The organism is Hydrogenophaga bisanensis, from assembly GCF_042665135.1.
Classification (GTDB): domain Bacteria; phylum Pseudomonadota; class Gammaproteobacteria; order Burkholderiales; family Burkholderiaceae_C; genus Hydrogenophaga; species Hydrogenophaga bisanensis.
Genome location: NZ_JBHTBX010000003.1, coordinates 278,529 through 333,237, shown reverse-complemented (window position 1 = coordinate 333,237; position 54,709 = coordinate 278,529). Strand labels below are relative to the sequence as shown.

Annotated in this window: 53 protein-coding genes (2 of these 53 only partly in view); 30 read left to right on the top strand and 23 right to left on the bottom strand. The window is 65.3% G+C overall.

What is annotated here, in order from left to right; all coding sequences use genetic code 11:
* Positions 1-259 carry the final stretch of a leucine-rich repeat-containing protein kinase family protein gene (locus ACFQNJ_RS06915; protein WP_382255336.1) on the top strand. Its footprint begins 1,067 nt before the window's first position, so the window shows 259 of its 1,326 coding nt (coding positions 1,068-1,326); its start codon lies off the left edge, out of view; it ends in the stop codon at positions 257-259.
* 15 nt (positions 260-274) lie between these two features.
* Here ACFQNJ_RS06915 and ACFQNJ_RS06910 read toward each other — a convergent pair whose 3' ends face one another.
* The 5 genes from ACFQNJ_RS06910 to ACFQNJ_RS06890 all read right to left on the bottom strand — a co-directional run bounded on the left by ACFQNJ_RS06910 (position 275) and on the right by ACFQNJ_RS06890 (position 5,774).
* On the bottom strand, positions 275-1,156 hold the full coding sequence (locus ACFQNJ_RS06910; RefSeq protein WP_382255333.1) for a hypothetical protein: 882 nt from the start codon (positions 1,154-1,156) through the stop codon (positions 275-277).
* 160 nt (positions 1,157-1,316) lie between these two features.
* On the bottom strand, positions 1,317-2,357 hold the full coding sequence (locus ACFQNJ_RS06905; protein WP_382255330.1) for an acyltransferase family protein: 1,041 nt from the start codon (positions 2,355-2,357) through the stop codon (positions 1,317-1,319).
* A 49-nt stretch (positions 2,358-2,406) separates the two neighbouring features.
* Positions 2,407-3,489 (bottom strand): phospholipase A, encoded by a 1,083-nt coding sequence (locus tag ACFQNJ_RS06900; protein ID WP_382255327.1) that lies wholly within the window; start codon positions 3,487-3,489, stop codon positions 2,407-2,409.
* An 89-nt stretch (positions 3,490-3,578) separates the two neighbouring features.
* The gene (locus tag ACFQNJ_RS06895; RefSeq protein ID WP_382255325.1) at positions 3,579-4,133 is read right to left on the bottom strand and encodes an outer membrane beta-barrel protein; all 555 of its coding nucleotides are present in this window, start codon (positions 4,131-4,133) and stop codon (positions 3,579-3,581) included.
* A gap of 135 nt (positions 4,134-4,268) precedes the next feature.
* The gene (locus ACFQNJ_RS06890; protein ID WP_382255322.1) at positions 4,269-5,774 is read right to left on the bottom strand and encodes a protein adenylyltransferase SelO; all 1,506 of its coding nucleotides are present in this window, start codon (positions 5,772-5,774) and stop codon (positions 4,269-4,271) included.
* Positions 5,775-5,883: 109 nt separating this feature from the next.
* On the opposite strand from ACFQNJ_RS06890, the gene ACFQNJ_RS06885 reads away from it, so the two are divergent.
* Positions 5,884-6,666, top strand: coding sequence for a tRNA-uridine aminocarboxypropyltransferase (locus tag ACFQNJ_RS06885; protein WP_382255319.1), 783 nt, complete (start codon positions 5,884-5,886; stop codon positions 6,664-6,666).
* On the opposite strand, the gene ACFQNJ_RS06880 is transcribed toward ACFQNJ_RS06885, so the two are convergent.
* Entirely contained in the window at positions 6,639-6,956 is a 318-nt protein-coding gene (locus ACFQNJ_RS06880; RefSeq protein ID WP_382255316.1) for a DUF2322 family protein, read from the bottom strand. The two genes, ACFQNJ_RS06885 and ACFQNJ_RS06880, sit on opposite strands and share 28 nt — an antisense overlap.
* A 20-nt stretch (positions 6,957-6,976) precedes the next feature.
* Positions 6,977-7,603, bottom strand: a complete 627-nt coding sequence (locus tag ACFQNJ_RS06875; protein WP_382255314.1) for a hypothetical protein — start codon at positions 7,601-7,603, stop codon at positions 6,977-6,979.
* A gap of 67 nt (positions 7,604-7,670) precedes the next feature.
* On the opposite strand from ACFQNJ_RS06875, the gene ACFQNJ_RS06870 reads away from it, so the two are divergent.
* From ACFQNJ_RS06870 to ACFQNJ_RS06850, 5 genes are all read left to right on the top strand, one after another.
* Positions 7,671-8,597: a M14 family metallopeptidase gene (locus ACFQNJ_RS06870; RefSeq protein WP_382255311.1), complete on the top strand. Its 927-nt coding sequence runs from the start codon at positions 7,671-7,673 to the stop codon at positions 8,595-8,597.
* Positions 8,598-8,745: 148 nt separating this feature from the next.
* Positions 8,746-9,228, top strand: a complete 483-nt coding sequence (locus ACFQNJ_RS06865; protein WP_382255308.1) for a CZB domain-containing protein — start codon at positions 8,746-8,748, stop codon at positions 9,226-9,228.
* A gap of 98 nt (positions 9,229-9,326) precedes the next feature.
* The gene (locus ACFQNJ_RS06860; protein ID WP_382255305.1) at positions 9,327-10,547 is read left to right on the top strand and encodes a patatin-like phospholipase family protein; all 1,221 of its coding nucleotides are present in this window, start codon (positions 9,327-9,329) and stop codon (positions 10,545-10,547) included.
* A 102-nt stretch (positions 10,548-10,649) separates the two neighbouring features.
* The gene (locus ACFQNJ_RS06855; RefSeq protein ID WP_374641290.1) at positions 10,650-10,976 is read left to right on the top strand and encodes a BON domain-containing protein; all 327 of its coding nucleotides are present in this window, start codon (positions 10,650-10,652) and stop codon (positions 10,974-10,976) included.
* A 125-nt stretch (positions 10,977-11,101) separates the two neighbouring features.
* Complete coding sequence (locus ACFQNJ_RS06850) at positions 11,102-11,485, top strand: response regulator (protein WP_382255302.1); 384 nt, start codon at positions 11,102-11,104, stop codon at positions 11,483-11,485.
* A gap of 6 nt (positions 11,486-11,491) precedes the next feature.
* Here ACFQNJ_RS06850 and ACFQNJ_RS06845 read toward each other — a convergent pair whose 3' ends face one another.
* Positions 11,492-12,127, bottom strand: a complete 636-nt coding sequence (locus ACFQNJ_RS06845) for a response regulator (RefSeq protein ID WP_382255299.1) — start codon at positions 12,125-12,127, stop codon at positions 11,492-11,494.
* Positions 12,128-12,177: 50 nt separating this feature from the next.
* On the opposite strand from ACFQNJ_RS06845, the gene ACFQNJ_RS06840 reads away from it, so the two are divergent.
* From ACFQNJ_RS06840 to ACFQNJ_RS06820, 5 genes are all read left to right on the top strand, one after another.
* Positions 12,178-13,530 carry a CHASE3 domain-containing protein gene (locus tag ACFQNJ_RS06840; RefSeq protein ID WP_382255296.1) on the top strand — a complete coding sequence of 451 codons (1,353 nt, stop codon included), beginning with the start codon at positions 12,178-12,180 and terminating at the stop codon, positions 13,528-13,530.
* A 104-nt stretch (positions 13,531-13,634) separates the two neighbouring features.
* Positions 13,635-14,027: a hypothetical protein gene (locus ACFQNJ_RS06835; RefSeq protein WP_382255293.1), complete on the top strand. Its 393-nt coding sequence runs from the start codon at positions 13,635-13,637 to the stop codon at positions 14,025-14,027.
* A 102-nt stretch (positions 14,028-14,129) separates the two neighbouring features.
* A complete protein-coding gene (locus tag ACFQNJ_RS06830) occupies positions 14,130-15,083 on the top strand; it encodes a chemotaxis protein (protein WP_382255290.1) in 954 nt (317 codons plus the stop codon).
* Between the two features lie 74 nt (positions 15,084-15,157).
* Positions 15,158-15,982 carry a glutathione-dependent disulfide-bond oxidoreductase gene (gene yghU / locus ACFQNJ_RS06825; RefSeq protein WP_382255288.1) on the top strand — a complete coding sequence of 275 codons (825 nt, stop codon included), beginning with the start codon at positions 15,158-15,160 and terminating at the stop codon, positions 15,980-15,982.
* 281 nt (positions 15,983-16,263) lie between these two features.
* Entirely contained in the window at positions 16,264-17,103 is an 840-nt protein-coding gene (locus ACFQNJ_RS06820; RefSeq protein WP_382255285.1) for an alpha/beta hydrolase, read from the top strand.
* Between the two features lie 57 nt (positions 17,104-17,160).
* Here ACFQNJ_RS06820 and ACFQNJ_RS06815 read toward each other — a convergent pair whose 3' ends face one another.
* The 3 genes from ACFQNJ_RS06815 to ACFQNJ_RS06805 form a co-directional block, all read right to left on the bottom strand.
* Positions 17,161-17,517, bottom strand: a complete 357-nt coding sequence (locus ACFQNJ_RS06815) for a rhodanese-like domain-containing protein (protein WP_382255282.1) — start codon at positions 17,515-17,517, stop codon at positions 17,161-17,163.
* 100 nt (positions 17,518-17,617) lie between these two features.
* Positions 17,618-18,148, bottom strand: a complete 531-nt coding sequence (locus ACFQNJ_RS06810; protein WP_382255279.1) for a YqhA family protein — start codon at positions 18,146-18,148, stop codon at positions 17,618-17,620.
* Between the two features lie 105 nt (positions 18,149-18,253).
* Positions 18,254-18,577 carry a hypothetical protein gene (locus ACFQNJ_RS06805; protein ID WP_374641312.1) on the bottom strand — a complete coding sequence of 108 codons (324 nt, stop codon included), beginning with the start codon at positions 18,575-18,577 and terminating at the stop codon, positions 18,254-18,256.
* A gap of 87 nt (positions 18,578-18,664) precedes the next feature.
* On the opposite strand from ACFQNJ_RS06805, the gene ACFQNJ_RS06800 reads away from it, so the two are divergent.
* Positions 18,665-19,135 carry a tellurite resistance TerB family protein gene (locus tag ACFQNJ_RS06800; RefSeq protein WP_382255276.1) on the top strand — a complete coding sequence of 157 codons (471 nt, stop codon included), beginning with the start codon at positions 18,665-18,667 and terminating at the stop codon, positions 19,133-19,135.
* Between the two features lie 84 nt (positions 19,136-19,219).
* Here ACFQNJ_RS06800 and ACFQNJ_RS06795 read toward each other — a convergent pair whose 3' ends face one another.
* Entirely contained in the window at positions 19,220-19,393 is a 174-nt protein-coding gene (locus ACFQNJ_RS06795; RefSeq protein ID WP_382255273.1) for a HepT-like ribonuclease domain-containing protein, read from the bottom strand.
* Positions 19,390-19,698, bottom strand: a complete 309-nt coding sequence (locus ACFQNJ_RS06790) for a nucleotidyltransferase family protein (RefSeq protein ID WP_382255270.1) — start codon at positions 19,696-19,698, stop codon at positions 19,390-19,392. Before ACFQNJ_RS06790 ends, ACFQNJ_RS06795 begins: the two co-directional genes overlap by 4 nt.
* A gap of 168 nt (positions 19,699-19,866) precedes the next feature.
* On the opposite strand from ACFQNJ_RS06790, the gene ACFQNJ_RS06785 reads away from it, so the two are divergent.
* The 3 genes from ACFQNJ_RS06785 (at position 19,867) to ACFQNJ_RS06775 (ending at position 23,506) form a co-directional block, all read left to right on the top strand.
* The gene (locus ACFQNJ_RS06785; RefSeq protein WP_382255267.1) at positions 19,867-21,687 is read left to right on the top strand and encodes a 3'-5' exonuclease; all 1,821 of its coding nucleotides are present in this window, start codon (positions 19,867-19,869) and stop codon (positions 21,685-21,687) included.
* 638 nt (positions 21,688-22,325) lie between these two features.
* Positions 22,326-23,027, top strand: coding sequence for a type II TA system antitoxin MqsA family protein (locus ACFQNJ_RS06780; protein ID WP_382255264.1), 702 nt, complete (start codon positions 22,326-22,328; stop codon positions 23,025-23,027).
* Complete coding sequence (locus ACFQNJ_RS06775) at positions 23,024-23,506, top strand: hypothetical protein (protein ID WP_382255261.1); 483 nt, start codon at positions 23,024-23,026, stop codon at positions 23,504-23,506. Before ACFQNJ_RS06780 ends, ACFQNJ_RS06775 begins: the two co-directional genes overlap by 4 nt.
* Positions 23,507-23,602: 96 nt before the next feature.
* Here ACFQNJ_RS06775 and ACFQNJ_RS06770 read toward each other — a convergent pair whose 3' ends face one another.
* Entirely contained in the window at positions 23,603-25,459 is a 1,857-nt protein-coding gene (locus tag ACFQNJ_RS06770) for a glutamine--tRNA ligase/YqeY domain fusion protein (RefSeq protein WP_382255258.1), read from the bottom strand.
* A gap of 26 nt (positions 25,460-25,485) precedes the next feature.
* Complete coding sequence (yjjJ, locus tag ACFQNJ_RS06765; protein WP_382255255.1) at positions 25,486-26,838, bottom strand: type II toxin-antitoxin system HipA family toxin YjjJ; 1,353 nt, start codon at positions 26,836-26,838, stop codon at positions 25,486-25,488.
* Between the two features lie 284 nt (positions 26,839-27,122).
* Between yjjJ and ACFQNJ_RS06760 the strand changes: the two genes are divergently transcribed.
* A complete protein-coding gene (locus ACFQNJ_RS06760) occupies positions 27,123-27,572 on the top strand; it encodes a hypothetical protein (protein WP_374641339.1) in 450 nt (149 codons plus the stop codon).
* 20 nt (positions 27,573-27,592) lie between these two features.
* Here ACFQNJ_RS06760 and ACFQNJ_RS06755 read toward each other — a convergent pair whose 3' ends face one another.
* On the bottom strand, positions 27,593-28,246 hold the full coding sequence (locus tag ACFQNJ_RS06755; protein WP_382255252.1) for a DUF924 family protein: 654 nt from the start codon (positions 28,244-28,246) through the stop codon (positions 27,593-27,595).
* A gap of 92 nt (positions 28,247-28,338) precedes the next feature.
* On the opposite strand from ACFQNJ_RS06755, the gene ACFQNJ_RS06750 reads away from it, so the two are divergent.
* Both ACFQNJ_RS06750 and ACFQNJ_RS06745 read left to right on the top strand, forming a co-directional pair.
* On the top strand, positions 28,339-28,803 hold the full coding sequence (locus ACFQNJ_RS06750; RefSeq protein WP_382255249.1) for a hypothetical protein: 465 nt from the start codon (positions 28,339-28,341) through the stop codon (positions 28,801-28,803).
* Between the two features lie 5 nt (positions 28,804-28,808).
* Positions 28,809-29,387, top strand: a complete 579-nt coding sequence (locus ACFQNJ_RS06745) for a hypothetical protein (protein ID WP_382255246.1) — start codon at positions 28,809-28,811, stop codon at positions 29,385-29,387.
* A gap of 6 nt (positions 29,388-29,393) precedes the next feature.
* On the opposite strand, the gene ACFQNJ_RS06740 is transcribed toward ACFQNJ_RS06745, so the two are convergent.
* The 4 genes from ACFQNJ_RS06740 to mutS form a co-directional block, all read right to left on the bottom strand.
* Entirely contained in the window at positions 29,394-31,370 is a 1,977-nt protein-coding gene (locus ACFQNJ_RS06740) for a PAS domain S-box protein (RefSeq protein ID WP_382255243.1), read from the bottom strand.
* Between the two features lie 107 nt (positions 31,371-31,477).
* A complete protein-coding gene (locus ACFQNJ_RS06735; protein WP_382255240.1) occupies positions 31,478-32,317 on the bottom strand; it encodes an alpha/beta hydrolase in 840 nt (279 codons plus the stop codon).
* On the bottom strand, positions 32,317-33,147 hold the full coding sequence (locus tag ACFQNJ_RS06730; RefSeq protein WP_374641351.1) for a proteasome-type protease: 831 nt from the start codon (positions 33,145-33,147) through the stop codon (positions 32,317-32,319). The genes ACFQNJ_RS06735 and ACFQNJ_RS06730 overlap by 1 nt, the downstream gene beginning before the upstream one ends.
* On the bottom strand, positions 33,144-35,756 hold the full coding sequence (gene mutS / locus ACFQNJ_RS06725; protein ID WP_382255237.1) for a DNA mismatch repair protein MutS: 2,613 nt from the start codon (positions 35,754-35,756) through the stop codon (positions 33,144-33,146). The genes ACFQNJ_RS06730 and mutS overlap by 4 nt, the downstream gene beginning before the upstream one ends.
* Positions 35,757-35,876: 120 nt before the next feature.
* Here mutS and ACFQNJ_RS06720 point away from each other — a divergent pair, with 120 nt between their 5' ends.
* A complete protein-coding gene (locus ACFQNJ_RS06720; RefSeq protein WP_382255234.1) occupies positions 35,877-38,243 on the top strand; it encodes a PAS domain-containing sensor histidine kinase in 2,367 nt (788 codons plus the stop codon).
* A gap of 2 nt (positions 38,244-38,245) precedes the next feature.
* Here ACFQNJ_RS06720 and ACFQNJ_RS06715 read toward each other — a convergent pair whose 3' ends face one another.
* Together ACFQNJ_RS06715 and ACFQNJ_RS06710 are read right to left on the bottom strand one after the other, a co-directional pair.
* On the bottom strand, positions 38,246-38,782 hold the full coding sequence (locus tag ACFQNJ_RS06715) for a MerR family transcriptional regulator (protein WP_382255231.1): 537 nt from the start codon (positions 38,780-38,782) through the stop codon (positions 38,246-38,248).
* Between the two features lie 24 nt (positions 38,783-38,806).
* The gene (locus ACFQNJ_RS06710) at positions 38,807-39,103 is read right to left on the bottom strand and encodes an SCP2 sterol-binding domain-containing protein (RefSeq protein WP_382255228.1); all 297 of its coding nucleotides are present in this window, start codon (positions 39,101-39,103) and stop codon (positions 38,807-38,809) included.
* Positions 39,104-39,267: 164 nt separating this feature from the next.
* Between ACFQNJ_RS06710 and ACFQNJ_RS06705 the strand changes: the two genes are divergently transcribed.
* From ACFQNJ_RS06705 to ACFQNJ_RS06665, 9 genes are all read left to right on the top strand, one after another.
* Positions 39,268-40,878, top strand: a complete 1,611-nt coding sequence (locus tag ACFQNJ_RS06705) for an acyl-CoA carboxylase subunit beta (protein WP_382255225.1) — start codon at positions 39,268-39,270, stop codon at positions 40,876-40,878.
* Between the two features lie 48 nt (positions 40,879-40,926).
* Positions 40,927-42,078, top strand: a complete 1,152-nt coding sequence (locus ACFQNJ_RS06700; RefSeq protein ID WP_382255222.1) for an acyl-CoA dehydrogenase family protein — start codon at positions 40,927-40,929, stop codon at positions 42,076-42,078.
* Between the two features lie 3 nt (positions 42,079-42,081).
* On the top strand, positions 42,082-42,903 hold the full coding sequence (locus ACFQNJ_RS06695) for an enoyl-CoA hydratase/isomerase family protein (protein ID WP_382255219.1): 822 nt from the start codon (positions 42,082-42,084) through the stop codon (positions 42,901-42,903).
* Positions 42,900-44,885 carry an acetyl/propionyl/methylcrotonyl-CoA carboxylase subunit alpha gene (locus ACFQNJ_RS06690; protein ID WP_382255216.1) on the top strand — a complete coding sequence of 662 codons (1,986 nt, stop codon included), beginning with the start codon at positions 42,900-42,902 and terminating at the stop codon, positions 44,883-44,885. The genes ACFQNJ_RS06695 and ACFQNJ_RS06690 overlap by 4 nt, the downstream gene beginning before the upstream one ends.
* On the top strand, positions 44,882-45,769 hold the full coding sequence (locus ACFQNJ_RS06685; RefSeq protein ID WP_382255213.1) for a beta-keto acid cleavage family enzyme: 888 nt from the start codon (positions 44,882-44,884) through the stop codon (positions 45,767-45,769). The genes ACFQNJ_RS06690 and ACFQNJ_RS06685 overlap by 4 nt, the downstream gene beginning before the upstream one ends.
* Positions 45,770-47,593, top strand: a complete 1,824-nt coding sequence (locus tag ACFQNJ_RS06680) for an AMP-dependent synthetase/ligase (protein ID WP_382255211.1) — start codon at positions 45,770-45,772, stop codon at positions 47,591-47,593.
* 12 nt (positions 47,594-47,605) lie between these two features.
* Positions 47,606-48,487 (top strand): SDR family oxidoreductase, encoded by an 882-nt coding sequence (locus ACFQNJ_RS06675; RefSeq protein WP_382255208.1) that lies wholly within the window; start codon positions 47,606-47,608, stop codon positions 48,485-48,487.
* 42 nt (positions 48,488-48,529) lie between these two features.
* On the top strand, positions 48,530-49,696 hold the full coding sequence (locus ACFQNJ_RS06670; protein ID WP_382255205.1) for an acyl-CoA dehydrogenase family protein: 1,167 nt from the start codon (positions 48,530-48,532) through the stop codon (positions 49,694-49,696).
* A gap of 84 nt (positions 49,697-49,780) precedes the next feature.
* Positions 49,781-53,068, top strand: a complete 3,288-nt coding sequence (locus ACFQNJ_RS06665) for a PAS domain-containing protein (protein WP_382255202.1) — start codon at positions 49,781-49,783, stop codon at positions 53,066-53,068.
* Between the two features lie 22 nt (positions 53,069-53,090).
* On the opposite strand, the gene ACFQNJ_RS06660 is transcribed toward ACFQNJ_RS06665, so the two are convergent.
* Complete coding sequence (locus ACFQNJ_RS06660) at positions 53,091-54,011, bottom strand: inositol monophosphatase family protein (protein ID WP_374641605.1); 921 nt, start codon at positions 54,009-54,011, stop codon at positions 53,091-53,093.
* Positions 54,012-54,172: 161 nt separating this feature from the next.
* Here ACFQNJ_RS06660 and ACFQNJ_RS06655 point away from each other — a divergent pair, with 161 nt between their 5' ends.
* Positions 54,173-54,709, top strand: the 5' portion of a protein-coding gene (locus tag ACFQNJ_RS06655; RefSeq protein ID WP_382255199.1) for an RNA methyltransferase. 213 nt of this gene lie beyond the right edge of the window; 537 of the gene's 750 nt are visible here — the first part of the coding sequence; the start codon lies at positions 54,173-54,175; the stop codon falls past the right edge of the window.

Sequence of the window (54,709 nt, the reverse complement as noted above, 5' to 3'; positions counted from 1 at the left end):
GCAGCCAGACACCGGTCAGGCCAGGCTGGGTGACTTTGGTGCGGCCAGCTTGCTGCCGCAGGACGAGCCGGCGCTGGTGCGGTCTCTGCTGGCCCTGGATGTCAGGGCCTTTGGCTGCCTGATGGAAGAGATGATCGAGCGCTGCAGGGACGCCGATCCGTCCTGGCTGGCGCAGATGGCATCGCTTCGGGATGCCTGTCTGGCGGACAACCCCGACCATCGCCCGGAGATGGCCGACGTGGCCGCGTGGCTGCGCTGATCAGGCGACCCAGGATCAGGCAACCAAGGTGCCGCGAAGCTGGCCGTTGGCCGCCGGCTCAGCCGGGGGACGCTGGCCGTGCAGCGGTTCGCCATGGGCGTGCAGAACCCGCAGGGCCGGGCCCATGGCTTCCCGAATGGTGGGCACTTCCCCCCAGGTGCTGACAATGCCCGGGTAGTCGCGATTGGCCTGGGCGATCAGGTCACGCTGACCTTCAATGCCGGCCAGGGTCTGGCCAAAGCGCTGCTCGATGCGGTTGATGTCGTCGCGGTGGCATTCGATCACCTGCTGAACGTGGCGCGCCTCTTCCAGCGGCACCTGTGTGGCGTCGTCGTACAGGCCGAACACCAGGGATTCGACCAGGCGGCGCTTGCGCAGCCCGGCCTCCAGATCGGACGCGTTGCCCCAGCAGTTGTAGCGCAACTGGAACCATGCCTCGGCGCGGTCTCCCCGGGCCACGGCTTCCAGCAGCGGGTGATGGGCCGTCAGCGCCTGCGTGCCACGGCCGAATGTCAGCGACACGATGGCCAGTTTCTCGTCCGAATGGGGCATGTCCAGGCGATTGGCGTGGACTTCGTGATCGCGGGTGGCGGCCACCAGCAGCCGGTTGGCCTCGGCCTCGGTCAGCACCTTGTCCAGGGCGAGGGCCACCGCCGGCCGTTCGGCGGGTGTCGCCGCATCGATGGCGCGGACCTGCTCCCAGCCTTGGGTGGTCAGATCGATGCCGGCATCCCGCCAGATCTGCTCGTTGTTGGCCCGGTGAAACCCGTAGCCCCACCCGATCACGACGCGGCCGTCGTTCAGACGCCGGACGCGGCGATGCAAGGTGCCTGATTCAGCGATCAGGAGGCGCAGCCGGTGGGCATACTGTTCAGCGGTGAGGAGCTTGTAGCGCATGAAATGGGGGGACCGTGCAGGCAGGCTTGTGGCGTTTCTGTAGGCCAAAAGAACTCGTGACCGATGTTAGCCGTTGGTAGGGTGTTTATCGGTAACGGGTTGTCAGAAATGAGGCGATTTACTCACAAATGATGGAATAACGCTCACTTTTCAAGAGCATTCAGGGTTTACCCTTGGGTGTTTCGCGGGGAGTCAACCATTCTGTCAACCCGGCCCCCAGCGCAATGCTCAGGGCCCAGCTGGCCAGCAGGCCCGCGATGGCGGGCACAAGCTGGCCGGGCCACCACCAGGCCACCAGCGCACCCACCGCCAGCACGACCGGGTAGTGCAGCAGAAAGACCGCGTAAGACCAGCGGGCCAGGGCGGCCACCGCGCCTCGCAGGCGCATGCCGACCAGTGGCCAGGCCGCGCCCCCCAATGCCAGCCAGCCAGCCGTCAGTCCGGCCAGAGCCAGCCGCGGCCGCCATTCGATGAACAGTCCGGCCACGACCAGCAAGGCGATCAGCAGCGTGCCGGGCCATCGGCGGGTTTGCGACGACACCCACCAGGCCATCACGCCCAGCCCGTAGGCCGCCATGAAGTAGGGTGCCCACACGTCACCCGCATCAATGCGGTTGAGCCAGAAAATGGACAGCACCGTCAGCACAGACACGGCCGCTGTGGCCAGCCAGCCCGAACCCAGCAAGGCCACCAGCGTGGCCAGCAAGGCGTACAACTGCCAGTCGATGGCCACGTACCAGACGCCGGCGCTGAGCGCGGGTTGACCGACGATGTCCTGCAGGAACACGGCGTGCGCCAGCATCTGGGCCAGGGTCGGCGCTGCCGGCGTGTCGCTGTCGCTGATCAGTTGCCTGGCCAGTGCAGCGGCGGCAATCGCCAGCAGCATGGCCAGCCAGAAGGGCTGCCCCAGCCGAAGGGTGCGCTGGTGCAAGCGTTGCAGCCAGCGTCCGGCGCCACCGCCAGGTCGGGGGGCCCAAGGGGCCGGCAGCAGGCTGCGGGCGGCCAGGTAACCCCCCGTCACCAGAAACACCTGCACCGCCCAGCGCAGAGGGCCGGCCACCCAGTCCCAGAAATCGGCTGCCAGCGGAGCCACGGTGGCCGACATCGGGCCATAGAGGGCGAAGTGGTGCCAGAGGATGACCTGGGAGGCCAGGGCTTTGGCCAGGTCGATGCCCGGCAGGGAGTCGGAGACGGTGCGCATGCGGCCCCGATTGTCGCGCAGGGCCACCGCTGACCCGTGATTCGATGCGCTACAGCAGCCAGGCGCCCAGCTGGACCCCGACGCCCAGGCTGCGCGTGCGGTGGTTGTAGTCGATCAGGCTTTCACCATAGCCGTCAAACCACTGGACGTAGCCGCGCAGGTTCTTGTAAAGGGGAAAGCTCCAGTCCACCTGCCAGGCCCCCCGGTGGGTGCTGAGGTTGCGGCGCAGCATGGCGCTGAACTCGTGCTCACCGGCGCTGTAGATGGCGGTCAGCTCCATGCGGCCGAGGTAGTCGACGATGTCCGGATTGTCGTCCCTGGCGGCTTCCTCGCTCAGGCGGTGCCACACCCGCAGGTTCAGGGCGAAGGGGCGACGTTCCCACAGGGTTTCGGCGATCGCGCGGTTCCAGCTGCGCGAGAGCGGGCCGGTCTGGCCATTGGACTGGTGGTTCAGCCCCAGGCTGAACATCCGGAACTGACCGCCCATGAAGGGCAACTCGGTGCGCCAGCGTGCCCAGATCTCCGGCTCGTGGTTGGTTTCGCGGAACGGCGAGGAGATCTCCTTGTTGAACATCTGCCAGAAGGATCGGTTGGTGTAACCGGCCATCACATCCACAGGGGCGCCCATCACATTGAGTAGCAGCGGGGCTTTCAGGCTGATCTGGAACTTGGCCTCGACGTTTTCGAACACCGGAGCATCCTTGCCCAGCGCCGCGCTGAACGGCGCCTGGTGGGGGCTGGTGAACTGACGGCCGAAGATGAAGTAGGCGGGCCGGTTCAGGGTCAGGGTGTAGGGGTTGTCGAAAGAGGCCCATTCACCGAACAGACGGCGGGTGGCTCCCTCGCTGGCCTGAGGGGTGGGCGGCGGCGCCTCGGGTGGCGTGCCTGCCGGGACTTCCGCCTTGGCAACGGCTTCCTCGGGGGCTGCTGCGGCCTCGAGTGTTTCACAGGATGCCCGAACCTGCGCCAGCGTGGTGTCGGCCGGCGCCAGGCGCAATTGCTCCAGCCAGCATTTCTCCAACCGCGCTGACCACACCGGGTCAGGTTCTGAAGGCTTGGCCGCGGTCTGTGCGAGGGCGGGTGCCGCCAGCGAAGCGGCCAGGACGAAGATCGGCAGGGTCGGGCGGGGCATTGGGTGGGTGGTCAGTGAATGGGTCCGGTGATGCTACCGGAGCCCGCTGTCGCCCAGAGCACCCAGAGACCCCGGGTGTGGCGTTTTCGTCAGAACCGGTAGCCGATGCTCAGGGTGTAACCCTCGATGCGGGCGCCGCCCTTGTTGTAGTAGTTCATGTAGTCGGCGCTGAAGGTCAGGTTCTTGCCGGGAATCAGGCGCAGCCCGCCGCCGTACGAGATGTCGGTATCTTCGGCACTGCCCAGGCCCTTGAACTGCAGTTCGCTGCGGGCCTGTCCGACACGCCCGAACAGCTCGACCGGGCCGACGCCGAAACGGCCACCCACGTACACACCCAGAATCTGGCTGATCTTGGCCCGACCGCCCAGAATCTCGCTGTTGTCGCTGCGGAATGGGTCGTCGGAGAGGTGACCGGCGGCCAGGGCCTCGAAGGTCAGGCCGGCAAACGGGGACACCCCCAGCACGGCGCGACCCATCGACGGGCTGGCCTTGGCGGAGATGCCGAGCAGGGGTACCGACAGCTGGGTGGACATGGCGGCGTAGCCCAGTTCGCCATAGACCGTTTGTGCTTGCGCGGTGCCAGCGACGGCGCCGAAGGCAGCGGTCAGGACCAGTGCGGGAAGAAGGCGGGTGCGTGTGCTCATGGTCATCCTCGTGAGGTTGGAAAGAAACAACCCCGGAGTCTAGTGGGCACGGCTTGCGGAGGGCCGTTCAGTTATGACTGACCGCCGATCTTGCAATCGGTCACATCTGCCAAGGGTTGGGGGACTTGGGCGCCCTCAGGTACCGCAGAAGGTGCGAAAGCCCTGGGTCTGTTCCGGGGTGCCGGGCAGTGCGCACAAGGCATCTTCCGGTCGCTCATCCCAGGGGCGCGTGATGACCGACAGCAGGCGGTCGAACAGGCGCAGATCGCGGGATTCGGTCGCGGCGTCCAGCGCGTTCTCGACCAGGTGGTTGCGCGGTATGTAGACCGGGTTGGTCCGGTCCATCTGTGCCGGGATGTCGAGGGCCGCTGCCCCTTGGGCCTGGAGGCGGGCTTGCCAGCGATCCAGCCAGGCCGACAGCCCGGGCTGGCCGTCGCCGAACAGCAATTGGAGGGCCTGCGGCTGCCCCCTGAGCACCGCCGACAGGCGACGGAAGCCGAGGGTGAAATCCACCTGATGGGTGTGCAGCAACTCCAGGTAATCGTTGATCAGCGCACGGTCTTGCTCATCGGTACCCGCCAGGGGCTTCAGGCCGAGCTTGCCGCGGTGAACCGCCAGCCAGTGCCCATCGAACTGGTCCGGGAAGCGGTCCAGCGCCTCGGTGGCCAGGGTCACCGCGCGGTCGCTGTCTTCATCGATCAGCGGCAGCAGGGTCTCCGCCAGCCGCGCCAGGTTCCACTGGGCAATGCCGGGCTGGTTGCCAAAAGCGTAACGACCCCGGCGGTCAATCGAGCTGAACACCGTGGCCGGATCGTAGGCTTCCATGAAGGCACAGGGGCCGTAGTCGATGGTCTCGCCGGAGATCGTCATGTTGTCGGTGTTCATGACGCCGTGGATGAAACCCACGCCCATCCAGCGCGCCACCAGGCTGGCCTGACGTTCGGCCACGCGCTGCAGCAGGGCCAGGCAGCGGCCGTCCTGACCGGCCAGATCCGGGTCGTGCCGGTTGATCACGTAATCGGCCAGGCGCTGTACTCGGGCGGTGTCCCGCCGGGCCGCAAAGAACTGGAAGGTGCCCACCCGCACGTGGCTGGCGGCCACCCGGGTGAGGATGGCGCCTGGCAAGGGGCGTTCGCGGTAGATGGTCTCGCCCGTGGTCACGGCCGCCAGCGTGCGGGTGGTGGGAATGCCCAGGGCCTGCATGGCTTCGCTGATCAGGTACTCGCGCAGCACCGGTCCGATGGCGGCTTTTCCGTCGCCGCCGCGGGAGAACGGCGTGCGGCCCGAGCCCTTGAAGGCGATGTCTCGGCGCTGTCCCTGGCGGTCGATGACTTCGCCCAGCAGGAGCGCTCGGCCATCACCGAGTTGCGGCGAAAACCCGCCAAACTGGTGTCCGGCGTAGGCCTGTGCCACGGGTTGGGCGCCGTCGGGCACGGTGTTGCCGGCCAACACGGCCAAGCCTGCCTCGGTGTCCAGTGCGTTGGCGTCCAGCCCCAGCTCCTCGGCCAACGCACGGTTCAGACGCAGCCATCCGGGGGCCGGGGAGGCGGCGGGCTGCCAGGCCACCGACATGCCATCCAGCTCACGGGCATAGGTGTTGTCGAAGGTGAACAGGGGTGGGTTGCAGGCGGAATGGCTCACTCGGACTCCGTGGTGTCAGCCCCGGATTGTCCCGGGAACCAATCGGCCTGATGGCGGTGGGTCTATTGGCGGCGGGATGTGCCCGGGGCTGATCGCCTACAGTGCGTGCATGAAACCTGAGTCCGAAGGCCACGCCGTGGCCCGTTTGCGGGCCGAGCGACTGGCCGCCAGCACCAAACCTTTCGTCGCCCGCGGCGGCGCCGGCGGGCGCTGCCCTGACTGTCGTTTGCCCCATGCCTACTGTGTCTGCGATCTGCGCCCGTCCGTCGCCACACGCGCGGGCATGTGCCTGCTGATGGGGGACATTGAAGTCCTCAAACCCAGCAACACGGGTTGGCTGATTGCCGATCTGGTGTCGGACACCTGGGCGTTCGCCTGGGCCAGAACCCGGGTCGATCCTCGCCTGCTGGCCTTGCTGGAGGACCCGCAGTGGCAACCCTACGTGGTGTTTCCCGGCGAGTTTGTCGAAGCCTCCCGGGTGGTGGGTGAGGTTCTTTCGCCGTCGGCAGCTGAAGAAGGTTGCTCAAAGAGGCCCCTGTTCATACTCCTGGACGGTACCTGGACCGAGGCGCGCAAGATGTTCAACAAGAGCCCGTACCTCAGCCGGTTTCCGGTGCTCAGCCTGAACCCGGGCACGGTGTCCAACTACCGGCTGCGCCGTTCCACCCGCGACGACCACTTTTGCACCGCCGAGGTGGCGGCCCTGTGCCTGGCGCTGGCCGGCGAAACCCGGGCGGCAGAGGTGCTGGGCGCCTGGCTGGACGTGTTCAGTACGCAATACCTGCAGGCCAAACGCCACCTGCGCCCAGACCGCGAGACCGAGGCGCACCGGCGCCTGAGCGGGCTGTCCGATGCCCCAGCGGATCAGGCCACCACCGGCTTGGCGGTGTAAGCGACATCGGCCTTTGACCAGGCCATCAGGCGGTCGATGTTCGGGTGCTTGCCCGGGTTGGCCTGTGCGTCGGCGGTGTGCTCTTCGTACCATTGCAGTCCGATGGCCGCAGCTGCCGGGGTGATCTGGCCACCATGCTGTTGTGCCAGGGCGTGATAGACCGCCAGCGAGCCCGCCTGACCGGGACGGTTCTCGATGGTGGCGGTGATCTGGCCGTCCGGGGCGATCAGTTCCAGGGCCGCCAGGTGGCTGACCGGTGGCAGGGTCTTGAGGCGTTCGGCAAAGTTCATGGTCCCCGATGTTGCCAGATTCAGCCCACCACCTCGACCGCTTGCGCGTCGACGCTGATCTCGCTCTCGAACAACTCGATGGCCGTCGCGGCGACCTTGGCCGTGTCGTAGTAGGCGTAGGCCCCGACCCCCACGGCGCCGACGATGGGCAGCAGGCGCGCGGCACCCTTGCCCAGCATGCGCTGGCCCAGCTTGACGCCGATGCGCTGCATCAGCAGGCCGATCAGCCGGGGCGAGGCACGCCGCACCAGCGTGCGCTGCCCGACGCGCACGACCAGATCACGCACACCCTGTGCCGCCGTGTGCTGGAACAGGCAGTAGACCACCTGTTCGGGCGTCAGGGTGGATTGCTTGCCGTAGATGGCCGCGATGTCGGCCACCAGTTGCCGTTGCAGTCGCCACACCCCGACCATCTCGGGCAGGATCGTGAGCCATCCCGCCGGTCCTGGGGGCAAGGCCAGGGCACCGGCCGCGACCGCGGCTTTGGCGGCGGCGGCATTGGCTTTCTTCCTCGCGTCATCCAAGGGCGTTTCGCTGCGGGGCTCGCTCGACGATGGCACGTGGGCAAACAGGGGCAGGATGGCCTGCTCGAACGCAGATGCAGAGGCTTCTTGCGGTTTGGCCGGGCGGGCGCGGCGGGACGGCATGGTGGCTCTCCTGAAGGACCGGTCTTTTGATGATGCCACGGCCGGTGCCTGTTGATAATGGCAAGCCATGAATACGCCAACCCATCACTACCCCATCGGCCAGCCCGGTCTGGCCTGGGGCCCAGAGGAGATCAGCCAATGGCGAGCCCGTCAGCAGCGCCATCGCAGCTACGCCCAGGATGTGCTGGTGCCGCTGGAAGGCCTGCGCGACCGTGTTGATCTGCAGCCGTACGGGGAGGTGGTGTACGGCCAGGAGCGCTATCCGCTGGTCGCGGCGCGCAGTCGCGATTGGCAGGAAGGCCGGCCGGTGGTTCTGGTCACCGGTGGGGTGCACGGCTACGAAACCAGCGGTGTCCACGGCGCCTTGCGCCTGCTGGAGCGCCACGCCGCCGACCTGCAAGGACAGGTGAATCTGCTGGTGGCGCCCTGCGTGAGTCCTTGGGCCTACGAGCGCATCCACCGTTGGAACCATGACGCGGTGGATCCCAACCGGTCGTTTCGCGAGCCCAGCCCGTCGCAGGAAGCCGCCGCCCTGATGCGGTTGGTCCGTCCCTGGCTGGGTCAGTTCGCTGCACACATTGACCTGCACGAAACCACCGACACCGACGAAACCGAGTTCCGGCCAGCACTGGCAGCGCGTGACGGCAAGCCCTTTGAACCCGGCAGCATTCCGGACGGCTTCTATCTGGTGGACGACACCGAGAACCCGCAACCGGTATTCCAGCGCGCCATCATTGCCGCGGTCGAACGGGTGACCCACATTGCGCCTGCCAACGACAAGGGCGAGATCATCGGGTCGCCAGCCGTCGACCGTGGCGTGATCCGCTATCCGCTCAAGGCCCTGGGCCTTTGCGCTGGCATCACCGGCGCCCCACTGACCACCACCACCGAGGTCTATCCCGACAGCCCGCGCGTGACGGCGGAGCAATGCAACGAGGCGCAGGTGGTCGCGGTACTGGCCGCCGTGGCGTTTGTGCGCGCCCGTCACGCCTGAGTGTGGACGGCAGCCCACGCCACCTGCTTTCTGCGTCCGGTTTTTGATGACGGTCAATGGCCGCGTGTCCCAAGATGTGCATTTCGGCGCATTATGAAAATGTGGGCGTTCAAGGTGTCTTCGCCCTGCTTCAGAAGGAGACGTGTCGATGGGTTTTTTCAGTCGTTGGTTCAAGCGGGACGAAGACTTCACTGTCAGTGAGCTGATGGCGCCGGACGATGCCGGCGATCAGCCCGTTCTTGACACCAGAACCAAGTCGGCCGTGATGGCCGAACTGGACATCCATCAGGCGATTGCTGCCCATGAGCGGTGGAAGCTGCTCCTGGAGCAGGTGCTTGATGGCACTTCGTGTGAGAACCTCGATCCTGAACTGGTCTGTCTGGACGATCGCTGCGACCTGGGCAAGTGGCTGCACGGACCCGGTCGGGATCGGTTGGGCAAGTACCCAGCATTCACCCTGCTGGTGTCCAAGCACAAGTACTTTCACCACCAGGCGGCGCAAGTGCTGCGGGAGGCGCAGGCCGGTCGCAGGGAGGAAGCTGACCGCCTGCTTCGCACGTCCTTCCAGCACGGCTCCAATCAGGTCCTGCTGTTACTCAAGGAATTGCGACGGGGCTTGGGGCTGCGCTGACCATCCTGGCGCCGCAGTCGCTGCGGCCTTGGGAATTGGCGGGCTTCCCCGGTGTTGTACCGGGGTTTGGCGGCACCTAGCTGCCCTAATATCGCCCCATGAAAGAGCGGGTTGGTCTCGTCTTGAGTGGTGGTGGTGCGCGTGCGGCCTACCAGGTGGGTGTGCTCGCCGCCATTGCCGATCTCGCCCGCCAGCATGGTCAGGGCGCCGGAAATCCTTTTCCGATCGTCTGTGGCACATCGGCGGGTGCCATCAATGCCGCAGTGCTGGCCAGTGGTGCCCATGATTTCGCCGCACGCATCGACCGGCTGGTTCAGGTGTGGGCCAACTTCCATGTGCAGCAGGTCTATCGCGCCGAGGTGTCCGACATGATTGTCTCCGGTGCGCGCTGGATGTCGATGCTGAGTATCGGCTGGATGGTGGCCACCAAACGACTGCGGCCGAGATCGCTGCTGAACAATGAACCGCTCAGGGAACTGCTGGAGCAGGAGATCGACTGGTCGCAGGTGGAGCGCAATCTGGCCGAGGGTCATCTGCACGCGCTGGCGGTCACGGCTTCCAATTACGCCAGCGGTGAGCACGTCACCTTCTACCGCAGCGCCCATGTCATCCAGCCCTGGGTGCGCAATCAGCGGATGGCCCTGAGCTGTCCGCTCACCGTGGACCACCTGCTGGCCAGTTCGGCGATTCCGTTCGTGTTTCCGGCTACTTCGCTGGCGGGGCCGAATGGCCGGGCCTATTTTGGTGACGGATCCATGCGTCAGACAGCGCCGATTTCACCGGCCATTCATCTGGGCGCGGACAAGGTGCTGGTCATCGGTGCCGGGCGCATGGCCGAGCCACCTGCGGCCCGCCATGACAGCACGGACTACCCCACGCTCGGGCAGATCGCGGGTCACGCCCTGTCCAGCATCTTTCTGGATACTTTGGCGGTGGATGTCGAAAGGCTGCGGCGCATCAACCACACCCTCTCGCTCATCAACCCGGAGCAGCGGCAAAAGAGCGCGTTGCGTCCTGTCGAGTTGTTGCTGGTGGCGCCTTCCCGACGGCTGGACGAACTGGCCTCCAGGCACGCGGCAGCCCTGCCACGGACTGTGCGGCGCCTGTTGCAGATGCTCGGTGGCAACGGCAAGGGAAGAGTGCCATCCGGGCAGGGGCGCATCCGCCAGGACAGCGCCTTGCTGAGCTACCTGCTGTTCGAGGCCGACTTCACCCGGGAGCTGATCGAACTGGGGCGAAGCGATGCCATGGCGCAGCGCGCCGAGATCCTGACGTTCTTCGGATGGACTGCGCCGGCCGGTCTTGTCAGCCGTGTCTGACAAGACGATGGGGCCGTGGCTGATGGGATGACGCACATCTGACTCCTAAAGTGAAGGTACTGCCCTGTCGGGCGAATCCTTTCTTTCACTCAGGAGATCACGATGATGAATCCCGCCTTTTCCCGATTCCTGCTCGCTGCCGCCCTGGCCACGGGCGCTGTGTTGGCCACCACCGGCTGCGCCGTGGTGCGCGACCAGCAGAGTGTCGGTTCCTACATCGATGACGCCACGATCACCACCCGCGTCAAGGCCAAGTTTGCCGAGGATCGCGCGGTCAGCGCCCTGGCCATCAAGGTCGAATCGCTCAATGGCGTGGTGCAGCTGGCCGGCTTTGCCAAGACCCCTGACGAGCGCGTGCTGGCCGAACAGCTGGCACGCGGCACACCGGGTGTCAAGGATGTGCGCAACGACATCATTGTCCAGAACTGATGGCGTGAACGCATTGCAGATGTCGGACATGTCCTACAACCTCCATCAGCTGCAGACACTAGAATGAATCCGATCCTGAGACCACCGCGGGCGACGGGCGTTCAGGGTCTGCAGGCCACGTTTCCATGTCCAGACTGAAGACCTTTCTTGTGGAAGACAGCCCGGTTATCCGGTCCAATCTGGCCGCTGCGCTGGAGGACCTGGCGCCGGTGGACATCGTCGGGCATGCCGCCAGCGCCGATGACGCGATTCTGCAACTGGAGACGCTGATCGAACAGGACGGCTTTGACCTGGTGATCATCGACATCTTTCTCAAGGGTGGCTCCGGTCTGGATGTGCTGAGCCGGCTGTCCAAGCTGCGTGCACCGGCCCGACCGGTGGTGCTGACCAACTACGCCACCCCGGAGATTCGCGCCGAATGCCTGCATCTCGGGGCCGACAAGGTGTTTGACAAGTCCCGGGACATCGACGCACTGGTGGGCTACTGCAACGAGGTGGCAGCCGGCTGACACACGCTACTGGATCAGTCCGTTCTTGAGCGCGTAGTAGGTCAGGTCGCTGTTGGTGCTCAGGGAGAGTTTCTCCAGCACACGCGAGCGGTAGGTGCTGACGGTCTTGACGCTGAGGAACATCTGTTCGGCAATGTGGCCCACGGTCTCGCCCTGGGCCAGCCGCAGGAAGACCTGCAGCTCGCGCTCGCTCAGTGCCTCGTGGGGTGGCCTGTCGCCGCTGCCCCCCAGCATGCCGTCGGCCAGCAGCTCGGCCACCTGGGGGGTGATGTAGCGCCTGCCCAGCGCCACCGTCCGGATGGCCTTGGCGATCTCTTCCGGATCGCATTCCTTGTTGAGGTAGCCACTGGCACCCTGGCGTAGCAAGGTGGTGGCGTAGTGCGCTTCCGGAAAACCGCTGAGGATCAGGATGGCCAGGTCCGGGCAGCGCGTGCGGATCGCCGCCAGCGCATCGATGCCGCTCTGGTCAGGCATCGACAGGTCCAGCACCAGCACATCCAGCTCACCGCCACGGGCCATCTCCAGCGCATCCTTGCCACTGGCCCCTTCGGCCACCACGCGAAAGTCCACCTGATCGGAAAGAAACTGGCTCAGGCCGGTGCGGACAATGGCGTGATCGTCGACGATTCCCACACGGATCATGGTGCTGTGTCTGGGGTGAACAGGGGATCGATTCAGTATAAGGTGGCCACATGAACATGAGCTTGAATCAGGTGGGTCGATGGGTGTCCAGCCGTTACATCGGGCCGGTGGCCATGTCGCTGGCGTTGATGGTGCTGGTGGTCAGCGAGCTTGGCTTCTACCGGCTGATGGCTATCGGTGACGACCGCGAGGCCAGCGTCGACTTGCAGATGACCGTGGGCGGCATGAGAAGCGCCTTGCTGGCCATGGAGAGCGCCGAGCGCGGCTACATGCTGACGGGCCGCCTGGACTACCTTCAGCCGTACCGCGACCAGGAGCGGTCGCTGATCGAGATGATCCAGCTGGCCGAGGCCGCCACGGTGCAGAACCCGTTGCACCGGGACGCCCTGCTTGAGCTGGTGGAGCTTGCGCGGCGCAAGTATTCTGAGATGCAGACCGTCCTGGAGCTGTACGACCGAGGTGACCGTGAGGCTGCCATCGATCTGACCCTGACCGACATGGGACGCGAGCTGATGGATCAGGTCGGGGAGGTGAGTGATCGCATCATCCGGCAGGAGACCGCCCACTACACCAGCACCAGCTACCAGCGCGACCAGGTCCTGCGCTGGAGCCGCGCCGGCATCTGGGTGCTGGTGATCCTGTGCCTTGGCGGAGCGGTGGCCCTGATGCGTCTGGGCCGCCACCTGGAGCAGCAGCGGCGCGTGTACATGCTGCAGCTGCACGCCGAGCGAGACCGGCTGGACGAAGAAGTGGTCCGGCGCACGGAGGAGGTGATCGAGCTGGCGCGTCACATGGAGCGGGTGAGAGAGGATGAGCGTGCCCGGCTGGCGCGCGAACTGCACGATGAGCTGGGAGGACTCCTGACCGCGGCCAAGCTGGACCTGGCCCGCATCCGCAAGCGCATCCGTGACGAGACCGGAGAAAAGCAGAGACTGGTGGAACACCTGGGGCAGAGCCTGGATGCCGGCATTGCCCTCAAGCGCCGCATCATCGAGGACCTGCGCCCCTCATCGCTGTCGAACCTGGGGCTGCGCCACACCTTGCAGATCCAGTGCAAGGAATTTGCGCAGCGCTCCGAACTGCCGGTGGACGTGCAGGTGGACGAGGTCACCTTGTCCCCGGAGCGCGCTCTGGCGGTGTACCGCCTGGTGCAGGAAGCACTGACCAACATCGCCAAGTACGCGAATGCCCATCGGGTGACGGTGTCCCTGCGGCGTGACCGGGATCACGTGCAGGTCACGGTCCAGGACGATGGGCAGGGCTTCGACCCCGCTGCCGTCAAACCGTCGGGCAGTCACGGATTGCAGGGCATGCGGTTTCGCATCCGCTCGTGCGGGGGCGACGTCACCATCCGGTCGGCGCCGGAAGAGGGTACCACCGTTGAAGCCCGGTTGCCCCTGTAGCTGTCGGCGCTGTCCTACATGCGCTGCCGGCATCGTCGGACGGGTCAGAGTCACTGCAATGCCTACCATGACGCCTTGTCATGACATACGCAAGGAGATCTGCGATGAACACACTGCAACGGATGGGTCTGTCCCTGGTCCTCTCGTTTCCGCTGGCGCCTGCGCTGGCGGCTGGCGATCGGGCCGTGGTGGACGCCCAGTACCAGACGGACCGGCAGGCCTGCATGGTGCTGTCCGATCCCGACGCGCGCAAGGACTGCTTGCGAGACGCGGGCGCGGCGCGTCAGGAAGCCCTGCGCGGGACCCATGACCCCGCCGTGGACGCCGCGCAGCTGGAGCGCAATGCCATCGCCCGCTGCGAGGTGCACAAGGACAAGATCGACCGCGCGCTGTGCGTGCAGATGGCCTTGGGCGAAGGCAAGGTCAGCGGCAGTGTCGAAGGCGGCGGCGTCATCCGTCAGATCGAGGTGGAGATCGATACCGACGCGCCACGGTGACGGCCATCCCGCCAACAGCGCCGCAAATCCCTCGCTCATCCGCCCTTTGACCGGTGGCCCAGGCTTCTATCCTGCGGGTATCCCTCCACAGGAGCATCTGCCATGTCCACCGCGTTGAACGACGTCCACGAACGCACCAACCTCACGGCCAACAACAAGTTCGAGCTGATGCTGTTCCGCCTGGGCGAGGCGCCCGGCACCGACCGGCGCGAACTGTTCGGCATCAACGTGTTCAAGGTGCGCGAGATCATGGTCATGCCCACCATCACCGCCATGGTCAACGCGCCACAGCATGTGCTGGGCGTGGCCAACATCCGCGGGCAGATCATTCCGGTGATCGACCTGCCGGCCATCGTGGGCTGCACGCCCAAGCGCGGCCTGACCATCCTGATGGTGACGGAGTACGCCCGCACCACCCAGGCCTTTGCGGTGGAAGAGGTCGACGAGATCGTGCGGCTGGACTGGAGCAGCGTGCTGGCCGCCGACGGCAACGGTGGCGACCTGGTCACCAGCATCGCCAAGCTGGACGGTGAAAAAGACGGCACCCGGTTGGTGCAGGTGCTGGACGTCGAGCAGATCCTGCGCAACGTCATGCCAGCCGCGCAGGAAGAGATCACGCCCCAGTCGGTGGGCGATGCGGTGGTGTTGCCCAAGGGCACCATCGTTCTGGCGGCCGATGATTCGCCGGTGGCACGCATGATGATCGAACAGGGCTTGGGCGCCATGGGCGCCGCCTACGAAATGACCAAGACCGGCCAGGAAGCCTGGGACCGCCTGCAAGCCATCGACACCGCTGCCCGGACCGAAGGATTGACGGTGCAGGACAAGGTGGCGCTGGTGCTGACCGACCTGGAAATGCCGGTGATGGACGGCTTCACGCTCACGCGCAACATCAAGAGCGACCAGCGCTTCAAGTCGATTCCGGTCGTCATCCACTCGTCACTGACCGGCACCGCCAACGAGGCGCATGTCAGCTCGGTGGGTGCCGACGCCTACGTGGCCAAGTTCGTGGCTTCGGAGCTGGCCACCACCATTCGCCAGGTGCTCAAGCGCTGACCTCGGGCCGCTCTGCGGCACAGGGTGTTTGACAGCCTCCGGCAAAGTTCCGGCGGCTGGCATACCATGTGCCCATGAGCGACCAAACCCCTTACACCCCTCCTGCCGTCTGGACCTGGGACAAGGCCAGTGGCGGCAAGTTTGCCAACATCAACCGCCCCATTGCCGGCCCCACGCATGAGAAGGCGTTGCCGGTGGGCAAGCACCCACTGCAGCTGTACTCGCTGGCCACGCCCAACGGCGTGAAGGTGACGGTGATGCTGGAAGAGCTGCTGGCCCTGGGCCACACCGGCGCCGAGTACGACGCCTGGCTCATCCGCATCAACGAGGGCGACCAGTTCTCCAGCGGCTTCGTGGACGTCAACCCCAACTCCAAGATCCCGGCCCTGCTGGACCGCAGCACCGAAACGCCCACCCGCGTGTTCGAGTCCGGTTCCATCCTGCTGTACCTGGCCGAAAAATTCGGTGCCTTCCTGCCCAAGGCCCACGGCCCGCGCACCGAGGCGCTGAACTGGCTGTTCTGGCAGATGGGTTCGGCGCCTTACCTGGGTGGCGGTTTCGGCCACTTCTACGCTTACGCGCCCGAGAAGTTCGAATACCCCATCAACCGCTTCGCCATGGAGGTCAAGCGGCAGATGGACGTGCTCGACCGTCACCTGGCCACGCGGCCCTACATGGCCGGCGACGAATACAGCATCGCCGACATCGCCATCTACCCCTGGTACGGCGGGCTGGCCGAAGGCAAGCTCTACAACGCGGCCGAATTCCTGTCGGTGCACGAGTACACCCACGTGCGCCGCTGGGCCGATGCCATTGCCGCCCGCCCGGCGGTCGAGCGCGGACGCCGCATCAACCGCGTGTGGGGCGACGAGGCCGAGCAGGTGCCTGAGCGGCACTGATAGCACCAGCGCAGCAGACCACCACCGGGGCCGATGGCAGGATTTGCTTCAGGCGGCTGCCCTGGCCTTGCAAGGGGATGTTGAAGGACCCAGGTGTAGTGCCTCTGGCGGCGCCTCAACGATCCTGAATTGGTGGTGACGCGATGATTGCAGGCGTGTTGATCGGATGTTGAGGATCCGTTAATCTCTTCGCTCCCATCTGCTGTTCGGGCCAAAACTGCGGATCGGATTACTGATGCAGAGAGTGTTCTGGATCGGTCGTGGAAGGAGGAGGTATTGGGATGAAGCTACCCCGTGGATTGAGCCGGTTGGTGACAAGGTCGCTGAGGCTGGGCTTGGTTGCTCTCTGGGTCTCATCTGCCTGGTCGCAGACCAGCCAGGTGCACGACATACCCAGCCGCGATGGCGTGACGCAGCGCGTGCTCTGGGTAAAGGCAACTGATCCCAAGGGGATCATGGTGGTGATGCCTGGCGGTCACGGTGGCATGCAGATTTCCAATCAGGGAAACCTGCAGTGGGGTGAGACCATCTTCTTTGTGCGCAATCGAGAGGAACTGGCCCGCCAGGGGGTGCACGTTCTGGTCGTCGATGCGCCGTCTGACAAGCAAAGACCGCCGTATCTCAACGGCCACCGGCAACGGCCTGATCATGTGGCCGATCTAAAGGCTGTTGTCCAGTGGGCTCGCCAACAGACAGATCTGCCGGTCTGGCTGGTCGGTTTCAGCAGGGGCACGCATTCGGCCGCTTACTATGCGCTGCAGACAGGCGATAGCGAAGACGCTCCGGATGCTGTGGTGCTGGCTGCGTCGATCCTGTCAGACAAGCCGCCCACACGCACCGTCCCCGACAAACCGCTGGAGCGGATCAAGGTTCCTTTGCTGTGGGTACATCACGAACAGGACAGTTGTCAGTTTTGCCCCTTTGCCATGCTCAAACCAGCGATGGATAAGGCAACAAATGTTCCGGTACAGGCACTGCTGTCGTACACCGGGGGTACCGATCACAGCGACACCTGCGGTCCACTTGGCCATCATGGATTTCGACAATTGGAAAGCCAAGTGGAGAAGGACACCATCACCTGGTTGCTGGCCAACGCCCCCAAACGTCAAAAGGGTTCGTAAGCCTTGGCGAGCAATCATGACGTTTCGGGGATAGCCGGCCGAAATGTGGCAGGTAGGTCAGCGCAGCAGGTTGGTCCACTTGCCGATGTTGAACACCTGGGCGTAGCCGTTCTTTTTCAGCATCAGCCGGGCCATGCCGCTGCGCGTACCGCTGGCGCAGCAGACCACCACCGGTGCCGTTGGCGGAATTTCCTTCAGGCGGCTGCCCAGGTCGTTCAGGGGAATGTTGACTGACCCGGGCGCGTTGCCGGCGGCAAATTCCTCGGGCGAGCGCACATCCACCAGCGTGGCGCCGCTGGCCTTGAGTTGCGGCAGCATGGCCACCACACGCCGCGCGTTCCACCACTTGTAGCCAAACCACAGGGCCAGCAGCAGGATGGGCCAGTATTGCTGGAAGAAGGCGGATGCGTTCATGGGGGTGTGTAGTGACGTGGGGACACAGATCGGCGGGTGCCAGACTGCCAATATACACCAGGGAGTATTATTGATGTGCCGCATGGGGCGGCACAGGGGGTCAGTGCTCTTCGTGCGGCTTCTCGCGCGTCAGCCGCTCTGAAAACGAGATGCCGATGGCTGACAGCACAAACAGGAAGTGGATGACGGCAATGTAGGTCACCACCTGCACGCTCTCCAGCGTCAGGTCGCCGCTGAGGTAGGTCTTGAGCGCGTGCACGCCCGAGATGGAGATGATGGCAAACGCCAGCTTGAGCTTGAGGTTGTAGGTGTTGACGTGGTCCAGCCAGTCGGGCTTCTTGATGTCGCTCTTGTCAAAGTGCCCAGTCGTCACGAACAGCGAGACCCCGGCCAGCGCCACCACCCACACCAGCTGGGCCACCATGGTCATGTCGACCAGCTCCAGCACCTTGATGATCAGGTCGATCTTGGACAGGTCCTCAAACAGCAGGGTGTTCATCAGCTTCCAGGTCTCCAGCAGGAACTTGCCCAGAATGCCCACGATGATGGCCACCAGCCCCACATAGAAGAACAGCATGGTGAACCGCATGCGGTACAGCAGGGAGCCGAAGCCCGACAGAATCTTTTCCATGGAACGCCTTGAAGAGTGCAAATGCCGGGTCAATGCCCAGCCCAGGTTGAGCAGGCTGGATGATATTGACCGCTGATTGGCCTTGCGCCTGTCAGGGATTGGTATTCAGGCCTGCCACACCCCGAACCCGGCCGACCGCAGGTCAATGCCGATTTCCACCTCCCGCTCGGCGGCTTCGTCGTAGCTCATGGGGTTGAAGCCCTCGTACAGATCGGGCAGCAGGCGCAGGCCGTACTTCGTCACGAAGGCGTTGGCCTGGATGCCGGCCTTGTGCTTGTCAAACCGCACATCCGGGTCCAGCCCGGTCATGCCCACATAGACGCAGGGCTTGCCATCCACATAGCCCGGGTTGCAGCGCCGAAAACGCGGCTCCTGCAGCACGTCGGGGTGCAGCTCGATCACGTAGACATGGTGGCGCGGGCGGGGCATGGGCGGATTCTGACCGAAGGCCGCCCGCGGAACCCTAGCCGCCCGCGCGTATCCCACCCCCACCGCTGTTCAAGAAAGACCCTGTCCATGCTGCAACCCCTGAAGCACCTGCTCACCACCTTTCTGGCCCTGGAGCCGGCAAAGTCCGCTGCCGACGCCGCGCAGGCCTTGCATCTGGCCACCGCCGTGCTGCTGGTGGAGGTGATGCGGGCCGACCGCGAGCATTCGGCCGAAGAGCACCAGGCCGTGATCAAGGCCCTGGGCGAACGGTTTGCCCTCCCACCCGACGCCATGGACGACCTGATCGCCCTGGCGCAAGACACCGCCCGCACCGCCAACGACTTTCATGCCTTCACCAGCCAGGTCAACGAGCGCTTCACGCATCCGCAGAAGATCGAACTGGTGGAGTCGCTGTGGCACGTGGCCTATGCCGACGCCCACCTGGACGCGCACGAGAACCACGTCATCAGCAAGGTGGCCGGCCTGCTGCACGTGACGCATGGTGAGTACATCGCTGCCAAGATGCGGGCGAAGGCGGCTGCGCTGCCGTCGGTCTGATACCGATCCCCTGGGCAACGCTGGCATTCTCGAAATAGTCGTGGGTCTTCGGCTGTCATACGAACGTTTATCCCGGAGGACTTCTCAGTCTTCCAGTTCGTCCAGCAGCGCTTTTACCGCAGTCAGCAGCCCCGGCAGCGCGTTTTGCACAATGTTCCAGACCGTTCCTGGATTGACCGTCGCATAACCGTGGATGAGCTGGTGCCTAAGTAGCTCGCGCAGCTTCTTGCACGTCCTACAGAAACGCGCGCGGGTCACGCTGCATACACGGGCTCGCGGTGACGGTTGATGTTGGCCAACACGTAGGGGTTGCGAACTGCGCCCGGCTCGACAAGGTCCACACCCCGGCCCAGCAACTGCTCCAGCTCGGCCTTGGCGCCGAAGATGCTGTGCAAGTCCGGTTGCACGTCTGGCGCAAACTCGACCAGAAAGTCTGCGTCGCTGGTTTCGGGCACAAAGTCATCCCCGCGTGCCGCCGAACCGAACACCTCCAGCCGGCGAATGCGGTAGCGCTGGCAAATGTCGGAGATTCCGTCGATGTGACGGGCAATGGCGGGATGCATCCCGGAAGTGTACCGATCAGGGCAGTTACTTGCCAGAATGCGAGTGAACCCGCGAAGAGCCTGTTTCATCCCCCAAATATTCCAAAAAGTAACAAAGCCAGTCGCCTTTCATCCCACATCTTTGGCATGATGCCAAAGGTATTCAAATCAAACAGGGGATGACAGACGATGGCGGTGCTGATACCGGCCTTGGGCAGTTGTGTGGCCCGCATGACCAGTGGTGAACGGCGGGTGGCTGAGCGGCTGGAACAGAAACTCGACGCCGACTACCTGCTCTGGTACGACGTGGCCGTCGGCCCCCGGCACCAGCATCCGGACTTTGTCGTCATGCACCCGCGCCGGGGCATCCTGATCCTGGAGGTCAAGGACTTCCGGCTGTCCACCCTCATCCAGGCCAACAAGCAGACCTGGGACATCCACGGCGAGCTCGGCCCCAAGACCATTCCCAACCCGCTGGAACAGGCCCGGCAGTACGCGCACCAGGTGGTCAACGCGCTGGAGCGCGACCCGCAGCTGGTGCAGCCCGAAGGCCGGCACCAGGGCAAGCTGGCCTTTCCGTGGAGCTACGGCGTGGTGCTGCCCAACATCACCCGCGCGCAGTTCGACAAGGCCGAACTCGCCCACGCCATCGAACCGCACCGCGTCGTCTGCCAGGACGAGATGGGCGAACAGGTGGAGCCCGAGGCGCTGCAAAGCCGGCTGTGGGACATGTTCCCCTTCATGATGGGCGGCGTCATGTCGCTGCCGCAGATGGACCGGGTGCGCTGGATCATGTTCCCCGAGGTGCGCGTGCAGGTGACCGGCGAGCTGTTTGACGATGCCGACGAAGCCGCCGAACTGCCCAGCATCATGCGGGTGATGGACCTGCAGCAGGAGCAACTGGCCCGCAGCCTGGGCGACGGTCACCGCGTCATCCACGGCGTGGCCGGTTCGGGCAAGACCATGCTGCTGGGCTACCGCGCCGAACACCTGGCCAAAGCCCAGACCGCCGCCAGCAAACCCATCCTCATCCTCTGCTACAACGAACCGCTGGCCCGGCAGATTGCCCGTGTGATGGCCGCCAAAGGCATTGCCGAACGGGTGCATGCGGTGCACTTCCACAAATGGTGTCGTCAGCAACTGGTGGCCTACGGGCAAGACCTGCCGCCCAAGAACCTGCCGTGGGACGCCTTCTTTGAAGACATGGTCCAGCGCGTCATCACCGGCGTGGACCGCCGCCAGATCCCCAGCGGGCAGTACCAGGCCGTGCTGATTGACGAAGGCCACGACTTCGCGCCCGAATGGCTGCGCCTGGTGGTGCAGATGGTGGACCCCGCCACCAACAGCCTGCTCGTGCTGTACGACGACGCACAGAGCATCTACGACCGCACGCAGAAGAGCAAAAACTTCAGCTTCAAAAGCGTGGGTATCCAGGCGCAGGGGCGCACCACCATCCTCAAGATCAACTACCGCAACACGCGGCAGATCCTGCAAACGGCCAGCCTCGTCGCCGCCGACCTGCTGACCGCCGAAGACAAGGACGACGACGGCGTGCCCCTGCTCAAGCCCGTGAGCTGCGGGCGCGACGGCGAGGCGCCGCTCATCGTGCGCCTGCCCACCCTGCGCGAAGAAGTGGCCCGGGTGGCTGAGCTGCTGGCCACCGCCCACCGCGAAGGCCACGCCTGGGCCGACATGGCCATCCTCTGCCGCCACCACAGCGAAATGGACATGTGCGCCGAATTCCTGCGCAAACGCAAGCTGCCGCACCAGCTGCGCCGCAACTCGTCCAGCGTGTTCGACCCCGCGCACGACAGCATCAAGGTGATGACGCTGCACGTCAGCAAAGGGCTGGAGTTCCCGGTGGTGGCGCTGGTGGGCGCCGGGCGCATGCCCGCCGAGGGCGAAGACGAGCGCGAGGAAGCGCGGCTGTTCTATGTGGGGGCCACGCGGGCGACGCAGCGGTTGGTGATTGGGGCGAGTGGGAACGGGAAATTCGCTGCGCGCGTCTAGGCAAAAGGCAAGACCTGACCCCCATGCCAGTGCCAGTAACCCCCATGCCAGTGCCAGTAACCCCCATGCCGCTCTATGCCCTGCACCGACACCCTGCAGTGAGAGTGAGTGCCTTGGGTGTATTTTTTTGAGGCTTGACCCGGTGCTTAAACACCACATCTGCGCTTCCGGAACAGCCAAAGCTATGGACAATCACGGAAAGTACCTTTAAGGTATCGAACCTTCATGACGTATTCGACTCACACACCACAGCTCCCTGAGCAGCCACTGAGCCTGTGCTCCGATGTTGAGCGCAAGATTGGCAGCCGATGTTGGGACCTCAAGGCAGTTCAGTCTGCTGTATCGAGCAATGAGCTTAGCTTGAACTTGAGTTCTACCGCTAGTGAGCAAATTGTTTCAGAGCTTAATTGGACTTCTTCTCAAGTAGTTGGGTTTTTTCAAGCTTTGCACTTGGGGCGGTATAACGATTCTGAATGGTGTCTTCCTCCAAGTTATGGCAACAAGTTCGGACCTTTAGCTGCCGATAGTTATGTAATGGGGTTTGATCGGATGAAGCTGGTTGAGAGCCAGTTAAGGGTGCCTTGGGTTTACATAAAATTCAGTGTGCGGGAGAAATCTAAGCAGATTTTGATATTTTCTTGTCATCCGACAAGATTTTGATGGAGATTGTTATGACTAATAGTCGGGTGTGCCCGTTTTGTGAGGAAGAGGCTGCTCGTGTGGTCGAGTATTCGGGGAAAATTAAATTTGGAAGGAAGAGTGTTTTTGTTTCTGGTCTTAAGAAGGTGGTTTGCGATCGTTGTGAAAGTGAATCTATTCCGCTTGAATTTCATGATAAAAATACCGAATTGATTCGTGATGCTGCTTCGATTTCTGGTGAAGTGATTTCTGTTGATGTCTTGAAAGCATTCCGTGAAAAGTGGGGTCTTTCGCAGAAAGATGCTTCATTGATTTTTGGTGCAGGTGTTAGCTCTTTTGGTAAATGGGAAAGTAGGCAATCGAACATTAGTACCCCTGCAGCTTTATTAATTCAGGTTGCTGCTAAGTTTCCTGAGGTAGTTTCTTTTTTGGCGAAAATGGCTGATGTGGATTTGTGTCCAAGTAGCAGTGCTGCGAAGGAGTCGGTGTCTGCTTCTTCTCATAAGCTGTACGGTGCCTATGAGACTGTTTCGTCAAAGCTCGAGGATGCAGCTAACGGGATCTATATTCATGTTCCGAACTCCAGAGACAAATATGCAAGCTTTCCCAAGAAGGCTTTGAGTGCATCTTGGGAGATGGCGAACTTCGAGCACATTGGTGCTGTCAGAATAGATGCAGGCGTTAATAGGGGTGCGGCATGAGAGCTAGTCCGATCCAGCTTCTAGAGTCTTTTCCAGAGAAGGTATTGGTGGAGGCGGCGCTGCTCGATCAAGATGAAGAGCAAGGGCAGCAGGCTTTTGAAAAAGTCGACCTTCAAATCATGCGAGGCATTGAGCCATGTAGTGATTTTTGGAAGATTGATCCTCCGGTTTCGGGGGTGAATGATCGAACCTTTCGAGTTACGTTGGGGGTTAAAACTCCGGAGAATAAGCCGGCAGGTGGGTATTCTTTTGAGTTTGTTGTTTCTGGAATTGTTGCATGCCTGCCTGAGCGCGTCGGAGATAAAGCGCCCATAGATGTGGCATTTGAATATGGTCTTACAATTTTATATGGGATGATTCGGGAGCAGTTTTCGTTTTTGTCGGCCCGCATGCAGCCTGGCATTCGCTTTTTGCCCACCGTTAGTTTCATGGGGGAAATGGCTGCAAAGCCTCTGCCGGCACCGGATTCTTCTGAGTAGAAACGTGTCGGAAGCTAAAGCAGAGGGCCCGCTTAGCGCGGGCCCTCTCATTGACTGATCAGTACTCAGCCATTTTTTGTGCGGCTGAGTCCTTAATTACTTTCCCCAGGAGTCCTTCAACCCCGTCACCCGGTTGAACACCACCTTCCCGCCCACGCCGTGGTCCGCCCGGTCGGCCACAAAGTAACCGTGCCGCTCAAACTGGAATTTCTGGTCTTGCTTCGCTGCGGCCAGTGATGGCTCCACATAGGCCGTCACCACCTTCAGGCTGTCGGGGTTGAGGGCGTCCAGGAAGTTCTTGCCGCCCGCGTCGGGTTGCGGGTCGGTGAACAGGCGGTCGTACAGGCGCACTTCGGCGCTCACGCCGTCGGCGGCGCCCACCCAGGTGATGGCGGCTTTGGCCTTGACGCTGTCCGCGCCGGGGGTGCCGCTCTTGGTGCCGGCAATCACTTTGGCGTGCACTTCGGTCACGGTGCCGTCTGCGTCTTTGGCGCAACCCGTGCATTCGATGACGTAGCCGCCTTTGAGGCGCACCATGTTGCCCGGGAACAGGCGCTTGTAGCCCTTGGGCGGCACTTCTTCAAAGTCCTCGCGTTCGATCCACACGTCCTTGCCGATCTTGAACACGCGGTCGGGCGGGGGTGTTTGCCCCTCGGCAATGGCGCTGTGGGGCAGGGCGGGCTGGGTGCAGTCTTCGGTGTAGCCGTCAGAGCCGAACACTTCGGCCCAGTTGGTGAGCACCAGCTTGACGGGGTCGAGCACGGCCATGCCGCGGTGGGCCTTGTTTTCCAGGTCTTCGCGCAGGCAGCCTTCCAGCGTGCTGTAGTCGATCCAGGAATCGGCCTTGGTCACGCCAATGCGTTCGGCAAACAGCTGGATGGCCTCGGGCGTGTAGCCGCGGCGGCGCAGGCCGACGATGGTGGGCATGCGCGGGTCGTCCCAGCCGCTGACTTTTTTCTCGTTCACCAGTTGCGCCAGCTTGCGCTTGCTGGTGATGACGTAGGTCAGGTTCAGGCGCGCAAACTCGTACTGCCGCGGTGGCGGGGCCTTGAGCAGGCCGCCTTCGATCAGGCGCTCCATCAGCCAGTCGTAGAAGGGGCGCTGGTCTTCAAATTCCAGCGTGCAGATGGAGTGGGTGATCTGCTCCAGCGCGTCCTCGATGGGGTGCGCGAAGGTGTACATGGGGTAGATGCACCAGGCGTCGCCCGTGTTGTGGTGCGTGGCGCGGCGGATGCGGTAGATGGCCGGGTCGCGCATGTTGATGTTGGGCGACTGCATGCTGATCTTGGCGCGCAGCACGGCGGCGCCGTCGGCCAGTTTGCCGTCGCGCATTTCGCGGAAGCGGGCCAGGTTTTCGTCTGGCGTGCGGGCGCGGAAGGGGCTGTCCACGCCGGGCTTGCCGAAGTCGCCGCGGTTCACGCGCATTTCTTCGGCGGTCTGTTCGTCCACATAGGCGTGGCCGGCGGTGATCAGGTATTCGGCCGCGCGGTACATGAAGTCGAAGTAGTTCGACGCGTAGTACAGGTGGCTTTCCTGCTTGCCGTTGAAGTTGGATTCCCAGTTGAAGCCCAGCCACTGCACCGCGTCGAGGATGGAGTCCACGTACTCCTTTTCTTCCTTCTCGGGGTTGGTGTCGTCAAAGCGCATGTGGCAGACGCCGCCGTAATCGCGCGCCAGGCCGAAGTTCAGGCAGATGCTCTTGGCGTGGCCCACGTGCAGGTAGCCGTTGGGCTCGGGCGGGAAGCGGGTGCGGATCTTGGCCGGGTCGGGCTGGCCGGCGTCGTGGAAGGCGGCATCACCCGGGCCGCCGCCCCATTGGCGCTGGGCGTAGGTGCCGGTGGCCAGGTCTTTTTCGATGATCTGGCGCAGGAAGTTGGAGACCTTGTGCTCCTCGCCCTCAGCGGCGGCGGGAGTGTTGTTTTTGTTGGGGTTTTGGGTGGTGTTGGAGCTCATTGCTGCATTCTAGGGCGGTGCCTGGTTCACAGGCAGGACACGGTCTGTGCGTTGGCTTGCGCCAAGGCTCGGAAAGTGGCGCTGATGCGCTCATCTTGCGCGGCACGCTGCCAGAAACGCACCGCCAATTCGCGCGCCTGGGGCCACACGGGCAGGGTGTGCACCGTGGGGCGGGGCGGCTGGGCGGCAAAGTCGCGCGGCACCACCTCACCCGCCACCGGGGCGTAGAGCATGGGCAGCATGTCGTAGGCCGGGGCCAGGCGCCAGCGGTGGTCGTGCAGCAGCAGGGACAGGTTGCCGTGGTGGCGGTCGGTGTTGGCAATCAGGGCGCCGTAGGCGTCCAGCAGCACGATGGTGCGCACGTCGTCCGCGCTCAGCCGCTCCGGGCCGGCGCGGTCGGACCGGTGGGCGGTGTCGACCCAGTTGGTGCCCTGGCCGATGTACTGTCGGTCGTACACCTCCAGCGAGACCATGCCGACGCGGCCCTGCGGCGTGCGGTCGAAGCGGCGGCTTTGCAGGAAGACGCGGCCTTGCGCCTGGACAAGGTCGGTGACGGCGGCCGCGATGCCGGCGTCGGCCAGGGTCTGCAGGGCCAGCGCTTCGCAGACCAGCAGGTCGCGCCAGCGCTGGCTGGCGGCGCTGTCGTCGGCGGGAGAGAACTTGACCAGCACGGGGTGGCCATCGCGCACGGCGCTGAACTTGGGCTGCTCGCCGCCCGCGCTGGAGCCGGCCAGTGGCTGGCCCAGCGCCTGCGTGGCCAGGGCGGGGTACTGGGTGGTGGGGTCGGTCACCACCGGGGCGGCGCAGCGCGCAGGGGCGGCCAGGGCCTGGTAGCGGTCGAACGCGGCGGCGCCGACGATGAGGTTGCCGGGCAGGTCTTCACCGGCGTTGACCAGGGCCTTGAGGATGTGGTCGTCGCTCCAGTGGGCGAGGTTGGAGGGCAGGTGCAGGGCGGGGTGCTGGCCCACAAAGCCACGGCCCAGAAAGCCCTGGGGCCGCATGTCGTACAGAAACCAGGGCAGGCTATCGTAGAAGGCGCTCTGGCCGTGTTCGCGGTCGGCTTCCTCCATCCAGAAGCCGCCCCCGCTCAGCGGGTAGAGCGTACCGAAGAACTGCACCTGACCATCGGGCTGCACGGCGTGGATGGGCACCTGCCGGCCCACGCCATCCACCTCACGTGGCAGCAGGTAGCGCCGGGCGCGGGCTGCACCCACGGCCACCACCTGCCCGCTGGCCAGCAGCGGCGCGAGCAGGCGCGAAGCGGTGGGTTGGCTGATGCCCAGGCGCTGCTGCAACTGGCTGCTGCTGGCATGGCCACCCAAGGTGTGCAGGGCAGACACCAGGGTGGACGACGCGGAAGGGGACTCTGCAGCGGGCATGGAATGGATGTTTGAATGAATTTCAGAATGAATATTTACATTGTGACTTGAAAAAAGTCAATGAAAATCAATGATTTGAAGATGAAATAGGAGTGGACTCCGGCCATTTCTGACTGGATAAAACCAGTTCATGTGGCTTGATCTTGCCCGTGGCGCAGCCGTTTGGCGTGCGGGCCCAACCGACGAGGGGCGGGCCGGAACGATCAGGCGGCAGGGCTTTTACGGTATGGTTCGTGTCAACACTTGGTTACCGCCTGACTGCCGCCGTTTTGCCCTCCGCCGCCATGACCCGAGACAACCCCGACACCATTTCCATGGGCGAAGAAACGTCCCACTGGGAAGCCACCCAGGTCGAAGACGTGTTCTTGCCGACGGTGCGGGTGCAGTTGTCCTGGCGTGACGTGGAGGATGCCGTGGCCAATGGCGCCATCGTGCCGGCCGAAGCGCATTCCCTGTGGGCCACCTGGGCCATGCCCGGGGCGCCCACGCGGGTGGTCAGCGCGCCGGCGTATCCGCCGTCGGGCATGCCCATGCAGATGCCGATCGATCTGCACGACAGCGGTTTTGCCAGCGACAGCGTGTTTGCCAGCACCCGCCAGCGGGGGGATTCGCTGTTCCGCGAGATGCCGGCCGTGCCTGCCCATGGTCAAGGCGGCCGTGCTTTGGCGGGTGGCCTGGGTGCTGCGCTGGGCTTGCTGGCCGGTGTGGGCCTGACCTGGCTGCTGCTGGGCTGAGTGCCTGGTCCAGGCCGGTCTTACTGGCCGAACCGGGGACCGTCGACAAGAAAGGCGGTTTCTTCGGCGGTGCTGGGCCTGCCCAGGGCGGCGTTGCGGTGCGGGAACCGGCCAAACCGGGCCACGATGTCGCGGTGCAGGATGGCGTAGCGCAGGTTGCCCGCCAGCGTGTCCCGCAACGGTGCCGGCGCCTGCTGCTGAAGCACCGTGAAACGGGCCACGCATTCTTCCTGCAAGGCCAGGTCTTCCGCGTGCATGAGGGGCATGTACATGAACAGGCGCCCCACCACGGGAAGCCGGGCGTCCAGCCTCTGGGTCAGGGCATCCGTCACCAGGGCCTGCGCGCGGGCGTCGCCGGCAAAGGCTTGTGGTCGGCCGCGGTGGATGTTGCGGGTGAACTGGTCCAGCAGCAGCACCAGCGCCAGGCGGTGATGCGGGTCATTTTCCCAGTCGGACAGACCGCCTTCGATGGCGTGGGTCACATCGGCCGCAAACCTTTGGCGGATGCGCTCGTCCACCGCCGCGCCGCCCTTGAACCAGAGATCGTCCCGGTCGGCGGCGGGCCAGTCGCAGGGCCAGTCGTCCCCCATCCAGAAGCGCAGCACGTCGACGGGCGTGGTTTCCGTGGGAAAAGTCACGTGCGACGAAGGTGCAGCAGGGTTCTTGTTACGCATGGCAACGACTTTGACGAAGCATGAGAAAGAGAGTACCTTGTGCAAGGGTGTAATGCAGGTCAGGGAAACACTACCCCCTGCTGGAGTAAACCATGATGAATTTGCCGAATGTTCTGCGCCCCGCCCGTGTGATGGCACTGGCGGTGGCCTCTGCCGGCGTGTGGGCACTGTCTGGCGCCGCCAGCCTGGCCCAGGCCCGCGACGATGTCTACTGGTCCATCGGCGTCAATTCGCCGGGGGTGTCGGTGGGTGTGACCAATACCCGGCCTGTGGCGGTGTACCCGGCCCCGGTGATCGTGCACAGCCCGCCGCCGGTGGTGTATGCGCCGCCGCCGGTGATCTACAGCCCGCCTCCGTCGCGTTCGGTGCGGCCGGTGGTGGTGCACCAGGCGCCGGTGGTGGTGTATGGCCCGCCGCCGCATCGCCGCCACTGGGATGACCATCCTGGCCGTGGGCACAAGCACGGTCATCGCCACTGGCGCGATGACGACGACCGGCACGACCGCCGCTGGGACCGTGACGACGACCGTCGCGGTGGTCGTTACTACCAGAATTGATGCGGGTGTCTGACGCCAGCGTGGGCCGGCGTGCGCTCTGCACGGGGCTGGTGCTGGCCGTGGCGGCGCTGGGTGGCTGCGCGCTGGTGCAGCCCGGCCCCCGTACGTTGGAAATCTCGGAAGCGCGGCTGGCCGATCTGGTCTCCCGGCGCTTTCCGCTGGATCACCGCTACCTGGAGATGGTGGACGTGTCGCTCTCGCGTCCCCGATTGCGCCTGCTGCCGCAGGAAAACCGCATCCAGACCGAGCTGGACTACACCATGGGCACCGCGCTGCCCGGCACCCGCTCTGTGCGCGGTGTGCTGGGCTTGAGCTACGGGCTGCGCTTTGACCCGGCGGACCGCAGCGTGCGCCTGTCCGAGGTGCGGGTGGAGCGCTTTGATGTGCCCGGCGTGCCGGCCGGGCAGGCCGAGCGCATGAGCCGCCTGGGCAGTGCCGTGGCCGAATCCGTGCTGCAGGACGCCGTGATTCACCGTCTGCGGGCGGACGAACTGAAGGTGGCCGAAGGCTGGGGCTATGAGCCGGGGGCTTTTCGGGTGGTGCCCGGTGGCCTTCAACTGACCATGACCCCGGTCCGGCGCTGACAGCGTTCAGGCGGCTGACGACGGACCGCCGGCGACCGGGGTGAGCGTGAAGCAGAAGGTGGCGCCCTCGCCGGGGGCCGATTCGGCCTCGATCGTTCCACCGTGTCTTTCGACGATGCGCTTGGATGTGGCCAAGCCGATGCCCAGGCCTGCGAACTCGCCGGGCTGGTGCAGGCGCTGGAAGGGCTGGAACAGCTTGGCGGCGCGTGACATGTCGAAGCCGGCACCGTTGTCGCACACGCAGAACCAGCGCTGACCATTGACGATCTTGCCGTAGACGCGGATACGGGCCACCGGCTGGTGGGCGGTGTACTTCCAGGCATTGCCCAGCAGGTTCTGCAGCAAGGCCTCGACCAGCAGCGGGTCGGCTTCTGTTGTCAGGCCCGGTTCCACCGTCCAGTCGACTTGCCGTCCGGGGTGCTCTCGGGTCAGGTCCTCGCACTGGCTGCGTGCCAGGTTGCTGATGCTGACCGGGGCGCGCTGCAGTTCGCCGCGCGAGAACTGCGAGAGCTTGAGCAGCCCGTCAATGAGCAGACCCATCTGGCGGCTGGCGCTCATGATGCGCCGCAGGTTGTCCTGCGTGGGCGCGTCAAAGTCGGGGTGGTCTTCCTGGATGGCCTGGGCAAAGCCGTTGATGATGCGCAGGGGCGACCGCAGGTCATGCGCGACCGCGTAAGAGTAGCTTTCCAGTTCGTTGTAGGCGCCGCGCAACTGCTGGGTGCGTTCGCGGATGCGAGCCTCCAGCGTGGCGTTGAGCTGCTGAACTTCCAGTTCGGCGCGCTTGCGGGAGGTGATGTCGTAGGTGACGCCCAGCGCACGAATGGCCTTGCCGGCGGCATCGCGTTCGAACTCGGCCTGAGCCAGAAACCAGCGCTCTTCGCCGTTGATGATCACTCGGTACTCGTCTGTGTAGGACGCCTCGCCCCTGACACCGCGGTACCAGTTGCGGGACATCCGCTCACGATCGTCCGGGTGGCACATGGCCACCAGGTCGTCGCGGGTGAATTCGTGCTGTGACAGCCCGAGCATCCGGTGCGACTCGAACAGGGTGCGGAAATGCATGGTGGACAGGTCCACCGTCCAGGTGGCGAGGCCGGCCAGGCGAGCCGCCTGGCGCATGAGCTGCTCGCTGGTGCGCAAGGCCTGGTTGGTGGCCTTGGTCTCTGTGATGTCCTGCACCACCGAGATGAAGAAGTCGGGTTCGCCCCGGTCGTCGCGGATGAGTGCGACCGTCAGTTTGACCCAGACGATGTGGCCGTCTCGGTGGAAGTAGCGCTTTTCCAGCGTGTAGTCGGACCGCTTGCCGGCGATCGCCTGCTCCAGCAGTCCCACATCGTCGGCAATGTCGTCCGGGTGGGTGATGTCCTGGAAGCGCATGTTCAGCAACTGCTCACGCGGATAGCCCACCATGTCGCAGAAGTGCTGATTCACCCGCAGCAGGGTGCCATCCAGGCCGACGTGGGTCATGCCGGCCGCCGCCTGCTCGAACGTGGCCATGTATTGCCGGTGGGTTTGCCGCGCAGCCTCGCTCGCCTCGCGCAGGCGCTGGTTCTTCTGCTGGACGAGCGAGATGGCGCCGATGACCACCAGCTGGGTGATCAGGTGCCAGCCGTTGAGCCAGAAGGCCTCCATCGGGTTGTCAAAGGCCAGCGAAAAGTAAGGTTTGACCAGGAAGAAATTGACGATGAGCATGCCCAGCACCGTGCTGAGCAGACCCGCCGCCGCGCCGCCATAGACAGTGGCCAGCACCACCGCGAGCGACAGCGTCACAAAGCGGCCGCCGGATTCGGCGGGGGCCAGCATCACCCGCAACCAGGCCGCCAGCAGCGTGATCACCACCGCCACCAGCAGGCGCTTCCAAAGGCTGCGCCGGGCGGGATAGGCATCGAGCGCCCATGCCCAGAATCGCCGGTTGTCCGGCGATGAGGCAGGGAGCGCGGGCACCGGATCGATGCCGCTGGTGTTGGGGTGTGGTGGCTGCACGGGGGCTGACAGTTAGCTAGAACCGGTTATACCGGTTTTAGCCGTCCTGAAGACCCCCAAATGTCCCGGGTTCGTGCAACAGTTGTCCCGGTTGATGTGTTCTGGCGTCAGCCCGCCATGCAGCGCAGGGCCTTTTCGATCAGGGAGGCGGTGTCCTGCGGGCGCTCCATCGGGAACAGGTGCGATCCCTCCGTCATCTGCAGGCGGTCGCCCGGGTTCTTGCCCACCACCTTGAGGGTCATGCGCATGCCCACCTGGCGCATCTCTTCGGATTGCGTGCCGCCGATGAAGGCCACGGGGCACTGAAGCGGATGGCGGCGAAGCAGGCGGTCGAGGTTATGGGGCAGGGTGTTGTAGATGGCGGTTTCGACGTCGCGGTCAAAGGCCAGCATGCGCTGGGTGCCGTGCGCAGTGCTCACGTCGACCGTGCCGTGATCGATGTAGTCGCGCAGAACCTGGGGGTCCCAGCGGGCGAAGGCTTTCTTGTGCTGGAAGTGCGCCAGTGCTGCCTCTGCATCGGGCCAGGCGTTGCGGCGCTTGCGGCTGATCTTGCCCGGCGAAATGGAACCCACCAGCTGGGTGCGCTTGGCCAGCTCCACCGTGCGGGCCCGCCAGCCGCCCAGCAGGGGCGAATCCAGCAGCAGCACACCCTTGATGCCATGCCCGCCCAGTTGGGGGAAGCGGGCTGCGCACATCAGGCTGAGGAAGCCGCCCAGGGAATGGCCCACCAGCCAGGCCGGCTGGCCGTGCCGTTCGATCTCGGGGCCGGCAAAGTCGGCCAGCTGCTGGACCAGGTGGGGCCAGTTGCTGGTGACGGGATATTGCGGGTCGTGGCCGAACTTGTCGACACCCCGCACCGTGTAGCCACGGGCGCGCAGGCTGCGCTTGAGCACGGCATAGGTGCCCAGCGGAAAGCTGTTGGCATGGGAAAAGATGATGAGGGACATCAGATCAGCTTGTCCTTGGGGGTGCTGATCTTGCGCAGCGGCTGGCTGCGACCGCTGCCCTCGCACATCAGGGGGACGTCGGTGGGGCTGCCGTCCCAGGTGGGGTGCTCGATGCTGTCGAAGACCTCGCGCAGCTTCTGGCCCCAGGTGCGGCGCACCATCTGGAAGTAGGGGTTGTTGTCGTCGATGCAGGTGATCCGGTCGCTCTTGAGGGCGTTGGCCTCGTACACCGCCATGTCCAGCGGCAGCCCCACCGACAGGTTGGACTTCAGGGTCGAGTCCATCGACACCAGCAGACACTTGGCGGCTTCGTCCAGCGGTGTGTCGGGCGTGATGACGCGGTCCAGCACGGGCTTGCCGTACTTGGATTCACCGATCTGGAAGAAGGGGGTTTCCGACGTGGCCTCGATGAAGTTGCCGGCCGAATAGACCTGGAACAGGCGCATGCCTTCCCCTTTGACCTGGCCACCGAAGATCATGGACACGTTGAAGTCGACGCCGGCGCGCTTGAGGGACTCGCCATCGCGGTTGTAGACATGGCGCACCGCTGAGCCCAGCACCCGAGCGGCATCGAACATGCTCTTGGCGTTCCAGATGGTGATCGGCTCGCCACCCTCGTGGTCGTTGAGCTGCTCGACCTGCAGGATCTCGCGCACCGACTGCGAAATGCTCAGGTTGCCGGCCGAGAGCAGGCACATGAAACGGTCGCCGGGCTTTTCGTAGACGATCATCTTGCGGAAGGTGCTGATCTGGTCCAGGCCCGCGTTGGTGCGGGAGTCGGAGAGGAACACCAGTCCGGCCTTGAGTTTGACGGCGACGCAGTAGGTCATGATTTCTGGGCGAGTTTCTTGAGGGCGTAGAGCTGGTCCAGCGCTTCGCGCGGACTCAGCGCATCGGGGTCGATGTCGGCCAGGGCGGCCAGCACCGGTGGGGTTTCGGGTTCGGGCGCTGCGGGCGGCGGTGCAAAGAGGTCGACCTGCACGCGGCTGCTCTCGCTGTGGGCTTCCAGCGCGGCCAGCGCGTGTTTGGCGTGCTGCACCACCGCGGAGGGTACGCCCGCCAGCCGCGCGACCTGGATGCCGTAGCTGCGGCTGGCCGGGCCAGGCTCAATCTGGTGCAGGAAGACAATCCCGCTCTTGCCGCCGCCTTCGACGGCGCTGACGTGGACGTTGACCGCACCGTGGTGGGTGGCGGGGAATTCGGTCAGCTCGAAGTAGTGGGTGGCGAACAGGGTGAAGCAGCGCGGCTTGTCGTGCAGGTGGGCGGCGATGCCGCCGGCCAGGGCCAGGCCGTCGAAGGTGGAGGTGCCCCGGCCGATCTCGTCCATCAGCACCAGACTCTGGGGGGTGGCAGCGTGCAGGATCTGGGCGGCTTCGGTCATCTCGACCATGAAGGTGGACTGCGCGTTGGCCAGGTCGTCGGCGGCGCCGATGCGGGTGTGGATGGCGTCGATCGGACCCAGTCGGCAGCTGGCGGCGGGCACGTAGCTGCCCATGCTGGCCAGCAGCACGATGACGGCGACCTGGCGCATGTAGGTGCTCTTGCCGCCCATGTTGGGGCCGGTGATGACCTGCATGCGCTGCTTGCCGCCGAGCACGGTGTCGTTGGCGATGAAGCTGCCGCCGCTGGTCTCCTGCAGGCGCGCTTCGACGACCGGATGGCGGCCACCGCGGATCTCGATGCAGGGTTCGGAGGTGAAGGTCGGCTCGGTCCAGTTGAGGGTCAGCGAACGCTCAGCCAAGGCGCAAAGCGCATCCAGGGCAGCCATGGCGCGGGCCAGGCGGGTGAGCGGGTCGATGAAGGTTTGCAGCTCGTCCAGCAGGTGGTCGTAGAGCCATTTCTCGCGCGCCAGTGCCCGTTCCTGAGCCGACAGGGCCTTGTCTTCGAAGGCCTTGAGTTCGGGCGTGATGAAGCGCTCGGCGTTCTTGAGGGTCTGGCGGCGGCGGTAGTCGTCGGGCACCTTGTCGATCTGGCCCTGGGTGACTTCGATGTAGAAGCCGTGCACCTTGTTGTACTGCACGCGCAGGTTGGCGATGCCGGTGCGCTCGCGCTCGCGGGTTTCCAGGTCGATCAGGAAGCCGTCGCAGTTGGTCTGAATGGCGCGCAGTTCGTCGAGCTCGGCATCAAAGCCGTCGGCGATCACGCCGCCATCGCGAATCAGGGCCGACGGCTCCGGGCGGATGGCCTGGGCCAGTAGCTGGGCACAGGCCGGTGGTGGGGTCAGGTCGGTGCCGATGTGTTGCAGCAGCGCTGCATCGGTGTGACTTTTGTCGGCCTGCAGGACGCCCGCCAGCTGGTGCGCACGGACCAGGGTTTGGGTCAGGCCGACGAGTTCGCGTGGGCGCACCTGGCGCAGCGCGATGCGGGCGGTGATGCGCTCGACGTCGCTGGCGCCCTTGAGCTCGCGGCGCAGGGTCTGCCACAAAGGGCTGGTGTTGCCGGCACGCAGCACGCCGATGGCGGCCAGGCGCTCGCGGGCCTGGTGGCGGTCGCGCCGGGGCTCCAGCATCCACTGGCGCAGGGCGCGACTGCCCATGCCAGTGTGGCAGGTGTCCAGCAGCGAGAACAGCGTGGGGCTGGTCTCGCCGCGCAGGGTGTGGGTCAGTTCCAGGTTGCGACGGGTGTTCAGCGGCAGGTCGATCAGCTCGCCGCTGCGGGCCACCTGCAGGCTGCGCACATGGTTCAGGGCCTGGCCCTGGGTGTGTTCGGCATAGGCCAGCAGGGCGGCCGCGGCGGCGTGGGCATCCTTGAGGTCCTGCGCGTCCCAGGCCGACAGGCTGGCGGCCTGCAACTGCTCCAGCAGCTTGCGTTCACCCAGACCGGCATCGAAGGCCCAGGCCGGGCGGACCACGGCCACCAGGCGTTGACCGCTGGGCAGGGGCTGGCTGCTCAAGGCCTGCAGCGATTTTTCAAAGGAAGGGGTGACTTCGGCGCTGTAGAGCACCTCTCCCGGGGCTATGCGGGCGATCCAGTCAGCCAGTTCGTCGCTGGCGCACTGGGCCAGCGTGACGATGCCCTGGGTGACCGACATCCAGGCCAGGCCCACGCCGGTGCGGGCGCCCGGGTGTACCGCCAGCAGCACGGCCTCGGTCTTGTCGGACAGCAGTTCGGTGTCGGTGAGGGTGCCGGGGGTAACCACGCGCACCACCTTGCGCTCGACCGGGCCCTTGGCGGTGGCCACGTCGCCCACCTGTTCGCAGATGGCGACCGACTCGCCGAGCTTGATCAGTCGGGCCAGGTAGCTTTCCACCGAGTGAAAAGGCACCCCGGCCATGATGACCGGTTCGCCGGCCGACTGGCCACGCTGGGTCAGGGTGATGTCCAGCAGACGGGCGGCTTTCTCGGCGTCGCCGAAGAAAAGCTCGTAGAAATCCCCCATCCGGTAAAACACCAATGTGTGCGGAAATCCGGCCTTGATGGCCAGATATTGCTGCATCATGGGGGTGTGTCTGTCCAGCGGCGCGCTCAAGGGGGGTCTCTTCGGTATGCGTCAAACCAACCGGCAACTGTAGCAGTTCGCCCCGCTGTCTCAGGATCCCGATTCCTGCCAGTCCCACACATGCCAGAGTCTGTCTTTGTCCAGGTCCAGGGTGTTGAGCACGCAAGTGCAGATGTCATGCATGCGACGCCGCTGCCGTCCGTCCCGGCCATGGACCTGCTGTTCGCGGCCTCGCCGTTGCCACAGAGCCTGAGCCGGCGGCTGGACGGGGCCTTGCTGGCGGTCAACGATGCGTGGGTCCGGCTCACCGGCATCGCGCGGGCGCAGGCACTGGGCAGGACATCGCTGCAGCTGGCCCAATGGCCGTCGGCCATGGAGCGGCAGGACTACCTGGAGAGTATCGAACGGGGAGAGCCGTCGTACACCGTGGAGTCCTATGGTGAGCGTGGGCTGCGGGTGCGCTTGAGCACCACCCGGCTGATGCACGAAGGGCAGGAACTGCTGCTGGTGGGGTGGGAGGACATCACGCGGGAACATGAGGCTGAATCCCGCCTCATGGAGGCCAACCGGCGTCTTCAGCAGCAGGTGGAGCTGCATGAGGCCACCGAGAAGCTGGCGCGGGTGGGCCACTGGACCAATCCGCAGGACGCCGAGCAGGTGATCTGGTCGGCTGGTTTGCGAGAGATTGTGGGTGTACGGCCCGATGAGGTGCTCACGCGCGACCAGGCAAGAGCGATTCTCCATGAGGAGGACCGGGCCGCCTGGCTGGAAGCCAGGCAGGCGCTGGACGGCCGTGTGCTGGAGTTTCGCATTCGCAGACCGGATGGCCAGATCCGGTGGGTGCGAAGCCGCATGGATCAGACCACTGTCTGGGGCAATCCCGACACCGACTTCGGTGTGGTTCAGGACATCACGGTCGAGAAGCAGGCGCTGGAGGCTCAGGCCAGTCAGGCCGAGCTGATCCACCACATTGCCGCGCGGGTGCCTGGTCTGATCTATCAGGCGCGACTGCGTCCGGATGGTCGCAGCGAAATACCGTTTGTCAACGATGCCGTGCGAGATCTGCTGGAACTCGATGCGGATGAGTTGCGTCAGGATGCCAGCGCTCTCTTCTCCCGCGTCCACCAGGACGATCTGGTGAGCGTGTTGCAGGCGCTGGCGGATTCGGCCGAGAACCTCAAGCCCTGGCGTCAGCTTTATCGGGCGGTTTTGCCATCGCGTGGCGTTCGCTGGATGCGGGTGGAAGCCGTGCCCCAGCGCGAGCCGGATGGATCCACCCTGTGGCATGGGTTCACGTCCGATGTGACCGAGTTGCAGCAGGCGACCGAGACGCTGATGGAGCAGCACCTGCAACTGGAGGCGGCGACCGCCGAACTTGCGCGCCAGAAGCAGACGCTGCGGGTGACGCTGGACAGCATGTCCCAGGGCATCACGCAGGTGGACAAGAACCGCCGCACGATTGTCTACAACCAGCGTTTTCTGGATATGCTGGATCTGCCGGAATCGTTGATGGCCACCCAGCCCACGCATGAACAGATCACCGCCTTCCAGAGGGCCCGGGGAGACTTCGGCGAGAACGGCGCGCTGGTGGAAGACGACGCGCGGCGCTACGTGATCGGCGAGCAGGGGGTGCCGATGCCTTCGCACTACCTGAGGAAGACCCGGGACGGGCGCACCCTGGAAGTCCGGACACGGCAGCTAGAGCACGGTGGCATGGTGCGCACCTTCAGCGATGTGACCACCTATGTGCAGGTTCAGGAAGAAGTGCGGCGCCTGAATGCGACGCTGGAACAGCGTGTGAAGGAGCGCACCGCAGAACTCGAAAGATCCATGCGTGACATGGAGATCATCTCCTATTCCATCGCACACGACCTGCGGGCACCCTTGCGTGCCGTCAACGGTTTTGCCAGCCTCATTGCCGATGAAGGTGAGGAACTGCGGCCGATGACCCGTGACATGTTTCAGCGCATCTCGCGAGCGTCGGCGAACATGGGGCAGATGATCAGCGACATGCTGGAGCTGCTGCGGGTGGTGCGCGCCGACCTGACACCGGCGCCGGTGAACCTGGCGGAGTTGGCCCGCAGCGCCGCCGATGCGCTGGCACCGGGCATGGAGCAGGATGAACTGCTGTGCGAAGTCATGCCACCGGCGCTGGGCGATGCGACGCTGCTGCGGCAGGTGCTGCTGAACCTGCTGGACAACGCCATCAAGTACGTTCGGCCGAATGAGCGCCCCCGCGTGGTGCTGGGCTATGACGCCGTACGGGCCGCGTACTTTTTGCGCGACCAGGGGCGGGGCTTCGACATGGCGCGTGCCGAGAAGCTCTTCGGCCTGTTTCAGCGCATGCACGCCGGGATGGAGATCCCCGGCACGGGGGTGGGTCTGGCCATCGTGGCCCGCATCATCGAGCGTCATGGTGGACGCATCTGGGCCGATTCGCAGCCAGGCCAGGGAACCACCTTCTGGTGGACGCTGCCTACCGCCTGAGTTCAGTCGGCCAGCTTGTCGGTCCGCTTGCGAAGTTCGAGCTGGCGGCGGCAGGTGGTGTTGATGACGCGCAGTTCGGCCAGGGTTTCGTCGATCTTGGCCCGTTTGGCTTCGAGTTCCTGGATGGCGGTGTCGGTGCGGCTGATGACGTAGCTCAGCTGCTGCGCACGGCCCTCGCCGTGGTCACCGTACAGGTCCAGATAGCGCTTGATTTCGGACAACGGTGAGCCAATGGCCTTGGCGCGCAGGATGAGCGCCAGGCGTGCCCGGTCGCGCCGTGTGTAGACGCGCGCGCCGTTGATGCGCATGGGGGAGAGCAGGCCCTTGTCCTCATAGAAGCGCAGGGCCCGCAGGGTCACGTCGAACTCCTTGCACAGCTCGGTGATGCCGAACAGTTCGGTGGTCCCTGCATCGCGGTGCGAGTCCACGAAAGCCTGGGCATCGGCGGCTGCGGTGGCATCCGGGATGGCTGGCGTTGAGACGGCCTGTGCGCCGTTGGCGCGCTTGGCGGTCTTGCGGGGAGCGAGCGGGGTGTTCAAGGAGTTTCCTGTCGGGGCAAATCTTCAGATGACGCGCTGCAGTCGCATGGCCACACCCATGTCGCCCGAGACCTTGAGCTTGCCCATCATGAAGCCGGTGGCAGGCTCAAGGTCGCCAGTCAGCAGCGCAGCGAGATTATCGAGCGTGATGCCCACGGTGCAGTCGGCGGCCTTGTCTTCGTTGTCGACGCTGTTGGGGGTGGACTTGCCGTCGATGTAGACGAAACCGTCGCTGCCGCAGTCGAACTTGAGGGTGGCATTGAGGCCGCTGTCGGCGCCGACTTTCTGGCGGATGGCTTCGGTACAGGCTTGCAGATCCATGGTGGTCCTTTCGTTTGAGATGTTGCATCGGCGATATGCCGGCGCTGGCCCGATGCTATGCCTCAGGGGTTCCGTAATGCATAGGGAAAATACCTAAACGGAATCAGATTGACGTTAACGTCACCCTGCCGTCTAATGGCTGACATTGCACAGGAACCACACACATGCCAGTCATCCGTTCCAAACTCCAGCCCAAGTCGGACGCCTTTGCCGCCAACGCCCGCCGCATGGCTGAACTGCTCGCCGAGGTGCGTCGCCTTGAGCAGGTCGTCATCACCGAATCCGAATCCAGGCGCGAGAAGTTCGAGAAGCGCGGACAGCTGCTGCCACGTGAGCGGGTGGCCCGCCTGCTCGATCGCGATTCGACGTTCCTGGAGCTGAGTCGACTGGCCGGCCTGAACATGCACGACGACGATGGCAAGAAGTCGGTCATGGGCGGTGGATCCATCGTGGGCATCGGCAAGGTGGCCGGCAAGCGCTGTCTGATTTCGGCCAACGACAGTGCGGTCAAGGGCGGCACCGTCTCGCCCATGGGCCTGCGCAAGGCGCTGCGGGCGCAGGAGATTGCGCGGGAGAACCGCCTGCCGCTGATCTATCTGGTGGAAAGCGGGGGTGCGAACCTGATGTACCAGAGCGAGATCTTCGTGGACGGCGGTCGCAGCTTTGCCAACCAGGCCCGCATGTCGGCCATGGGTCTGCCGCAGGTCGCGGTGGTGCACGGTTCGTCGACGGCAGGCGGTGCGTACCTGCCGGGGCTGTCCGACTACGTGATCCTGGTGCGCGAGCGCTCCAGCATCTACCTGGCCGGTCCGCCACTGGTCAAGGCGGCCATCGGGGAGGATGCGACAGACGAGGAGCTGGGCGGGGCCGAAACCCACGCGCAGGTGACCGGCCTGGGCGAGTACCTGTGCGAGGACGACGCGCACGCGATCGCGATGGCGCGCGAGGTGATGGACAAGCTGCGCTGGGACACCGTGCCAGACGCTGCCTCAGCGCCGGAACCTCTGTACCCCGAAGAGGACTTGCTGGGTGTGGTACCCGCCGATGACCGCGAGCCCTACGACGTGCGCGAGGTGATTGCCCGCCTGGTGGATGGCTCGGACTTTCTGGAGTTCAAGGCGGCCTTCGCGCCCGAGACGGTGTGCGGGCATGCGCGCATCCAGGGGCGGCTGGTGGGCATCCTGGGCAATAACGGGCCGATCCAGCCCAACGGCTCCACCAAGGCAGGGCAGTTCATCCAGCTGTGCGACCAGAGCGGCACGCCGCTGCTGTTCCTGCAGAACACCACGGGATACATGGTGGGATCGGCAGCCGAGCGGGCCGGCGCTATCAAGCATGGCTCCAAGATGATCCAGGCGGTGGCCAACGCGCGGGTGCCCAAGTTCACCGTGGTGCTGGGCGGCTCCTACGGTGCCGGCAACTACGGCATGTGCGGTCGGGGCTTTGATCCGCGCTTCATCTTCGCCTGGCCGTCGGCCCGCACGGCCGTAATGGGTGGCGAGCAGGCGGCGCGGGTGATGGACATCGTCAACCGCGCCAAGCTCGAGCGCATGGGCATGCCGGCCAACGACGAGGCGCTCAAGGCCATGTCCGACGGCTTGCGCATGCGGCTGGACAAGGAATCGGCCGCGCTGTTTGGCACCGCCCGTCTGTGGGACGACGGAATCATCGACCCGCGCGACACGCGCCGCATTCTGGGACTGTGTCTGGCCATGGCCGAAGAAGCCGCCAGCCGGCAGCTGCATCCCAACACCTTTGGCGTGGCCCGCTTCTGACGGCGGATCTGCCACACCGCATCGTTTCACCCTCCATCGAAGGACTCCATGAAATTCACCGCCGAGCACGAGCAGATTGCCGACACCGTCCGCAAGTTTGTGGCCAAGGAGATCAATCCCCACATCGCCCAGTGGGAGGCCGCGGGCCAGTTTCCGGCCCACGAGGTGTTCAAGAAGATGGGCGACCTGGGCCTGCTGGGCATCAAGTACCCGGTGGAATACGGTGGCATGGGGCTGGACTTCAGCTACGCCATGGTGATGGCCGAGGCGCTGGGTGAATGCAATGCCGGTGGCGTGCCCATGGCGATTGGCGTGCAGACCGACATGTGCACGCCGGCGCTGGCGCGCTTCGGGTCTGACGATCTGCGGCGCGAGTTTCTGGCGCCATCGATCGCGGGTGATCTGGTCGGCTGCATCGGTGTGAGCGAGGTGACCGGCGGCTCGGATGTGGCGGCACTGAAGACCGTGGCCGAGAAGGATGGTGACGACTACGTCATCAACGGCTCCAAGATGTGGATCACCAACGGCATGCAGGCCGACTGGTGCTGCCTGCTGGCCAACACGTCCGAAGGTCAGGCCCACAAGAACAAGTCGCTGATCATCGTGCCGCTGAACACGCCCGGCGTGACGCGCCAGGCCATCCACAAGATCGGCATGCACTCGTCGGACACGGCGCAGCTGTTCTTCGACAACGTGCGGGTGCCCCGGCGCCACCTGATCGGGCAGGAGGGCATGGGCTTCATGCTGCAGATGCTGCAGTTCCAGGAGGAGCGCCTGTACGGCGCGGCTGGCGCCCTGCGCACGCTCGACCGGATGATCGACCAGACCATCGACTACACGCGCCAGCGCAAGACCTTCGGGCGGTCCATTCTGGACAACCAGGTGGTGCACTTCCGACTGGCAGAACTGCGCACCGAGGTGGAGGCGCTGCGTTCGCTGACCTACCGGGCGGTGGAGTCCTACATCTCGGGCAAGGACGTGACCAAGCTGGCGTCGATGGCCAAGCTCAAGGCCGGGCGCCTGAGCCGCGAGGTGGCCGATGCCTGCCTGCAGTACTGGGGCGGCATGGGCTTCACGGCCGACAACCCGATATCGCAGGCCTACCGCGATGGTCGCCTGATCTCGATCGGTGGCGGTGCCGACGAGATCATGCTGGGCATCATCTGCAAGCTTGAGGGCACCTTGCCCGGCAAGGCCTGAACCATGGGTGGCCAAGCAATGCCGGTGTGCGAGACCTTGCTGCTGCGGCGCGAGGGCGCGGTGTTGCATGTGCAGCTGAACCGCCCAGAGGTGCGCAACGCCATGTCGCTGCAGATGGTGGACGAACTGCGCCAGACCTTGCAGGCGGCCGAGTCCGATGGGCAGCTGCGGGTGATCGTGCTGCGTGGCAGCGGCGGCCACTTCTGTGCGGGTGGCGATATCCGCGACATGGCCGCGGCCCGCATGAAACTGGCCGATGCCGCGCCGGGCCAGGACCCGGTGGCCGAGGTCAACGCCCGTTTCGGCGAGTTGTGCGTGGCCTACGCGGGCACGCCGCTGGCCGTGGTGACGGTGCTGGAGGGCACGGTGATGGGCGGCGGCTTCGGTCTGGCCTGCGTGGCCGATGTTGCGCTGGCCGACCCTGGCGCCAGCTTCCGTCTGCCGGAGACCTCGCTGGGCGTGGTGCCGGCGCAGATTGCCCCCTTCCTGGTCGAGCGGCTGGGCTATTCGCAGGCGCGGCGCCTGGCGGTCACCGGCGGTCGCCTGGACGCCACTGCTGCCCTGGGAATGGGCCTGGTGCATGGCGTTCACGCAGCCGACGCCATGCCGGGTGCCCTGCAGGCGGTGCTGACCGACATCCTGGCCTGCGCGCCGGGCGCCATTGCCGCCACCAAGGCGCTGATGGCACGTGCCCGGTTCACGCCACCGGCCGATCTGGTGCAGGACGCCGCGGCGGTCTTCTCGCGTGCCGCCCTTGGCCCGGAAGGCCAGGAAGGCACGGGCGCATTCCTTCAGAAACGCAAACCCTCCTGGGCGGTCTCATGAGTTTTTCCAAGATCCTGATTGCCAACCGCGGCGAGATCGCTTGCCGCGTGATTCGAACGGCCCGGCGCCTGGGGTATGGCACTGTGGCCGTGTTCAGTGACGCCGACCGTGATGCACCACATGTGCAGCAGGCGGACGAGGCGGTCCACATCGGCGGATCGGCTGCGGCCGATTCCTATCTGAAGGTGGATGCCATTCTGGATGCCGCAGCCCGCACCGGTGCGGACGCCATCCACCCGGGCTATGGATTCCTGAGCGAGAACGCGGCCTTTGCCCGGGCATGCGAGGCGGCAGGGCTGGTGTTCATCGGGCCACCGGCCTCGGCCATCGAGGCCATGGGTGACAAGGCCCTGGCCAAGCGGCGGATGCTGGAAGCCGGCGTGCCCTGCGCGCCTGGCTATATGGGCAGCGAGCAGTCGGACGATGTGCTGAAGGCCGAGGCCCTGGCGCTGGGCTTTCCCTTGCTGGTCAAGGCCGTGGCCGGTGGTGGTGGTCGTGGCATGCGCCTGGTGCGCGAGGCGGCCGAACTGGATGCCGCCATTGCCGGTGCCCGGCGTGAGGCCACCAGTGCCTTCGGTGACGGCACGCTGATGCTCGAGCGCCTGATCGATCATGGCCGGCACATCGAGATCCAGGTCTTTGCCGACGCCCATGGCCATGCGGTGCACCTGGGCGAACGCGATTGCACCGCGCAACGTCGCCGCCAGAAGGTGATCGAAGAGGCGCCATCGCCGGTGGTCAGTGCAGACATGCGCGAAGCCATGGGGCGGGACGCGGTGGCAGCGGCCCTGGCAGTGGGTTACCGGGGGGCGGGCACGGTCGAGTTCATCGTGGACGCCGACCTGCGCCACTACTTCCTGGAGATGAACACCCGTCTGCAGGTGGAACATCCCGTGACCGAGGCCATCACCGGCTTCGATCTGGTGGAGTGGCAGCTTCGGGTGGCGGCGGGCCAGCCGCTGCCGGCGCGTCAGGAGGACATCCGGTTCAACGGCCATGCGATCGAGGCGCGCCTCTACGCAGAGGACCCCTACAACGGCTTTGCGCCCCAGACCGGTCCGGTGTTGCTCTGGCGCCCGAATGAGGCCACGGCAGGCGATGTGCGTGTCGACAACGGCATCGCCGAGGGCGGCGAGGTGTCGCCGCACTACGACCCGATGGTGGCCAAGCTCATCGTGCACGGGCGGGACAGGGACGATGCGATCCGGCGCCTGCGGGCGGCGCTGGCCGACGCACCGCTGATCGGACTTCGGCACAACGCACGATTCCTGTCGGACCTGGTGAGTCATCCGGCGTTCCGGCAGGCCCGCATGACCACCACGCTGATTGACCAGTGGCAGGCCGAGGGCGATGCCGTGCTGCAACGCCCGGTGCCGTCCGCCGAGGTCTGGTGCCTGGCGGCGGCGGTGATGGCCTTGCGCGACGGTACGGGCTGGCGCGCCGACAGCGTGGCCGGCTATGGCCTGACGCTGGCCTGCGACGACTCGCGCCACGCAATGCGGGTGGCCGTGGACCGATCGGGACTGGTGCAGGTGCTGCACGACGGGCATACCCGCGAGTTGCGCATCCTCTCGCTGGACGATGGCTGTCTGCGATATGAGGCCGGTGGTGTTCGCCGCCGTGCCACCGTGGTGTTCGATGGTGCGACGCTGCATCTGGCGGTAGGCGCCGATGTGCATGTGTTCAGCGAGGTGTCTCCGTTCCCCGAACAGGACACCCGCGGTGACCCCTCGCGTGCGGTGGCGCCGGTGGCGGGGCGGGTGGCCCATGTCTCGGTCGCCGTGGGCGAGACCGTGGGCGAAGGCCACGCACTGGTCTGCGTGGAGGCCATGAAGATGGAAATGTGGCTTCATGCCCAGGCCGGCGGACGCGTGAGCGCGGTGCATGTGAAGGTGGGGGATCAGGTCGAGCTCAACACCCTGCTGGTGGAACTGGAGCTGGCCGGCAGCGACGACAACGACAGCAACAACCAGGAGACATGATGGAGCACTCGAAGGACAAGGCCATTCTGACCTGCGCACTCACCGGTGTGCTGACCAATCCCCGCCAGCACCCGGTGCCGGTGACGCCCGAGCAGATGGCGGCCGAGGCACGCGACGCGTTCAACGCCGGCGCCTCGATCATGCACGTGCACCTGCGCATGCAGGAGGAGGGCATGGGTCACATGCCCTCCTGGGACCCGGAGGTGGCTGAGACCGTGGTGCAGGCGATCCGCCAGGCCTGCCCGGGGGTGATCATCAACCTGACCACCGGGGTGGTGGGCAAGGACATCTCGGGGCCCCTGGCCTGCATCCGCCGCGTGCGTCCCGAGATCGCGGCCTGCAATGCGGGCAGCCTGAACTATCTCAAGATCAAGGAGGACGGCCAGTGGGCCTGGCCGCCCATGGTGTTCGACAACCCGGTGGCCAAGATCCAGCAGTTCCTCGACGTGATGGCCGAATGCGGCGTGCACCCGGAATTCGAGTGCTTTGACGTGGGCATCGTGCGTTCGGTGGGCATGTACCTCAAGGCCGGCATGCTCAAGCCCGAGATGGGGCGGGCCGAGTACAACTTCGTCATGGGGGTGGCCTCGGGCATGCCCTGCGACGCTGACCTGCTGGCTCTGCTGCCGCGCTGGACGGCACCGGACAGCATCTGGCAGACGACGCTGATCGGACGCCAGGAAATCTGGCCGGTGCACCAGAAGACCGCCGACCTGGGCGGCATGCTGCGCACCGGCCTGGAGGACACCTTCTATCTGCCCGATGGTTCGCGGGCCTCTGGCAACGGGGTGCTGATCGAAGCCCTGGCCCAGTACGCGCAGCGGGCCGGTCGCAGCATCGCCAGCCCGGCCGAAGCCCGCGCGCTGCTGGGTCTGGGGCACTGAATGACTGCCGCCGTCCATGACACCGCCCGCGCGGGCGGGGGTGAATTCGTGCTTGCGCCGGCGCGGTTTCTGGTCACCGCCCGTGAGCGCGGCGCCGACCCGGCCTACTACATGCGCGACGAGGCCGGCTGGCAACCGACGAGCTGGCAGGACTATGCCGCGCAGGTGCAGCAGGCCGCTCGGGCGCTGGTGGCGCTGGGCGTGCAACCCGGACAGGCCGTCTGCATCCTGGGCTTCAACCGTCCCGAGTGGGTGATCATGGACCTGGCCGCGATGATGGTGGGCGCGGTGGCGGCCGGCATCTACTGGACCAGTGCCCCCGGCGAGGTGGAATACATCATCCGCCACTCGGGTGGAGTCATTCTGCTGGCCGAAGACGACACGCAGTGGGCGAAGTTGCAGGAGAGCCGGTCCCGCCTGCCAGGGCTGCGGCGTGTGGTGATGATGAAGGGCACAGCGGCCACCGACTCGTTGCAGATGGATTGGGATGCCTTTCTGGCCCTGGGTACACGCGAGCACCAGCCCGAGGTCGATCGCCGCCTGTCTGCCCTGCGCCCGGATGATCTGGGCACCCTGATCTACACCTCGGGCACCACCGGCATGCCCAAGGCGGTGATGCTTTCGCACGGCACGCTGGCCTGGACCGGCATGGCGCTGGCCAAGGCCTTCGGCACGACACCCGCCGACCGCCTCATTTCCTATCTGCCGCTGGCCCACGTGGCCGAGCAGCTGGGGGCCATCCACAACCATGTGGCCATCGGGTATCGCCTGTACTTTGCGCGCAGCCTCGAAGCGTTGCGGGACCACCTGACCGAGGTGCGCCCCACGGTGTTTTTCGGGGTCCCGCGGGTCTGGGAGAAGATCCACGCCGGCATCGCGGGCAAGCTCGATGCGGCCACCGACTTCAAGGCTGTGCTGGCGGCCTGGGCGCTGTCGGTGGGGCGCCGCTGGCATGAGCAGGTGCTGCAGGGCAGGGAGCCGGGTGGCTGGCTCAATCTGCAGAAGGCCTGGGCCTCGCGGCTGGTGTACGACAAGGTCAAGGCGGCGCTGGGCATGGATCAGGCCCGCCTGCTGATCTCGGCCGCCGCACCGATTGCACCGGAAACCCTGCGTTTCTTCACGGGGCTCGACCTGCTGATTCGTGAGGGCTACGGCCAGTCCGAGGCCTGCGGCCCGACGACGGTCAGCCTGGCCGGCAGCACGCGCATCGGATCCGTGGGCAAGCCGCTGGCCGGGACCGAGGTGCGCATCGCGCCCGACGGCGAGATCCAGGTGCGTGGCCCCCACGTGTTTCAGGGCTACCTGGGCATGCCCGAGGACACGGCGCAGACGCTGGTGGATGGCTGGCTTCAGTCGGGCGACCTTGGTCATTTCGATGTCGACGGCTACCTGTACGTCTCCGGACGCAAGAAGGACCTGCTGATCACCTCCGGGGGCAAGAACATCTCGCCGGCGAATCTGGAGGCCGAGCTGATGGACCTTCCCTTGGTCGAGCACGGCATCGTCTGCGGTGATGGCCGTCACTTCCTCACGGCACTGCTCACCCTCAAGCCCGATGCGCTGGAGACCTTTCTTCAGGCTCATGGGGTGCAGGGGCTGGACATGGCGGTCGCCTGCCGGCATCCCCTGGTGCTTGCAGAGTTGCAGAAGGGCATCGATGACATCAACCGGCATCAGGCCCGAGTGGCCTGGATCCGCAAATTCACGGTGCTGCCCGAGCCGCTGTCGATCGACACCGGCGCACTGACGGCCACCATGAAGATCAAACGCAAGGTGGTGCTCGAGCGCCACCGCGAGGCCGTCGAGGCCATGTACAGAGATTAGTAAGGAGTTCAGATGGGATACCAGTCGGTGTTTGCCCCGGGCCTGTACAAGGGCCGGGTCATGGTGGTCACGGGTGGCGGATCGGGCATCGGGCGTTGCACGGCGCATGAGCTGGCCGCGCTGGGTGCCCATGTCGTGCTGGTCGGGCGCAAGCCCGAGAAACTGGAGGCGGTCGCAGCCGAAGTTGCCGAGGATGGCGGGACCGCCAGCTGGCATGCCTGCGACATCCGTCAGGAGGGCGCGGTGCGGGAGATGGTGGCCGGCATCGTCGCGGCGCAGGGCCGCATCGATGGCCTCGTCAACAACGCCGGCGGCCAGTACATGACCCCGCTGGAGGCCATCAGCGCCAAGGGCTGGGAGGCGGTGGTCAACACCAACCTGACCGGCGGCTTCCTGGTGGCGCGTGAGTGCTTCCTGCAGTCGATGACCCGCCATGGGGGCGCCATCGTGAACATCGTGGCCGACATGTGGGGCTCCATGCCGGGCATGGGCCACAGCGGCGCGGCTCGCGCAGGCATGGTCAGCTTCACCGAGACGGCCGCGGTGGAGTGGGCCGGGCGCGGTGTTCGCGTCAACGCGGTGGCGCCGGGCTACATCGCGTCCAGCGGCATGGACCGCTACCCGCCCGAAATGGCGCCCGTGGTGCGCGAGATGGGCAACACCGTGCCCATGGGTCGCTTCGGCCTGGAGGCCGAGGTGTCGGCGGGCATCGTCTTTCTGCTCAGTCCTGCCGCCTCCTTCATCACCGGCAGCACCTTGCGCATCGACGGTGCGCGACCGCAGACCCGCATGGGCTGGCCCATGCGCAAGCCGGACGAGAAGGTCCGCCAGCGCGATGCGGTCAAGCCCTTCGACGGCTTCCACCGTGCGCAGATACCCAAGGTGCTGTCCTGACCCACCCGATTCCCTCTGCGAATCCCTCCAACTGAGAATCCCATGGCACACAACGATCCTGAACAGGAAGACATCCGGCTGATGACCGATATGGCACAGCGCTTCGTGCAGCAGGAAGTGCTGCCCCACCTTCCGGCCTGGGAGGATGCGGGCGAACTGCCCCGCGAGCTCTACGGGCGGGCGGCCGAACTGGGCTGGCTGGCCATGGGCTACCCCGAAGAATTGGGCGGCATGCCCGCCAGCTGGGCCATGCGCAGTGCGCTGGCCACCACGCTGTCGCGGTTTGGCGGCAGCGGCGGCCTGCTGGCCAGCCTGTTCAGCCACAACATCGGCCTGCCGCCCATCGCCCGGCATGGCAGTGCGGCCCTGCAGTCCGAGGTGATCCCGTCCGTCCTGCGCGGCGAAAAAATCTCGGCGCTGGCCATCACCGAACCGGGCGGTGGCACCGATGTGTCAGCCCTGCGCACCACGGCCCGGCGCGAGGGCGACGAGTACGTGGTCGATGGCGAGAAAGTGTTCATCACTTCGGGTACCCGGGCCGACTGGCTGACAGTGGCCGTGCGCACCGACCCGAAGGACAAGGGGCCGATGGGCATCTCGATGCTGGTGGTGCCCGGCGATGCGCCCGGCCTGTCGCGCAGCCGGCTGGACAAGATGGGCTGGCACTGCTCGGACACCGCGCACCTGCGCTTTGACGGCGTGCGGGTGCCGGCGCGCTACCTGGTGGGGGAGGAGGGCATGGGTTTCAAGATGATCCTCACCAACTTCAACGGCGAGCGTCTGTCGATGTCGGCCATGGCCCTGGGCTTTTCGGAATGCTGCTACGACGAGGCGCTGGCCTGGGCTCGGCAGCGCAAGACCTTCGGCACCGCGCTGGTGGACCATCAGGTGATCCGCCACAAGCTGATGGACATGCGCATGCGCATCGAATCGACCCGTGCGTGGCTCAATGCGGTGGTGGCCCGCGCCGACAGCGGGGACAAGGCCGCCAAGGGCGCCGAGTGGGTGGCCCAGGTCTGCCTGCTCAAGAACCACGCCACCCAGACCATGCAGTTCTGCGCCGACCAGGCGGTCCAGATCCTGGGGGGGATGGGCTTCATGCGGGGCACCGCCAGCGAGCGCATCTACCGCGAGGTCAAGGTCATGATGATCGGCGGCGGCACCGAAGAAATCATGAAGGAATTGGCGTCCCGGCAACTTGGAATCTGACCGGAGGCTGCTCCACAGGGATAGACCGGGTGTCGGGTCGGGCGGCTGCGCATACACTCGCGAAAGTTGCACGACCTACATCCCATGCCCTCGTCTGCTGCCGACGCATCACCTTCGCCTCCGTCACCCGAGGCGGGATCCGGCATGGTCAGCGGGATGGCCTGGGAGGCCCTGTTCATGGCGGCGCCGCTGCCTGCCAGCGTGAGCCGCCGCGACGGCACGTTGCTGGCGGTCAATGACGCATGGGTCCGCCTGACGGGTACCCCCAGAGCCGAGGCGCTCGGGCGGACCACGACCGAGCTGGGGCATTGGGACCTGTTGGGACGGCGTGAGGATTACCTGGAGCAGGTCTTGCAAGCCCGTCCGTTTGACGTGGACATGCGCCTGTCCGGCGGCGTGCCACGCCGGATGCGGCTGCACACCACCGCGCTGCAAATGAATGGCGAGGACGTGCTGCTGGTGTACCTGGAAGACGTCACCCATGACCAGGATGCCGAGCGCGCGTTGCGCCAGACCAACACGGCATTGCAGCAGCAGGTCGGTCTGCACCGGGCCATTGAGCGGCTGGCGCATGTGGGGCACTGGACCAACGCCGCCAACGCGGATGAGGTCATCTGGTCACCTGGTCTTTTCGCGATCGCGCACATGGAGCCGGTCGATGTCCTGACCAAGGCCGTCGGGCGCGGTGGGATCCATCCCGATGACAAACCCGCCTGGTTGGCGGCCCGACAGGCGTGTGATGAACGTGAAGTCGATTTCCGCTGGCAGTTGCCCGACGGCAGCACCCGCTGGTTTCGCACCCGCATCGGCCGCACCACGGTGGCCGGTCAACCCGACACCGATTTCGGCGTGGTGATGGACATCACGGCCGAGAAGACGGCGGCCTCCGAGATCGCCCAGCAGCTGCAGTTCATCCGTCATACCGCCGCGCGGGTGCCTGGTCTGATCTACATGGCCCGGCGCCGACCAGGCGGGGCCAGCGAGATTGTGTTCGCCAGCGATGCCGCCCGTGAGGTCTTTGAACTGGAACCCGCCGAAATGACGGCCGACATCCGCTGCGTGTTCCAGCGGGTTCACCCGGACGATCTGCCTGGACTCACCGACACCTTGCGGGAGTCGGGCACCCGCTTGTCCCCCTGGCGCCATACCTTTCGCACGCAGCTGCCTGGCAGGGGCATCCGGTGGAACAAGAGCGAGGCCATGCCCGAGCGGGAGGCCGACGGTTCCGTCCTCTGGTATGGCTTCATCTCCGATGTCACCGATGCCAAGCTGGCGCAGGACAAGCTCGACCGTCAGCACCGCATGCTCGAAGCCGTCCGACAGGCCCAGGCCCTGTTCATCGAGGCCGACGACAAGCGCAAGGTGTTTGATGGTCTGCTGTCGGCCTTGCTGACGGCCGCCGACAGTGCCTACGGCTTTGTTGGCGAGGTGCTGTACGACCTGCATGACCGGCCTTACCTGCGGGCCCATGCGATCACGGACATTTCCTGGGATGAGGCATCCCGCCAGCAGTACCGGCGTCAGCTGGAAGTGGGCATGGAGTTCCACAACCTCGACACCCTGTTCGGTCATGCCCTGAGCACCGGCCAGGTGGTGATCGCCAACGATGTCGATAACGACCCGCGCGCGAAGGGACGTCCACCCGGCCATCCCCCGCTGCTGAAGTTCCTGGGCATTCCTCTGGCCGCCGGTGACCGTCTCGTGGCCATGGTCGGCCTGGCCAACCAGCCCGGGGGCTACAGCCAGGCCGATGTGGACTTTCTGCAGCCCTTGCTGGGTGCCGTGCGCCAGCTGGTGCTGGCCTGGCGCGATCATGCGGAACGCCGACGGGCACGCCAGCAGCTGCAGGCCACCAGCGCCCTGCTGTCGGAAAAGACGGCGGCCTTGCAGATCACCTTCGACGCGATGAGCCAGGGACTGGCCATGATCGACGCCGACAGCCGCGTGCGCTTCTACAACCGACGTTTGCTGGAACTGCTGGACCTGCCCCAGGCCCTGATGGACACCCATCCCCTGATTGCCGAGGTCATCGAGTTCCAGAAGCAGCGCGGCGACTTCGGTACCGAACTGGCCTTGGTGCGGGAGTCCGACCGCCCCTACGTCCTGATGGATCCGGGCTGGGACCAGTCCAGTCGCTACCTGCGTGAGACCACGGACGGCCGGGTCATCGAGGTGGTCACCCGGACTCTGGAAGGCGGGGGCCTCGTCAGGACCTACAGTGACGTGACCGAGTTCGTGCGTGCCGAAGAGGCCCTGCGGGAAGAGCGCCAGCGCCTGCAATGGGTGCTCGAAGCCACCCGTCCCGGCATCTGGGAGCTGAGCCTGGAAACCTGGGAGGTCAAGATCAACGAGCGGTGGGCCGAGATGCTGGGCTACACCGTCGACGAGCTGATGCCGACGACGTTCGAGACATGGCGACAGCTGGTCCACGCACCCGACCTTGCACGCGCCTTGCGCCTGCTCGAGCAGCACTGGTCCGGCGAGTTGCCCCATTACGAGTGCGACTTCCGCATGCGGCACAAGAATGGTCGCTGGATATGGATCAACTCCCGCGGGCAGGTGCATCGACGCGATGCCCAGGGTGGCGCGCTCTACATGTCGGGTACCCACCTGGACATCCACGACCGTGTCGAGGCCCAGGAGGAGGTCAGGGCCCTGAACGCCACGCTGGAGAGGCGGGTGGCCGAACGCACGGCGGAGCTCGAGCGCTCGATGCGCGATGTCGAATCCATTTCCTACTCGATCGCGCACGACCTCCGGGCACCGCTGAGGGCGGTCAACGGTTTTGCCGGGCTCATCCTTGACGAGGAAGCCGATCGTCTCAGTCCCAACGGCCGGGAGATGTTCGAACGCATCCAGCGCTCATCGCGCAACATGGGGGCGATGATCTCCGACATGCTGGAGCTGCTGCGTGTGGTCCAGGTGGATCTGAACATGGTGTCGGTGGACATGCAAGCCCTGGCCCGTGCCGCCCTGGACACGGTGGTGCCTCACGATCTGCAGGTGCGCATCGACCTGAGGCAACTGCCCAGGGCCATGGGCGACCCGACCCTGCTCAGGCAGGTGCTGACCAACCTGATGGACAACGCGCTGAAGTATTCGCGCCACCGTCCCGTGCCCCAGATGCAGGTGGGATTCGACCTGGACCGGCAGGCCTACTTCATCCGCGACAACGGCATGGGTTTCGACATGGCGCGTGCGCAGAAGCTGTTCGGCCTGTTCCAGCGCCTGCACGCGGGCAGCAATGTGCCGGGCACCGGGATCGGGCTGGCCATCGTGGCGCGCATCATCGAGAGGCACGGTGGCCGCATCTGGGCCGAATCCCGCCCCGATGAGGGTGCCTGCTTCTGGTGGACGCTGCCCCGACCCTGAGCAGCGCCGCCAGGCGGGGCGCTCAGAACGGGGCGTCGTCGCCGTGTGCTGCCTGTTCGCCGTCGGCGGGCGCCTGGTCGGCTGGTGCCGAGGCTTCGGTGGACTGGCGCACCGCAGCCTTGTCACCCGCGCTGGCAAACTTGCTGTACTTGCCGGTCAAGCCCACCAGCTGGCCGTAGATGCGCGGGTTGGCGGCCAGGCATTCCTTTTGCTCCAGGAAGTCGGCCTCACCGGTGAAGTTGCCCACCAGGCCACCGGCCTCGGTCACGATCAGCGATCCGGCCGCCACATCCCAGGGCGACAGGCCCATCTCGAAGAAACCGTCGGAGAAGCCGGCCGCCACGTAGGCCAGGTCCAGCGCGGCGGAACCCGGGCGGCGCACACCGGCACAGCGGGGCATCACCTCGCCCAGCATCTTCAGGTAGGTCTGGAACGCATCGCCCGGACGGAACGGGAAACCGGTGGAGATCAGGCACTCACGCAGGGTGGTGCGCTTGGCCACGCGGATCCGGCGTTCGTTGAGGTAGGCACCCCGGCCGCGCGTGGCACAGAACAGGTCGTTGCGGGTGGGGTCATAGATGACCGCCTGTTCGATGCGGCCCTTGACCATGAGCGCGATGCTCACGCAGTACACGGGGAAGCCGTGGATGAAGTTGGTGGTGCCGTCCAGCGGATCGATGATCCAGATGAAATCCTTGTCGCGGCCCTTGCCTTCACGTCGTCCGGATTCCTCTGCCCAGATCCCGTGGTCGGGATAGGCGGTCAGCAGCGTCTCGATGATGGCGGCTTCGGCGGCGTGGTCGATCTCGGTGACGAAATCGTTGGTCTGCTTGACCGACACGCGGACCGCCTCGACGTCGAGGGAGGCCCGGTTGATGATGGCGCCGGCGGCGCGGGCGGCCTTGATGGCCACGTTGAGCATGGGGTGGAGGCTGGACGACATGAATTGTGTTCCTGCGCCAGTCCTCGTGGGGCCGGCAGTGGGATGAAGAGCGAAAAGGAAACGCCCCGGCGATGCGGGGCGGCGACAATACACGGATTTTACCGGCCCTGCCGCTGTCGTGGGGGCTTTTTTTCCGGGCTGACTGTCCAGTCCTTCACGCGATGCGCACACGATTCATTCTCATCCAGACCAGCCATGCCGGCAATGTGGGCGGTGCGGCCCGGGCCATGAAGGTCATGGGCTTCGACGATCTGGTGCTGGTGGCGCCCCGCTGGTCCAACGTGCTGCGGCGCGAGGAAACCATCCAGCGCGCCAGCGGCGCCAACGATGTGCTGGCCAATGCCCGCGTCGTCGAGACCCTGGACGAGGCGCTGGACGGCATCAGCCACCTGTGCGCCACGGCGATGACACCCCGCGATTTCGGCCCGCCCACCCGCGCACCGCGCGAGCATTTTGCGCAGCTGCTGGCCGAGGCAGCAGTGCCAGACGCCGTGCAGCCTGAGGGCGTGGCTTTCCTGTTCGGGTCCGAGCGCTTTGGCATGCGCAATGAGGACGTCTACCGCTGCCATGTCTGCCTTTCCATCCCGACCAGTCCGGGTTTTGGCTCGCTGAACCTGGCGGCGGCGGTGCAACTGATCGCCTACGACTGGCGCCAGGCCATGGGCGGCTTTGCGCTGCCCCCGGTCACCCCCCAGCGA

Bases quoted from the DNA above. Each gene is read 5' to 3' on its own strand.
- ACFQNJ_RS06910 (WP_382255333.1), bottom strand. From the start codon at position 1,156: ATGCGCTACAAGCTCCTCACCGCTGAACAGTATGCCCACCGGCTGCGC.
- ACFQNJ_RS06905 (WP_382255330.1), bottom strand. From the start codon at position 2,357: ATGCGCACCGTCTCCGACTCCCTGCCGGGCATCGACCTGGCCAAAGCC.
- ACFQNJ_RS06900 (WP_382255327.1), bottom strand. From the start codon at position 3,489: ATGCCCCGCCCGACCCTGCCGATCTTCGTCCTGGCCGCTTCGCTGGCG.
- ACFQNJ_RS06895 (WP_382255325.1), bottom strand. From the start codon at position 4,133: ATGAGCACACGCACCCGCCTTCTTCCCGCACTGGTCCTGACCGCTGCC.
- ACFQNJ_RS06885 (WP_382255319.1), top strand. From the start codon at position 5,884: ATGAAACCTGAGTCCGAAGGCCACGCCGTGGCCCGTTTGCGGGCCGAG.
- ACFQNJ_RS06880 (WP_382255316.1), bottom strand. From the start codon at position 6,956: ATGAACTTTGCCGAACGCCTCAAGACCCTGCCACCGGTCAGCCACCTG.
- ACFQNJ_RS06875 (WP_382255314.1), bottom strand. From the start codon at position 7,603: ATGCCGTCCCGCCGCGCCCGCCCGGCCAAACCGCAAGAAGCCTCTGCA.
- ACFQNJ_RS06870 (WP_382255311.1), top strand. From the start codon at position 7,671: ATGAATACGCCAACCCATCACTACCCCATCGGCCAGCCCGGTCTGGCC.
- ACFQNJ_RS06865 (WP_382255308.1), top strand. From the start codon at position 8,746: ATGGGTTTTTTCAGTCGTTGGTTCAAGCGGGACGAAGACTTCACTGTC.
- ACFQNJ_RS06860 (WP_382255305.1), top strand. From the start codon at position 9,327: ATGAAAGAGCGGGTTGGTCTCGTCTTGAGTGGTGGTGGTGCGCGTGCG.
- ACFQNJ_RS06855 (WP_374641290.1), top strand. From the start codon at position 10,650: ATGATGAATCCCGCCTTTTCCCGATTCCTGCTCGCTGCCGCCCTGGCC.
- ACFQNJ_RS06850 (WP_382255302.1), top strand. From the start codon at position 11,102: ATGTCCAGACTGAAGACCTTTCTTGTGGAAGACAGCCCGGTTATCCGG.
- ACFQNJ_RS06845 (WP_382255299.1), bottom strand. From the start codon at position 12,127: ATGATCCGTGTGGGAATCGTCGACGATCACGCCATTGTCCGCACCGGC.
- ACFQNJ_RS06840 (WP_382255296.1), top strand. From the start codon at position 12,178: ATGAACATGAGCTTGAATCAGGTGGGTCGATGGGTGTCCAGCCGTTAC.
- ACFQNJ_RS06835 (WP_382255293.1), top strand. From the start codon at position 13,635: ATGAACACACTGCAACGGATGGGTCTGTCCCTGGTCCTCTCGTTTCCG.
- ACFQNJ_RS06830 (WP_382255290.1), top strand. From the start codon at position 14,130: ATGTCCACCGCGTTGAACGACGTCCACGAACGCACCAACCTCACGGCC.
- yghU (WP_382255288.1), top strand. From the start codon at position 15,158: ATGAGCGACCAAACCCCTTACACCCCTCCTGCCGTCTGGACCTGGGAC.
- ACFQNJ_RS06820 (WP_382255285.1), top strand. From the start codon at position 16,264: ATGAAGCTACCCCGTGGATTGAGCCGGTTGGTGACAAGGTCGCTGAGG.
- ACFQNJ_RS06815 (WP_382255282.1), bottom strand. From the start codon at position 17,517: ATGAACGCATCCGCCTTCTTCCAGCAATACTGGCCCATCCTGCTGCTG.
- ACFQNJ_RS06810 (WP_382255279.1), bottom strand. From the start codon at position 18,148: ATGGAAAAGATTCTGTCGGGCTTCGGCTCCCTGCTGTACCGCATGCGG.
- ACFQNJ_RS06805 (WP_374641312.1), bottom strand. From the start codon at position 18,577: ATGCCCCGCCCGCGCCACCATGTCTACGTGATCGAGCTGCACCCCGAC.
- ACFQNJ_RS06800 (WP_382255276.1), top strand. From the start codon at position 18,665: ATGCTGCAACCCCTGAAGCACCTGCTCACCACCTTTCTGGCCCTGGAG.
- ACFQNJ_RS06790 (WP_382255270.1), bottom strand. From the start codon at position 19,698: ATGCATCCCGCCATTGCCCGTCACATCGACGGAATCTCCGACATTTGC.
- ACFQNJ_RS06785 (WP_382255267.1), top strand. From the start codon at position 19,867: ATGGCGGTGCTGATACCGGCCTTGGGCAGTTGTGTGGCCCGCATGACC.
- ACFQNJ_RS06775 (WP_382255261.1), top strand. From the start codon at position 23,024: ATGAGAGCTAGTCCGATCCAGCTTCTAGAGTCTTTTCCAGAGAAGGTA.
- ACFQNJ_RS06770 (WP_382255258.1), bottom strand. From the start codon at position 25,459: ATGAGCTCCAACACCACCCAAAACCCCAACAAAAACAACACTCCCGCC.
- yjjJ (WP_382255255.1), bottom strand. From the start codon at position 26,838: ATGCCCGCTGCAGAGTCCCCTTCCGCGTCGTCCACCCTGGTGTCTGCC.
- ACFQNJ_RS06760 (WP_374641339.1), top strand. From the start codon at position 27,123: ATGACCCGAGACAACCCCGACACCATTTCCATGGGCGAAGAAACGTCC.
- ACFQNJ_RS06755 (WP_382255252.1), bottom strand. From the start codon at position 28,246: ATGCGTAACAAGAACCCTGCTGCACCTTCGTCGCACGTGACTTTTCCC.
- ACFQNJ_RS06750 (WP_382255249.1), top strand. From the start codon at position 28,339: ATGATGAATTTGCCGAATGTTCTGCGCCCCGCCCGTGTGATGGCACTG.
- ACFQNJ_RS06735 (WP_382255240.1), bottom strand. From the start codon at position 32,317: ATGTCCCTCATCATCTTTTCCCATGCCAACAGCTTTCCGCTGGGCACC.
- ACFQNJ_RS06730 (WP_374641351.1), bottom strand. From the start codon at position 33,147: ATGACCTACTGCGTCGCCGTCAAACTCAAGGCCGGACTGGTGTTCCTC.
- mutS (WP_382255237.1), bottom strand. From the start codon at position 35,756: ATGATGCAGCAATATCTGGCCATCAAGGCCGGATTTCCGCACACATTG.
- ACFQNJ_RS06720 (WP_382255234.1), top strand. From the start codon at position 35,877: ATGCCAGAGTCTGTCTTTGTCCAGGTCCAGGGTGTTGAGCACGCAAGT.
- ACFQNJ_RS06710 (WP_382255228.1), bottom strand. From the start codon at position 39,103: ATGGATCTGCAAGCCTGTACCGAAGCCATCCGCCAGAAAGTCGGCGCC.
- ACFQNJ_RS06705 (WP_382255225.1), top strand. From the start codon at position 39,268: ATGCCAGTCATCCGTTCCAAACTCCAGCCCAAGTCGGACGCCTTTGCC.
- ACFQNJ_RS06700 (WP_382255222.1), top strand. From the start codon at position 40,927: ATGAAATTCACCGCCGAGCACGAGCAGATTGCCGACACCGTCCGCAAG.
- ACFQNJ_RS06695 (WP_382255219.1), top strand. From the start codon at position 42,082: ATGGGTGGCCAAGCAATGCCGGTGTGCGAGACCTTGCTGCTGCGGCGC.
- ACFQNJ_RS06690 (WP_382255216.1), top strand. From the start codon at position 42,900: ATGAGTTTTTCCAAGATCCTGATTGCCAACCGCGGCGAGATCGCTTGC.
- ACFQNJ_RS06685 (WP_382255213.1), top strand. From the start codon at position 44,882: ATGATGGAGCACTCGAAGGACAAGGCCATTCTGACCTGCGCACTCACC.
- ACFQNJ_RS06680 (WP_382255211.1), top strand. From the start codon at position 45,770: ATGACTGCCGCCGTCCATGACACCGCCCGCGCGGGCGGGGGTGAATTC.
- ACFQNJ_RS06675 (WP_382255208.1), top strand. From the start codon at position 47,606: ATGGGATACCAGTCGGTGTTTGCCCCGGGCCTGTACAAGGGCCGGGTC.
- ACFQNJ_RS06670 (WP_382255205.1), top strand. From the start codon at position 48,530: ATGGCACACAACGATCCTGAACAGGAAGACATCCGGCTGATGACCGAT.
- ACFQNJ_RS06665 (WP_382255202.1), top strand. From the start codon at position 49,781: ATGCCCTCGTCTGCTGCCGACGCATCACCTTCGCCTCCGTCACCCGAG.
- ACFQNJ_RS06660 (WP_374641605.1), bottom strand. From the start codon at position 54,011: ATGTCGTCCAGCCTCCACCCCATGCTCAACGTGGCCATCAAGGCCGCC.